General features: G+C 41.2%; 49 protein-coding genes (2 of these 49 only partly in view). 16 read left to right on the forward strand and 33 right to left on the reverse strand.

Going from position 1 to position 57,671, the window contains the following annotated elements:
* Positions 1–791 carry the 3' portion of a tryptophan--tRNA ligase gene (trpS, locus tag ACFSX4_RS06330; RefSeq protein WP_377772674.1) on the forward strand. Its footprint begins 208 nt before the window's first position, so the window shows 791 of its 999 coding nt (coding positions 209–999); its start codon lies beyond the left edge, outside the window; its stop codon occupies positions 789–791.
* A 119-nt stretch (positions 792–910) separates the two neighbouring features.
* On the opposite strand, the gene fabF is transcribed toward trpS, so the two are convergent.
* Positions 911–2,155: a beta-ketoacyl-ACP synthase II gene (gene fabF, locus ACFSX4_RS06335; RefSeq protein ID WP_377772676.1), complete on the reverse strand. Its 1,245-nt coding sequence runs from the start codon at positions 2,153–2,155 to the stop codon at positions 911–913.
* Entirely contained in the window at positions 2,142–3,113 is a 972-nt protein-coding gene (locus tag ACFSX4_RS06340; RefSeq protein WP_377772678.1) for a beta-ketoacyl-ACP synthase III, read from the reverse strand. The genes fabF and ACFSX4_RS06340 overlap by 14 nt, the downstream gene beginning before the upstream one ends.
* 319 nt (positions 3,114–3,432) lie before the next feature.
* Here ACFSX4_RS06340 and ACFSX4_RS06345 point away from each other — a divergent pair, with 319 nt between their 5' ends.
* Complete coding sequence (locus tag ACFSX4_RS06345; protein ID WP_377772680.1) at positions 3,433–4,302, forward strand: AraC family transcriptional regulator; 870 nt, start codon at positions 3,433–3,435, stop codon at positions 4,300–4,302.
* Positions 4,303–4,344: 42 nt separating this feature from the next.
* On the opposite strand, the gene ACFSX4_RS06350 is transcribed toward ACFSX4_RS06345, so the two are convergent.
* The 6 genes from ACFSX4_RS06350 to ACFSX4_RS06375 form a co-directional block, all read right to left on the reverse strand.
* The gene (locus ACFSX4_RS06350) at positions 4,345–6,171 is read right to left on the reverse strand and encodes an oligopeptide ABC transporter substrate-binding protein (protein WP_377772682.1); all 1,827 of its coding nucleotides are present in this window, start codon (positions 6,169–6,171) and stop codon (positions 4,345–4,347) included.
* A gap of 423 nt (positions 6,172–6,594) precedes the next feature.
* Complete coding sequence (locus tag ACFSX4_RS06355) at positions 6,595–8,397, reverse strand: oligopeptide ABC transporter substrate-binding protein (RefSeq protein ID WP_377772684.1); 1,803 nt, start codon at positions 8,395–8,397, stop codon at positions 6,595–6,597.
* A gap of 385 nt (positions 8,398–8,782) precedes the next feature.
* Positions 8,783–9,694, reverse strand: a complete 912-nt coding sequence (locus tag ACFSX4_RS06360) for an ABC transporter permease (RefSeq protein WP_377773463.1) — start codon at positions 9,692–9,694, stop codon at positions 8,783–8,785.
* Between the two features lie 209 nt (positions 9,695–9,903).
* Positions 9,904–10,866: an oligopeptide ABC transporter permease gene (opp4B, locus tag ACFSX4_RS06365; protein WP_377772686.1), complete on the reverse strand. Its 963-nt coding sequence runs from the start codon at positions 10,864–10,866 to the stop codon at positions 9,904–9,906.
* 7 nt (positions 10,867–10,873) lie between these two features.
* The gene (locus tag ACFSX4_RS06370; RefSeq protein WP_377772688.1) at positions 10,874–11,809 is read right to left on the reverse strand and encodes an ATP-binding cassette domain-containing protein; all 936 of its coding nucleotides are present in this window, start codon (positions 11,807–11,809) and stop codon (positions 10,874–10,876) included.
* Positions 11,806–12,864 carry an ABC transporter ATP-binding protein gene (locus ACFSX4_RS06375; RefSeq protein WP_377772690.1) on the reverse strand — a complete coding sequence of 353 codons (1,059 nt, stop codon included), beginning with the start codon at positions 12,862–12,864 and terminating at the stop codon, positions 11,806–11,808. Before ACFSX4_RS06375 ends, ACFSX4_RS06370 begins: the two co-directional genes overlap by 4 nt.
* 702 nt (positions 12,865–13,566) lie before the next feature.
* Here ACFSX4_RS06375 and ACFSX4_RS06380 point away from each other — a divergent pair.
* Positions 13,567–13,761 (forward strand): YjzD family protein, encoded by a 195-nt coding sequence (locus ACFSX4_RS06380; RefSeq protein WP_377772692.1) that lies wholly within the window; start codon positions 13,567–13,569, stop codon positions 13,759–13,761.
* A gap of 32 nt (positions 13,762–13,793) precedes the next feature.
* On the opposite strand, the gene ACFSX4_RS06385 is transcribed toward ACFSX4_RS06380, so the two are convergent.
* Positions 13,794–14,837, reverse strand: coding sequence for an NAD(P)H-dependent flavin oxidoreductase (locus ACFSX4_RS06385; protein WP_377772694.1), 1,044 nt, complete (start codon positions 14,835–14,837; stop codon positions 13,794–13,796).
* 60 nt (positions 14,838–14,897) lie between these two features.
* On the opposite strand from ACFSX4_RS06385, the gene ACFSX4_RS06390 reads away from it, so the two are divergent.
* The 6 genes from ACFSX4_RS06390 (at position 14,898) to ACFSX4_RS06415 (ending at position 21,532) form a co-directional block, all read left to right on the forward strand.
* Positions 14,898–15,440, forward strand: a complete 543-nt coding sequence (locus ACFSX4_RS06390) for a glycerol-3-phosphate responsive antiterminator (protein WP_377772696.1) — start codon at positions 14,898–14,900, stop codon at positions 15,438–15,440.
* Between the two features lie 171 nt (positions 15,441–15,611).
* Complete coding sequence (locus ACFSX4_RS06395) at positions 15,612–16,430, forward strand: MIP/aquaporin family protein (protein WP_377772698.1); 819 nt, start codon at positions 15,612–15,614, stop codon at positions 16,428–16,430.
* Positions 16,431–16,449: 19 nt separating this feature from the next.
* On the forward strand, positions 16,450–17,964 hold the full coding sequence (gene glpK, locus ACFSX4_RS06400; RefSeq protein WP_377772700.1) for a glycerol kinase GlpK: 1,515 nt from the start codon (positions 16,450–16,452) through the stop codon (positions 17,962–17,964).
* Positions 17,965–18,001: 37 nt separating this feature from the next.
* Positions 18,002–19,663, forward strand: coding sequence for a glycerol-3-phosphate dehydrogenase/oxidase (locus tag ACFSX4_RS06405; RefSeq protein ID WP_377773465.1), 1,662 nt, complete (start codon positions 18,002–18,004; stop codon positions 19,661–19,663).
* Positions 19,664–19,770: 107 nt separating this feature from the next.
* Positions 19,771–20,496, forward strand: a complete 726-nt coding sequence (locus tag ACFSX4_RS06410) for a class I SAM-dependent methyltransferase (protein ID WP_377772702.1) — start codon at positions 19,771–19,773, stop codon at positions 20,494–20,496.
* Positions 20,497–20,566: 70 nt separating this feature from the next.
* The gene (locus ACFSX4_RS06415) at positions 20,567–21,532 is read left to right on the forward strand and encodes an alpha/beta hydrolase (RefSeq protein ID WP_377772704.1); all 966 of its coding nucleotides are present in this window, start codon (positions 20,567–20,569) and stop codon (positions 21,530–21,532) included.
* 54 nt (positions 21,533–21,586) lie between these two features.
* Here the strand turns inward: ACFSX4_RS06415 and clpB are convergent, their stop codons facing one another.
* Positions 21,587–24,178 carry an ATP-dependent chaperone ClpB gene (gene clpB / locus ACFSX4_RS06420; RefSeq protein ID WP_377772706.1) on the reverse strand — a complete coding sequence of 864 codons (2,592 nt, stop codon included), beginning with the start codon at positions 24,176–24,178 and terminating at the stop codon, positions 21,587–21,589.
* Positions 24,179–24,327: 149 nt separating this feature from the next.
* On the opposite strand from clpB, the gene ACFSX4_RS06425 reads away from it, so the two are divergent.
* Entirely contained in the window at positions 24,328–25,149 is an 822-nt protein-coding gene (locus tag ACFSX4_RS06425) for an undecaprenyl-diphosphate phosphatase (protein ID WP_377772708.1), read from the forward strand.
* A 40-nt stretch (positions 25,150–25,189) separates the two neighbouring features.
* On the opposite strand, the gene ACFSX4_RS06430 is transcribed toward ACFSX4_RS06425, so the two are convergent.
* Positions 25,190–25,498, reverse strand: a complete 309-nt coding sequence (locus tag ACFSX4_RS06430) for a metal-sulfur cluster assembly factor (RefSeq protein ID WP_377772710.1) — start codon at positions 25,496–25,498, stop codon at positions 25,190–25,192.
* 111 nt (positions 25,499–25,609) lie between these two features.
* On the opposite strand from ACFSX4_RS06430, the gene ACFSX4_RS06435 reads away from it, so the two are divergent.
* Together ACFSX4_RS06435 and ACFSX4_RS06440 are read left to right on the forward strand one after the other, a co-directional pair.
* Positions 25,610–26,422, forward strand: coding sequence for a Cof-type HAD-IIB family hydrolase (locus ACFSX4_RS06435; RefSeq protein WP_377772712.1), 813 nt, complete (start codon positions 25,610–25,612; stop codon positions 26,420–26,422).
* A gap of 16 nt (positions 26,423–26,438) precedes the next feature.
* Complete coding sequence (locus ACFSX4_RS06440) at positions 26,439–27,278, forward strand: DegV family protein (protein ID WP_377772714.1); 840 nt, start codon at positions 26,439–26,441, stop codon at positions 27,276–27,278.
* Between the two features lie 26 nt (positions 27,279–27,304).
* On the opposite strand, the gene ACFSX4_RS06445 is transcribed toward ACFSX4_RS06440, so the two are convergent.
* The 22 genes from ACFSX4_RS06445 to ACFSX4_RS06550 all read right to left on the reverse strand — a co-directional run bounded on the left by ACFSX4_RS06445 (position 27,305) and on the right by ACFSX4_RS06550 (position 54,061).
* A complete protein-coding gene (locus ACFSX4_RS06445; RefSeq protein ID WP_377772716.1) occupies positions 27,305–28,756 on the reverse strand; it encodes an alpha-amylase family glycosyl hydrolase in 1,452 nt (483 codons plus the stop codon).
* 267 nt (positions 28,757–29,023) lie between these two features.
* Positions 29,024–29,404, reverse strand: a complete 381-nt coding sequence (locus ACFSX4_RS06450) for a YisL family protein (RefSeq protein ID WP_377772718.1) — start codon at positions 29,402–29,404, stop codon at positions 29,024–29,026.
* Positions 29,405–29,486: 82 nt separating this feature from the next.
* A complete protein-coding gene (locus tag ACFSX4_RS06455; RefSeq protein ID WP_377772720.1) occupies positions 29,487–30,389 on the reverse strand; it encodes a fumarylacetoacetate hydrolase family protein in 903 nt (300 codons plus the stop codon).
* 57 nt (positions 30,390–30,446) lie between these two features.
* The gene (locus ACFSX4_RS06460; protein ID WP_377772722.1) at positions 30,447–31,541 is read right to left on the reverse strand and encodes a DUF418 domain-containing protein; all 1,095 of its coding nucleotides are present in this window, start codon (positions 31,539–31,541) and stop codon (positions 30,447–30,449) included.
* Positions 31,534–34,986: a helicase-exonuclease AddAB subunit AddA gene (gene addA / locus ACFSX4_RS06465; RefSeq protein WP_377772724.1), complete on the reverse strand. Its 3,453-nt coding sequence runs from the start codon at positions 34,984–34,986 to the stop codon at positions 31,534–31,536. Before addA ends, ACFSX4_RS06460 begins: the two co-directional genes overlap by 8 nt.
* Positions 34,967–38,464 carry a PD-(D/E)XK nuclease family protein gene (locus tag ACFSX4_RS06470; protein ID WP_377772726.1) on the reverse strand — a complete coding sequence of 1,166 codons (3,498 nt, stop codon included), beginning with the start codon at positions 38,462–38,464 and terminating at the stop codon, positions 34,967–34,969. The genes addA and ACFSX4_RS06470 overlap by 20 nt, the downstream gene beginning before the upstream one ends.
* Positions 38,465–38,510: 46 nt before the next feature.
* Positions 38,511–39,068 carry a signal peptidase I gene (gene lepB, locus ACFSX4_RS06475; protein WP_377772728.1) on the reverse strand — a complete coding sequence of 186 codons (558 nt, stop codon included), beginning with the start codon at positions 39,066–39,068 and terminating at the stop codon, positions 38,511–38,513.
* A 12-nt stretch (positions 39,069–39,080) separates the two neighbouring features.
* Positions 39,081–39,680, reverse strand: coding sequence for a TVP38/TMEM64 family protein (locus ACFSX4_RS06480; RefSeq protein WP_377772730.1), 600 nt, complete (start codon positions 39,678–39,680; stop codon positions 39,081–39,083).
* A gap of 80 nt (positions 39,681–39,760) precedes the next feature.
* Positions 39,761–41,089, reverse strand: coding sequence for a glucose-6-phosphate isomerase (locus ACFSX4_RS06485; protein ID WP_377772732.1), 1,329 nt, complete (start codon positions 41,087–41,089; stop codon positions 39,761–39,763).
* An 88-nt stretch (positions 41,090–41,177) separates the two neighbouring features.
* Positions 41,178–41,957 (reverse strand): tryptophan synthase subunit alpha, encoded by a 780-nt coding sequence (gene trpA / locus ACFSX4_RS06490; protein ID WP_377772734.1) that lies wholly within the window; start codon positions 41,955–41,957, stop codon positions 41,178–41,180.
* On the reverse strand, positions 41,950–43,155 hold the full coding sequence (gene trpB / locus ACFSX4_RS06495; RefSeq protein ID WP_377772736.1) for a tryptophan synthase subunit beta: 1,206 nt from the start codon (positions 43,153–43,155) through the stop codon (positions 41,950–41,952). Before trpB ends, trpA begins: the two co-directional genes overlap by 8 nt.
* Positions 43,156–43,770, reverse strand: a complete 615-nt coding sequence (locus ACFSX4_RS06500; RefSeq protein ID WP_377772738.1) for a phosphoribosylanthranilate isomerase — start codon at positions 43,768–43,770, stop codon at positions 43,156–43,158. It abuts the gene before it with no gap.
* A complete protein-coding gene (gene trpC / locus ACFSX4_RS06505; RefSeq protein ID WP_377772740.1) occupies positions 43,763–44,530 on the reverse strand; it encodes an indole-3-glycerol phosphate synthase TrpC in 768 nt (255 codons plus the stop codon). The genes ACFSX4_RS06500 and trpC overlap by 8 nt, the downstream gene beginning before the upstream one ends.
* A complete protein-coding gene (trpD, locus tag ACFSX4_RS06510; RefSeq protein ID WP_377772742.1) occupies positions 44,527–45,582 on the reverse strand; it encodes an anthranilate phosphoribosyltransferase in 1,056 nt (351 codons plus the stop codon). Before trpD ends, trpC begins: the two co-directional genes overlap by 4 nt.
* Positions 45,583–46,340: 758 nt before the next feature.
* Positions 46,341–47,060: a GDSL-type esterase/lipase family protein gene (locus ACFSX4_RS06515; RefSeq protein ID WP_377772744.1), complete on the reverse strand. Its 720-nt coding sequence runs from the start codon at positions 47,058–47,060 to the stop codon at positions 46,341–46,343.
* A 175-nt stretch (positions 47,061–47,235) separates the two neighbouring features.
* Positions 47,236–48,027, reverse strand: coding sequence for an SDR family oxidoreductase (locus tag ACFSX4_RS06520; protein ID WP_377772746.1), 792 nt, complete (start codon positions 48,025–48,027; stop codon positions 47,236–47,238).
* A 108-nt stretch (positions 48,028–48,135) separates the two neighbouring features.
* Entirely contained in the window at positions 48,136–49,380 is a 1,245-nt protein-coding gene (locus ACFSX4_RS06525; protein ID WP_377772748.1) for a Glu/Leu/Phe/Val family dehydrogenase, read from the reverse strand.
* 68 nt (positions 49,381–49,448) lie between these two features.
* Positions 49,449–50,642 (reverse strand): ornithine--oxo-acid transaminase, encoded by a 1,194-nt coding sequence (locus ACFSX4_RS06530; RefSeq protein ID WP_377772750.1) that lies wholly within the window; start codon positions 50,640–50,642, stop codon positions 49,449–49,451.
* A gap of 89 nt (positions 50,643–50,731) precedes the next feature.
* On the reverse strand, positions 50,732–52,273 hold the full coding sequence (gene pruA / locus ACFSX4_RS06535) for an L-glutamate gamma-semialdehyde dehydrogenase (protein WP_377772752.1): 1,542 nt from the start codon (positions 52,271–52,273) through the stop codon (positions 50,732–50,734).
* Positions 52,274–52,567: 294 nt separating this feature from the next.
* Positions 52,568–52,945, reverse strand: coding sequence for a S1 domain-containing post-transcriptional regulator Ygs (gene ygs, locus ACFSX4_RS06540; protein ID WP_377772754.1), 378 nt, complete (start codon positions 52,943–52,945; stop codon positions 52,568–52,570).
* Between the two features lie 154 nt (positions 52,946–53,099).
* Positions 53,100–53,303 (reverse strand): hypothetical protein, encoded by a 204-nt coding sequence (locus ACFSX4_RS06545; RefSeq protein ID WP_377772756.1) that lies wholly within the window; start codon positions 53,301–53,303, stop codon positions 53,100–53,102.
* Positions 53,304–53,470: 167 nt separating this feature from the next.
* Positions 53,471–54,061 carry a peptidylprolyl isomerase gene (locus ACFSX4_RS06550; RefSeq protein ID WP_377772758.1) on the reverse strand — a complete coding sequence of 197 codons (591 nt, stop codon included), beginning with the start codon at positions 54,059–54,061 and terminating at the stop codon, positions 53,471–53,473.
* Positions 54,062–54,259: 198 nt separating this feature from the next.
* On the opposite strand from ACFSX4_RS06550, the gene ACFSX4_RS06555 reads away from it, so the two are divergent.
* The 4 genes in view from ACFSX4_RS06555 to ACFSX4_RS06570 are tightly spaced (at most 2 nt apart) and all read left to right on the forward strand, a layout consistent with a single transcriptional unit that may run on beyond the window.
* The gene (locus ACFSX4_RS06555; protein ID WP_377772760.1) at positions 54,260–56,659 is read left to right on the forward strand and encodes a Na+/H+ antiporter subunit A; all 2,400 of its coding nucleotides are present in this window, start codon (positions 54,260–54,262) and stop codon (positions 56,657–56,659) included.
* Positions 56,643–57,122: an MnhB domain-containing protein gene (locus ACFSX4_RS06560; RefSeq protein ID WP_377772762.1), complete on the forward strand. Its 480-nt coding sequence runs from the start codon at positions 56,643–56,645 to the stop codon at positions 57,120–57,122. The genes ACFSX4_RS06555 and ACFSX4_RS06560 overlap by 17 nt, the downstream gene beginning before the upstream one ends.
* 2 nt (positions 57,123–57,124) lie before the next feature.
* Entirely contained in the window at positions 57,125–57,466 is a 342-nt protein-coding gene (locus ACFSX4_RS06565; RefSeq protein ID WP_377772764.1) for a Na(+)/H(+) antiporter subunit C, read from the forward strand.
* A protein-coding gene (locus ACFSX4_RS06570) for a Na+/H+ antiporter subunit D (RefSeq protein ID WP_377772766.1) crosses the window boundary here: on the forward strand, positions 57,459–57,671 show its 5' end (the start). It continues 1,281 nt past the right edge of the window; only the first 213 of its 1,494 coding nucleotides appear in the window; its start codon is at positions 57,459–57,461; its stop codon lies beyond the right edge, outside the window. Before ACFSX4_RS06565 ends, ACFSX4_RS06570 begins: the two co-directional genes overlap by 8 nt.

The raw sequence follows: 57,671 nt of genomic DNA on the forward strand, positions 1-57,671 counted from the left end.
TAAATCCGGAGAAGATTACTTTATTTATACAAAGTGAAGTCGCAGCACACGCAAAGGCCGCATGGATGCTTCAATGCGTCGGTTATGTCGGCGAATTCGAACGCATGACGCAGTATAAAGATAAATCAAGAAAACAGAGTACTAAAGACGGTATCAGCCTGGGGCTCCTGACTTACCCTGCATTAATGGCTTCCGATATTTTAATATACGGCTCTGACATTGTTCCTGTCGGTGACGATCAGGGGCAGCATCTGGAATTAACGAGAAACCTTGCGGAGAGATTCAACAATAAATACAATGATATTTTTACTGTTCCGGAAGTCAAACATCCAGAAGTCGGCGGCAGAATCATGAGCCTTAACGATCCGACTAAAAAAATGAGTAAAAGTGATGACAACCAAAAATCATTTATCTCACTGCTTGATGAACCGAGACTTGCTGCGAAGAAAATCCGCAGTGCAGTGACTGATTCTGACAGCGAGGTTAAATATGATAAAGAGAATAAGCCGGGAATTTCAAATCTGCTGACGATTTACAGCAGCCTTACTGATGAATCCATCCCGTCTCTTGAGAAAAAATATGACGGTGAAAATTACGGTACTTTTAAAGGTGATCTTGCCGGTGTTGTTGAAACATTCTTAACTGAATTCCAGGAGAAAGTAAACTACTACCTGGAAAGTGATGAACTGGATGAGATTTTAGACCGCGGCCGTGATAATGCCAGCAGAAAAGCAGACAAAATGGTGGCAAAAATGGAACGTGCTATGGGTCTTGGAAGAAAAAGAAGATAGTGAACAGCATCTCCCGCGGGAGATGCTTTTTGAATGCTGCATTCAGAAATAAATAATCCGGGCTGATTGGGAAAGTTCCCAATCAGCCCGGATTTATATTTTATTTAATATTCAGATGCTTATGCTTCTTCATATTTTTTCAATAGTAAAGTTGCGTTATGTCCGCCGAAACCTAAACTGTTTGTCAGTGCATATTTAAGGTCTGCATCCACAGTGCCGTCCGGTACATAGTTTAAATCACATTCCGGATCCGGGTTCGTCAGGTTAATTGTCGGATGGACTTTACCTTCTTTTAAGCTTAATGCCGTAATAATCGCTTCCATACCGCCTGTTGCGCCGAGCAGATGACCTGTCATTGACTTGGTAGAGTTAATCAATAGGCTGTGGGCATGGTCGCCGAACACTGTTTTAATTGCCAGTGTTTCATATAAGTCGTTATACGGCGTACTTGTACCGTGGGCATTAATATAACCGACTTCTTCCGGCTGGATACCGCCGTCTTTCATCGCTTCTTTCATCGCACGGGCACCGCCCTCACCATTTTCTGCAGGTGCTGTAATATGGTGGGCATCTCCTGTAGAACCGTATCCAACAACTTCAGCATAAATTTTCGCACCGCGTGCTTTCGCATGCTCAAGTTCTTCGAGAATAACTATCCCGGCACCTTCACCCATTACAAAGCCGCTTCTGTCTTTAGAAAACGGTACAGATGCATAGTTTGGATCATCTGAGTTTGCGAGTGCTTTATTTGCCTGAAAGCCTGCCATTCCCATATTTGTAATCGGTGCTTCTGCACCACCTGTAATCATTACGTCAGCCTGACCGCGCGCAATGATTTTGAACGCATCACCGATTGAGTTGGTACCTGTCGCACACGCAGTCACCGTTGCACCGTTCGGTCCTTTCGCACCATGACGAATCGATACCTGGCCGCTTGCCATATCTGGAATCATCATCGGTACAAAGAACGGACTCACACGGCGTGGTCCTTTATCACGTAATACATTCAAACCGTCTTCAAGTGCCTGGATTCCACCGATACCGGATCCAATCCATACACCGACACGTTCAGCATTTTCTGCATTGATTTCAAGCGCAGAATCTTTCACTGCTTCATCAGAAGCAACCACTGCATATTGTGTAAAGCGGTCCATTCTGCGTGCCTCTTTACGGTCAATATAGTCTTCTATATCAAAGTTTTTTAATTCACCTGCAACATTCACAGTAAATTTACTTGTATCAATTCTTGTAATTTCACTGATTCCGTTAACACCTTTCAAGGCATTTTCCCAAGTCTCAGGTACTGTATTTCCAATTGGTGTTAATGCGCCTAATCCTGTCATAACAACTCTACGATTTGTCATGTGTATCCTCCTTATTTTTACCCCATGTTAAACAAATTGCCCCCCAGGTTAAACCGCCGCCGAAGCCGACAAGGACAATATTATCTCCTGATTTTATTTTACCATTATCCAGCTCATATTGGAGACTTAAAGGTATAGAAGCCGCAGAAGTATTTCCATAACGGTCTACCGTACAGCTCATTTTCTCCTCTGGTAAGTTCATGCGTTCACGTGCAGCGTTCATGATTCTGATATTTGCCTGATGCGGTATGAGCATATCAATTTCAGTCGATTCAAGACCGGCCTCATTTGTCACATTGACACTTGATTCACCCATCTGCCGTACAGCAAACTTAAACACCTCACGGCCATTCATCTTGATATTACCGGATTCTCTGTCGTCATACAAATACTTTCCACCGGCACCTTTACTGCCGATTTCAAATGATTTAATACCGAATCCTTCATCTACTTCACCGATTACAGCAGCCCCGGCACCATCACCGAATAAAACAGCTGTTGAACGATCTGTGAAATCTGTAATTTTCGAAAGTTTATCAACACCGACAACTAAAACATTTTTATACGTACCGGCCTGGATAAACTGACTTGCAGTAACAACACCGTAAATAAAGCCCGTACATGCTGCAAGCTGGTCCATGGACGGAATGTTACCGATACCAAGACGTTCCTGCACCATATTGGCAACTGTCGGAAAATTATGGTCTCCTGTTGACGTCGCAACAATAATTAAATCTAGATCATCTTTTGATATTCCTGAATTCTCAATCGCAGCTTCTGCCGCATGAAAGGCCATATCGCTTGTTTCTACATCATCACCGGCGAAACGACGTTCTCTTATACCCGTCATTTCTCTTATCCATTCATCAGATGTATCTAAAATTTTCTCAAAGTCAGCATTGGTCATGACTTTATCAGGTACATAGGTTCCAAGTCCTAAAACACCCACGTTTTTCATTTGATCACACCTTATAATCTCATATTATTACTAGGTACTAATTTATCACAATTAATAAAAATCTACAATTAAAATAATTATCGCATGCATCACCTGCAGAAATACATGACTCATTTCATTTTATAATTTCATATGGATTATTTCCAGTTTTATAAGTAAATACGCTGTTTGTTCTTCCTGTGATCCCTTCGCTTTAAATAATTTCTTCTATTATACTGTCTTTAATATACCAACTTGACTGTTTTAACATAAAAATATCAAGTCATAAAAAGTAAATATGTATATGCTTGATACATGGAATTGAAAGGGTTGAATGTTAATGCTTAAAAATTTAAATGATGCTGTAGAATATATTGAACGTCATTTAACAGAAGATATATCCAGCGAAGATGTTGCAGATTATGTAGGAGAGTCAGACTTTCATTTCAAAAAAATCTTTCAGGCTCTTGCAGGAATCTCTTTAAATCAGTACATTAAACAGCGGAAATTTTCAGTTGCCGGACAGGCGCTTTTTCACGGAGAAACTGTCACAGATATTGCTTTTAAGTTTGGTTATCAATCTGTGGAGGGTTTCTCCAGAGCATTTAAAAACTGGTGTGGATTTCTGCCTTCTGAAGTAAAGAAAAACAATACAATACTTTCTTTTCCAAAGTTGACTTTCTATATTGATGTGAAAGGTGGAGAAACAATGGAAACAAGAATCGTCGAAATGCCTGCTTTTCAATTTGCAGGTGTACAAAAAAGAGTTCCGATACAGTTTGAAGGGGTCAATCATGCTGTCAAAGAACTTGCAGACAGTATTACAGACAGTCAGAAAGAAGAGATGAGATGCATACAGAATATTGATCCCCGGCAGATTGTCAATGTGTCTTACGATGCAGATGAAAACTTCATTAAAGAAGAAGGCGGATTAACACACATGATTGGTGTATTAACCACCTCTGAAAATATTAAAGACTGCCTCGAGACAATTAATGTTCCCGCAAACACCTGGGCCGTATTTCCGAATGAAGGACCGTTTCCTGAAACACTGCAGAATACTATGGCACAGATTGCTGCAGAATGGTTTCCGTCATCCAACTTTGAACAGCTGGATGTACCTGGATTTTCATTAACTGAAATGAGCCAAAGTCGTGACAGCTATGCTTATAGTGAAGTATGGATTCCAGTTAAGAAAAAAGAAAAGTAACAAAAATGACACCCGCAGAAGCGGGTGTCATTCATTTAATACTTATTCAGATAAACCAACATTGTATAACGCATGCTCATCACTGAATGCTACTTCCTCGGAGTAGTTTACAACCTGCTCACTAACCGGGTTCACATATGCACGGTAAAGTGTTGGGATAACAGGCATTTCTTCAACCATTAATTCCTGCCACTGGTTATAGACATCCATACGGTAGTCTATATCAAATGCTTCTTCAGAAACGCCCTGTGCAATCAGCTCATTGCTTTCTTCAGTTGCATAACGCGGGTAGTTGAATGATGCGTTAGGACCGTATAAACCACCTGGGTCTACATCAGTACCTACACTCCATGCACCTTGGTAGATATCAATTGATGGATCGTCGTTTTCAACCATGTCATAGAATGTGTTGAACTCGATTAAACGTCCGTTTGTTAAAACAACATTCAAACCAATTTCTCTCCATGACTGGATGTAGTAGTTTGCAAGAGGTTCAGCGATGTCGCCGCCGCTCATTGATGCAAACTGAATTTCAAGTGGTTCACCGTCCGGATCTTCACGAAGACCGTCGCCGTCCACATCTTCATAGCCTGCTTCATCCAAGATGCGGTTTGCTTCTTCCGGATTATAGTCAGGTACTTCTACTTCGTCATTATGCCAGCTTGCATGGTAAGGCGTAATCAGTGAAGTTGCTTTCCAGCGTAAGCCGTTGTAGAAACGTTCGCCGATTGCATCGTTATCCATCGCGTGCCACATTGCACGGCGGAGTTCTTTGTCGCCCATTTTCATTTCATCCGGCGTATAGTTTACCTGGCTGTTTTCAGCATCCCAGGATCCTAATTTAAAGCCGATGTAAGTGTAAGAACCTTCAAGCTGTGCAAGCCACTCGACACCTTCCATGTCCGCTACATCAGGGAACTGGTCAGTCGGGAAGCCTTCTACGTAATGAATATCGCCGCTTTCTACTGCATTAACAATAGAAGATGGTGAAATTACAGATACTTCAACTCCGTCAAGCTGAGGCTCGCCTCTCCAGTAATCTTCGTTCTTAGTGTAAACAATTGCCTCACCCGGTGTAATTGAATCTACCATGTAAGGTCCGATACCAATCGGGTTTTCACGAGTCTGAGGTGCTGCTGACATATCCGCCACTTCTACACCCTCATAGTAGTGTTCAGGGAATAAGTAAGCCCAGAAACCGCCCGCTGTCAGTGATGGTGAAAGTGCCGTATAAGTAAATACTGCTGTCTGATCATCAATCACTTCAATACCGGAAATTTCATCTGCTTCTCCAGCCTGGTACTCATTGTATCCTTCAATTAACGTGAAACCTTCATCTGCTGCACGAACACCGTCATAATCCGGATGTCCGATGATTTCATGAGAAGCAACATAGTCATTGATTGTTGCAGGTTCTCCGTCATGCCATGTTACATTTTCGTTTAATGTGAAAGTAACCTGTTTGTTCTCCTCATCAACTTCAAATGTCATTGCACCGTCATTTGTATATTGTAAATCCTCATCTACTGTAAATACTGATTCATCAAAATAGCTTAGCATAATAGAATCTGGGTTACCGTTATAAAACGCCCAGTTCAAAGTGCCTTCAAATGGTGTATCAGAAGAATATCCGACTTTTAAAACGCCTTCTCCTGTTGGTTCTGCATCATTTGAAACTGTTTGAGGGAAATCCTCATAGTTATACACATCTCCAGATGCTTCTCCGCTGTCCCCGCCTTCTGATTCTTCAGTATCATCTGTACCTTCATCGCCAGAAGAGTCGTCGTTACCACCGCCGCATGCAGCAAGCGCTAAAACGAAAACCAACATCATAAAAAACGTAATTCTTGACCACGATAATTTCGTCATCATTTTTCCTCCCCTTTTTAATATGAGTTTAAACTAATATATACTCAAATTTCAGTCGGTCTGAAATTTAGTACCAATATTTGGATTAGAATTTCTTGATGTAATAATTATGTAATGTTCTTATTAATTATAATAGCATAATTGTCAGAAAAATCAATTTCAAATTACATTTTATAGTGTAATTAAACACAATTATTTCCATGTTATATTTTATAACACTATAAAAATAAGGAGTACTTAATTAATTTTCTGATAATTTCATTATAAAAATATTAAAAGTTTTTCTATTACAATTTTAATTATAAATTAATACCCGAAAATGTAAAGGCTTTCATAAATTATTTTATAATTAATTTTTTTCTTTGAAATAAAAAATAATAACCGGCATATATAATATACGCCGGTTACTGCTCTTATTAAAGATTATTCATTTTCACTTAACCCAAGGTTATACAGAAGATTCTCTTCATTATAACCAATATCAAGACCGTAATTCACTACATTCTCATTTACCGGCGTCACTTCAGCACGGTATAGTGTCGGAATCACCGGGATTTCTTCTGCCATCAATTCCTGCCAGTCATTATAAATTTCAATACGTCTGTCTACATCAAAAGCTTCTTCAGAGACGCCCTGCTGAAGGAGCTCTGTACTTTCCTCCGATGCATAACGCGGATAATTGAATGAAGCATCAGGGCCGTATAATCCTGCAGGATCTACATCTGTACCTACACTCCATGCGCCCTGGTAGATGTCGATTGACGGATCATCATTTTCAACCATGTCATAAAATGTATTAAACTCAATCAAACGTCCGTTTGTCAATGAAACATCCAGACCAACTTCCGCCCATGACTGAATATAATAGTTCGCCAGCGGTTCAGCAATATCTCCGCCGCTCATTGACGCAAACTGAATTTCAAGCGGTTCGCCGTCGGGATTTTCACGAAGACCGTCACCATCTGTATCTTCATAGCCTGCTTCATCCAGAATTCGGTTTGCTTCTTCCGGATCATAATCCGGAACATCAATTTCAGAATTATGCCAGTTTGCATGATAAGGTGTTATCAGCGATGTTGCCTTCCAGCGTAAGCCATTGTAGAAACGTTCACCGATTGCATCGTTATCAATCGCATGCCACATTGCACGGCGAAGCTCTTTGTCACCCATTTTCATTTCTTCCGGTTTGTAATCGACCCGACTGTTTTCGGCATCCCACTCACCAAGTTTAAAGCCAAGGTAAGTATATGATCCTTCAATCTGGGACAACCACTCGACGCCTTCCATATCTGCAACGTCAGGGAACTGGTCTGCAGGGAATCCCTCAACTAAATGAACGTCACCTGTTTCTACTGCATTCGCAATAGAGGATGGCGCAATGACTGAAACTTCCACTCCGTCAAGATTAGGTTCGCCTCTCCAGTAATTTTCATTTTTTGTATACACAATTGACTCTCCGGAAGTAATCGAATCTACTTTGTAAGGTCCGATACCAATTGGGTTTTCACGTGTTTGTGGTGCACTTGACATATCCGCAACTTCTACACCCTCATAGTAATGTTCCGGGAATACATATGCCCAAAAGCCGCCTGCAGTCAATGAAGGCGAGAGTTCGGTATAAGTAAATACCGCGGTATGATCATCAATCACTTCAATACCTGAAATTTCATCTGCCTCACCGGCTTTATATTCATTATATCCCTCAATCAGTGTAAAGCCGTCATCTGCACCGCGGACACCGTCATAATCCGGATGTCCAATGACTTCATAGGAGGCAACATAATCATCAATTGTTACAGGTTCCCCGTCATGCCACTCAATACCTTCACGCAGGGTAAATGTCACCTGTCTATTATCCTCATCTACTTCAAATGTCATCGCACCGTCATTCGTATACTGTAAATCATCATCAATTGTAAATACAGGCTCATCAAAATATTCCATCATGACACTATCCGGGTTCCCCTGATAAAATGCCCAGTTTAAAGTGCCTTCAAATGGTGTATCAGACGCATATCCGACTTTCAGGACACCCTCGCCTGTCGGTTCTGTATCATTCGTAACAGTCTGCGGAAAATCCTCGTAGTTGTATATCTCTCCGTTACTATCACTGCCGCTGTCTGCTGATTCACCCTCTTCACTTGAATCCCCGCCGCAGGCACCAAGTAAAAGTGCAGTACTGACAGGTAAAGCAAACAACAGTTTTGACCATGTGTTTCTCTCCATCAATAAATCCTCCCTTTTTTTAACTTTTCATATGATATTAAATTCAAATATTTCTGAAATTTTATATCAAATAAAATATGTAATTCCACAATTTTTGGAAACTACTTATGATAATAATTTTATCATATTAATGTTAATAAACAACAATAATTTGTAAAGATTGTGAATACTGAATATAAAATTTTATTTTGAATGTAATTTTATAATTTAAGTCCAATTAATTTTATTTATCATTTAATTTATTATATTTATAAATTTACAGAAAATAACATTAGATTCATACATACTTACATCCGATAACTTTCACCAAGGCAGAGCAACAACGCAAAAATACCCCGGGTTACTATTTAAGTAACCACAGGGTATTTCTCAACAAAAATTCAAATTATGCCTGACGCTGTCTCGCATCTCCGGCACGTCGTAATGCTTCACCAATGTTACGTACACAAAGCATTAACACTAAAATCATAATCGCAGCAGGGAGCCAGATCCACCATCTGTGCTGTAATGTCTGCGTCTGTGTTGCATAAGCCATCAACGTTCCAAGTGATGGATAATCTTCCGGGAATCCGAAACCAAGAAATGAAAGCCCGGATTCAATACCGATATTTGCTGCAAGTGATAACGTACTGTTGACAATAATGATTCCGACTAAGTTCGGCATCATCTGTGTAAACAATATTTTGAAGTGGGAACTGCCAAGCGTTCTGGATGCATTGATGTAGTCCAGTTCTTTTTCCTGAAGCGCCAGTGAACGCACCATCCTTGCGGTCCCCATCCATAAGAATGCAGCCATAATTAAACTGAATGTATAGATATCGTATGAAGGTACAATTGTAACAAACACGATAACGATCATCAGGAACGGCAATACGATGAAAAAGTCAACGACACGCATTAACGCGTTATCGATTTGTCCTGCAAAGTAGCCTGATACAAGTCCGTAAGCAATACCGAAACCGACACTCATCAGTGTCACTAAGAAACCGATGGCAAGTGAGTTACGTGTTCCGATAATCAGCTGTCCGAATATATCACGTCCGCCGTAGTCTGTTCCTAAGCGGAATGTCTCATCCGGCGGCTGGTTAATTGCAAATAAATCAACTGTAACAATTTCTGCACGGTCTAAAAAGAGTGTCAGTCCAAACACATACGTTGTCAGAAGCACAAAGATAATCAGTGAGAATAAAGCGAGTTTATCTGCAATCAATTCACCGACAAGTACTTTCCAACCCGGTGTACTTTTCGGAAGATTTTTATGATCGATTGCTCCATGATCTGCAGCCCCAGGCGGCATACCCATGTTGACATGTGTCGGCATTTCCGTTCCCCTGTATGTCTGTTCATCATCACGCGCACTGTTGTAAGGGTCCACATTCTTCTTATATTGATTGTTATCCGTATTATTATCTGTGTTGAGACGGCCTTTATTTACATCTTTTGATTCTTCATCATTAGTAACATTTTTGTTATTTTCATTTTCTTTATTCACTTTGACGTCCCCCCTTATTTAATACGGATCCTTGGATCTACGATACTTAAAATAATGTCAGATAGTAGTGCACCAAGAATTGCCAGGAATCCGTAAATCAGAATTAACACATTCGCAACACTGAAATCACGTGTTGAGATGGATTCCAGGAACAGCTGCCCCATTCCTGGATATGAGTAAATTCTTTCTATAAGTACAGAGCCGCCAAGCAGTGCTGTAATCTCATAACCGAAGAATGCCACAATAGGAATAATAGAGTTTCTAAATACATGCTTCACGTATAAGACATTGGTTTTAACACCTTTCGCACGTGCCAGTGTGATAAAGTCTTTCTGTTTTGTTTCAATAACACCGCTTCGTAAATACTGCACGGTGCCGACGACACCGATGAGTGCGATGGATAAACTCGGCAGTATTAAATGATTAATCTTACTGATGAAAAATTCAAACGAGCCTTGTTCAAGTCCCGGAGATACTGTTCCGCCTGTCGGGAACCATCCAAGGTTGTAACCGAAAATCCATAACATCACCAGACCGAAAATAAATGTCGGTGTCGCAAATCCTAAATAAGTATAACCTGTGATTGCACTGTCAATCAGTGTATCGTTGTAACGGCCGGAAATCAGACCAAGCGGCAGACCGATAACATAGATAAATATTGTCGATAATAAACTCAGCCAGATAGTGTTCCACATGCGGTCGCCGATAACATCAACTACAGGACGCTGATGGAAGATTGAACGTCCAAAATCCCCCTGGAACATGTTTACAATCCAGTCTCTGTACTGAATATACCATGGATTATTCAATCCAAGTGCTTCTCGTCTCGCTTCAATTGCTTCAGCCGGAATATTCGGGTCAATCATACCGGATAACGCATCTCCCGGCATTAAAGATCCCAGTATGAACACCAGCACACTCAGAACAACAAGCTGCGGAAATGTAACTAATAAACGTCTAATTGTAAATTTCAGCATATCTTAATCAACCTTTCACCGGCAGCGCAACTTTATGCGTGTCCGAAATGGATTGTAGTGGAAAAGCACGTCCTTCATCATCAAGAAAATCTCCAAAGTTCTGATCGTACTCTTCTTTAATCTGCCTGCGAAGTTCCAGATTGCTTTCCACTTTATCAACGTCAGTATCAGGTATTGCTGCAATTAAACGTTTCGTATATAAATGCTGAGGGTTTCTGAAGATATCCTCTGCTGTACCTTCTTCAACGATTCTGCCGTGATACATAATACCGATATGCTGGCACATGTGACGTACCACTCCGAGGTCATGGGCGATGAACATCATTGTTAAATTCATCTCCTGCTGAATTTCCTGCAGGAAATTCAGTACCTGTGCCTGTACGGAAACGTCCAGTGCAGATACAGGTTCATCTGCAATAATCAACTTAGGATTCAATGCGATTGCTCTCGCCACTCCGATTCTCTGACGCTGCCCGCCTGAAAATTCGTGAGGGTACTTATATAATGAACCCGGCGGAAGTCCCACTCTGTCCAATAGATCAAGAACTTCTTCGATTAATTCTGCCTTAGTCCGTTTATGATAATTTCTTATCGGTTCACTGACAATATCAAATACACGTTTACGCACATTTAACGATGAATAGGGATCCTGAAATATCATTTGAATGTCTTTTTGTACTTTGACCTTCTTATCTTTTTCATTCAGGCTTTTTCCTTCATACAGGATGCTGCCTTCAGTAACATGGTTCAAACCCATGACAGCTTTACCGGTTGTAGTCTTTCCTGAACCGGATTCACCTACAAGACCGTATGTCGTCCCCACCGGAATACTGAGGCTGACACCGTCCACTGCTTTAACATGGTCTTTGACTGTGTTGAAAAAACCGCCTTTAATAGGATAGTGAACTTTCAAGTCATTAATTTCTAAAATGTTTTCACTCATGACCCGCTTCCTCCTTCACCGGACGCGGCAAATTGTGCAGCTTCCACTTCTTTTGTCGTTTCCAAAGCATCTTCAGCTGACTCAAGGAAGAAGTTTTTGTAACATGTACATCTTACATGGTGCCCCGGACTGATTTCTCTTAGTTCCGGCTGATGCTCATGTTCCGACTCATCAATCCATGGAATACGCGGTGCAAACCGGCAGCCGTCTCTATCCATCTTGTTAAGCGGCGGAACTACACCTTGAATCACATGGAGCTTGTCTCCAAGCATGTCTTCAGTCGGTAATGAATTCAATAATGACCTTGTATACGGGTGTTTCGGATTTTTAAACAGCTCTTTTGCCGGTGCAATCTCAACAATCTGACCGGCGTACATTACAGCCACTCTATCGGCCATTTCAGCCACTACACCGAGGTCATGTGTAATCAGAAGTACACCTGAATTTAAATCATCCTGAAGTTCACGGATTAAATCCAGAATCTGTGCTTGAATGGTTACATCGAGCGCTGTTGTCGGCTCATCTGCGATTAATAGTCTCGGTCTGTTTGCAATCGCAATCGCAATCACCACACGCTGTCTCATACCACCCGATAATTCATGCGGAAAACTTTCAGCAACACGTTCAGGACGTGGAATCCCTACTCTGTCCAGCAGTTCAACTGCGTATGCCTCACGCTCTCCTTTTTTCTTTGTACCATGAATCTCGAGCGTTTCAATGATTTGTTTTTTTATTTTCATTAATGGATTCAAAGCGGTCATTGGATCCTGGAACACCATCGCCATTTCTCCGCCGCGGATTTTATTCATCTTATTTTCATTATAATTAATGATGTTTTCCCCTTTGAATAAAACCTCTCCTTCAATACGCGCGTGCTTATGCAGCCCCATTAATGAGAAAGCTGTTGCACTTTTACCAGAACCGGATTCACCAACAAGTGCAAGCACTTCATTTGGTTTAATACTGATTGAAACATCATCCACTGCCGGATAGTATTTACCATCAATTTTAAAAGAAGTTGTTAAATGATTAACTTCTAATAACTTGTCCGCCATTCTTAATCCCCCATTCTCCCTGTGATTCGATATATTTAACAATAGAATTCACGAAAATTTCGCAAAATTCAGTATAAAAATAACGAATTTTTCTTTCAATCATCAATCTGTACGCTGAAATAATAGTATGTATACCAATTGACTGATAATTTAGATATTAACACTTATTAGTATATTGTAAATAATCCCTGCGGCAAATTCAATTAACTGTATGTCCTTTACAATAAAATTCAGTATTAATGAAATTTAATATACACCATCGTGTTATTTTTTTCAATATGTTGCGTATGTCACTTATTTCGTATTTGAAAACGGTTACATATAGATTATATCTTAATTTTTACTAATTATAAACATTCTTTCCTGCTTATAATTATTTTTCTAATTAAAACTTTCAAGTAAAAATATTTTTATTTATTTTACCTAAAAGACAGCTGACAGGTAATTTTCACACTATTTATGATTCCTCTGGTTCATTTATAAATTTCCTGTTAATCCCGACATTTTAATTTGAATATTAAATACTGAATGAGCCGGATTGATCATTTCAGCTTTTCGAATGACAAAACAGCTGTAACCTCCCAATCACTAAATTGTGACTGAATTTTGTAAGTTGCGATTTAGTCTATACTTTTTTTCTAACTTAATTTATAATTATAGTTAATGAATTACGAATGGAAATTGGAGTGGAGGTAAACCCCAATGAGATATATTGTGACTTTCTTCTGGGCATTCTTGCTGACTCAAATGGTTAACTTTATATTAAACAGTCTTGCAGGCGGCGGCCCTTTAAATGTATACAGCGGTATTTTACTGGCAGTCATCATCTCACTGACAGTATTTATCCTTGATGTCATTATGAAAGATGACTCTAAAGCTGTTCAGGACGAACATTAAAACCAGGCTCACGCCTGGTTTTTTACGTTCTTTTATAAACTTCCGCCCGCTTCGTCAACCAGTACTTTAATCAGTTCCCCGACAGTTAAGTTTCTGCTCTCAGTAAAATTCTCTCCTGCAAGCATCATCGCATACTCTTTTTTATGCATATCTTTACCATACTGCTGCAGTCCGCCTGTCAGCCCTCTTTGAACCGGGTATTCAACCACCGCATTGATATTCTCAATTTCATCCATGATTTTATTCCGTACGGCTCTCGCTTCTCTTCCTGTAAATGCTGTTGTCAGCTTTGTTTCGCCTTTCCCTGACAAAACCGTTTCCTTATGAATATTTGATGCACCGCTTTCAGCACAAGGAATAAATGCTGTTCCGAGCTGGACACCGTCACTGATTGTCATCAATTTTTTGATGTCAACACCCGTCATAATTCCCCCTGCTGCAATGACTGGAAGTTGTGAGTCTTCTTTAATCTGAGCCACCAGATCATATGTTTCGACAAAGCTGTCACGGACACTCTTAAGAAATGAGCCTCTGTGTCCCCCTGCAGCTTTCCCCTGTGCCACAATGATATCTGCACCACACTCTTCCAAAACTGCCGCTTCATCCGCTGTGGTGGCGGTCGCAATGATTGTACCGCCGGCATTTTTTATGTCTTCTCTTACAGATTCAGGCGGCACTCCAAATATAAATGAAAATACTTTTATCCCTTTATTTAAAGCCGTTTTAACTTGGTTAAAAAAGTTTTTTTCAACATCTTCATATACTGCCGGCGTGTTCAAGTCCATCCGGATGCCTGCTGAATCATACAGCGGGCGGAAGAGTTTTGCCGCCTGCTTAAATTCTTCATCTGTCACACTAAACCGGCGCGGCACAAAGAAATTAACTCCGAATGACTGTGTCGTTTCATTTTTGACTTCATCAATCCATCTCTCAAGCACCTGCGGCTTTACATCACCTGCAGCAAGCATCCCGAATCCACCTGCTTTTATGACGTTTATCACAAGTTTTGGTGTCGTTACACCCGCCATAGGCGCCTGAATTAAATCATACTTAGAACCAAGTAATTTCTCATCCATAATTTGCCTCCGTCCATTTTTCTAGTATACTCATAATTATTACACACTTTTAGGAGACTTTTGATGAAAAACATCTTACCTGCAGTCCGTTCATTACGTGACTTTGAAAAACTCATAGGTTCAGAATACGATGAAGTGGTGGTACTTGATATCCATATAGGACATCTCGAAAGCCATATCAAGACAATTAAATCCCATGGTTTTAAAGTCTATCTGCATCTGGATTTAATAAAAGGACTTTCTGTCGATACTGAAGCACTTGAATATATTCATCAAAAATTTAAGCCGACAGGAATCGTCACTACACGGGGACGGATTATCAAACGTGCAAAGTCACTCGGTATCCGGACAATTTTACGTGTGTTTGTTATTGATTCTTCTGCAATTGAAAAAAGTCTTGAGCTGATCAAGCAGACTTCCCCCGATTCAATTGAAGTTCTTCCAGGTGTCGTACCAAAAGTCATTCGTTTATTCAGCAATGAAGTCAATGTGGACGTCATTGCAGGCGGTCTGATTGAAACCATGAAGGAAGTAGATGACGCGATTGAAGCCGGCGCAAGATATGTCACCACTTCAAACCGGAAGCTTTGGTTCAGGGATTAAACAAATATTTACCTGTATTGAAAAAATTTATTTGACATTCCCGCCCTGGTCGAGTACATTAAGGATAAGTTAATAGACTGTGGAGATATAGAGCCCGCGCTAATAGTTAGTACATAGCTATCAGTGCGGGTTTTTTTAGTCTTTTAACAAAATATAAGGGGTGAAAACATAATGAATGCATATATTGCAGAATTTATTGGAACCGCTATCTTGATTCTCTTCGGTGCAGGTGTCTGTGCCAACGTAACCTTGAAAGGTTCAGGAGCTAAAGACGGCGGCTGGGTAGTGATTTCATTTGCATGGGGGTTTGCAGTAACACTTGCCGTCTACGCTGTCGGACAGTTTTCAGATGCACATATTAATCCGGCGGTAACACTCGGTTTCGCATTTGCCGGAGAATTTCCGTGGGCGGATGTCGTTCCATATATCATCAGTCAGGTTTTAGGTGCAATGCTTGGTGCCCTTCTCGTATGGTTCCACTTCATGCCGCACTTTAAGGCTGAAGAAAATCCGGATACAAAACTTGGTGTTTATGCGACTGCACCTGGATACAAAAACTATGTTGCCAATTTTACAAGTGAAATGATCGGCACATTTATCCTTGTAATGGGTTTAATGTTTATCGGTGCAAATGATTTCACTGATGGTCTGAATCCGTTAATTGTCGGTGTTTTAATTACGGCAATCGGTTTAAGTCTCGGCGGGACAACAGGATATGCAATCAACCCTGCACGTGACTTTGGTCCAAGACTTGCTCACTTTTTAATGCCGATACCCGGAAAAGGGTCTTCAAACTTCAAATATGCAATTGTGCCGGTTTTAGGACCGATTTCAGGCGGTATTTTAGGTGCGACAGTATATAATGCCTTGTTCCTCGGTGTCGTTAATGGATTTCTGTATGTCGCAATCGCAATGGTGATTGCAACGCTCGTATTAGGGGTAATCTTAAATAAAAGCATCCTGAAAAATGAGGCTGCCAAATTAATGTAAAGTAAAGGGGATTTTAATTATGGAAAAGTACATTTTAGCAATTGATCAGGGGACAACCAGTTCAAGAGCGATTTTATTTGATAAAAACAGTAATATTGTAGGAACAAATCACGCTGAATTCAAGCAGTATTTTCCTGAATCCGGCTGGGTGGAGCATAATGCCAACGAAATTTGGAGTTCTGTTCTTGCTGTTGTTGCAGGTGTTCTTGTAGATAATGACATTAAAGCATCGCAGGTGGAGGCCATCGGGATTACCAACCAGCGTGAAACTGCTGTCGTGTGGGATAAAAATACCGGACGCCCTGTATATAATGCGATTGTCTGGCAGTCGCGTCAGACTGAGGATATCTGTAAAGAATTAAAAGAACAGGATTTAGAAGAGGAGTTCAATCAAAAAACAGGACTTCTTTTAGACCCGTATTTCTCAGGTACAAAAGTAAAATGGATTCTCGATAATGTGGATGGTGCCAGAGAGAAAGCTGAAAACGGCGACCTATTGTTCGGTACTATTGATACATGGCTGATCTGGAGATTCACTGAAGGTGCTGCACATGTTACAGACTATACAAATGCGAGCCGTACATTAATGTATAACATTTATGATCTTAAATGGGACGATGCACTGCTTGAATATTTAACTGTCCCTAAATCAATGCTCCCTGAAGTTAAATCTTCCAGTGAAGTATACGGTGAGACAACAAGTGCACATTTCTTCGGATATAATGTTCCGATTGCGGGTGTTGCCGGTGATCAGCAGGCAGCATTATTCGGTCAGACATGCTTCGAAGACGGAGATACTAAAAACACATATGGTACAGGCTGCTTTTTACTGATGAACACAGGTACTGAAGCGAAAAAGAGTGAAAATGGTCTGTTAACAACCATTGCCTACGGCCTTGACGGTGAAGTGAAGTACGCACTTGAAGGTTCAATATTTGTTGCCGGTTCTGCGATTCAATGGCTCCGCGACGGTCTCCGCATGTTCCAGGATTCAAAAGAAACAGAAGAGTATGCTGAAAAAGTGGATGATACGGGCGGCGTATATGTTGTTCCTGCATTTACAGGACTCGGCGCACCGTACTGGGACAGCTCGGCACGCGGGGCTGTATTCGGACTCAGCCGCGGAACTGAAAAAGAACACTTTATCCGTGCCACTTTAGAATCTCTCGCCTATCAGACAAAAGATGTCATTGATGCAATGGAAAAAGACTCCGGCATTACGCTTGAGACACTTCGTGTAGACGGCGGTGCTGCTGCTAATAATTTCTTAATGCAGTTCCAGTCGGACCTTCTTCAAAATGAAGTAGAGCGGCCGGAAGTACTTGAAACAACTGCGCTCGGTTCTGCATATCTTGCAGGTCTTGCAGTCGGCTTCTGGGAATCAGTGGATGAGCTGAAAGAAGTCAGCACAGCAGATACTTTATTTAAACCGGAAAAATCACAGGAAGATGTTTCAGAATTATATGAAGGCTGGCAGGCTGCGGTGCACGCAACACAAGCATTCAAACCGAAAAATAAAAAACAAAACGATTAATTTAAAGTTATGATTAAAAAATAACTATAGGAGGAGCATCATGCTGAATACTTTAACCAGAACAAACCAACTCGAGCAAATGGAAGAATCCTATTATGATCTCGTCGTCATCGGCGGCGGAATTACAGGTGCCGGTATTGCACTGGATGCTGCAAAACGCGGGATGAAAGTTTCTCTTGTAGAGATGCAGGATTTCGCCGAAGGTACATCCAGCAGAAGTACAAAACTGGTTCACGGCGGGCTCAGATATTTAAAACAGTTCCAAATCGGTGTCGTTCGTGAGACCGGCCGGGAACGTGCTGTAGTTTATGAGAACGGTCCGCATGTCACCACACCTGAATGGATGCTGCTGCCTTTCCATAAAGGAGGCACTTTCGGAAAAACGATGACAAGTGTCGGTCTGAAAGTTTACGATACACTTGCGCAGGTGAAAAAAAGTGAACGCCGCAAAATGCTTTCTGTGAAAGATGTTAAAAAGATGGAGCCGCTTGTTAAACAATCCAAACTCCGCGGCGGCGGTTATTATGTAGAATATAAAACCGATGATGCGCGCATGACCATTGAAGTATTGAAGCAGGCTTCAGAATTCGGTGCTGAACCGATTAATCATGTTAAAGCTGAAAAGTTCATCTATGAAAAAGGAAAAGTAGTTGGTATTGAAGCACGCGACATGCTGTCGAATGAATCCTACCGGATTAAAGGCCGCCGTGTCGTGAATGCGACAGGCCCATGGGTCGATGAAGTACGTGAAAACGATGATGCCAGCAAAAAAATTGATAAGACACTTGTCCTTTCAAAAGGTGTCCACGTCGTATTCAATCATGATGACTTCCCGCTCGGACAGGCTGTTTATTTCGATACAAAAAGTGACGGACGCATGATGTTTGCCATCCCGCGTGACGGTAAGACCTATGTAGGTACTACTGACACCTTCTATAGTGAAGATAAAACAGAACCGGTTGCAACCGTTGAAGATAAAATGTATCTTCTTGATAATATCAACTATATGTTCCCTGGACTCGGCTTAAATGAAAATCATATCGAATCCAGCTGGGCAGGTATCCGTCCGCTGATTCAGGCAAAAGGAAAAGGTCCTTCCGAACTCAGCCGTAAAGATGAAATCTGGGTTGCAGACAGCAATCTGATTACAATTGCCGGCGGAAAATTAACCGGCTACCGTCACATGGCAGAGGAAATTGTCAATTTAGTTTCAAAACATCTCGAAAAAGATTACAGTTTGAAGTTTAAATCCTGTGATACGAAGCATCAGGTTATCAGCGGCGGTGATGTCGGCGGCAGTAAAGGATATAAGTCCTACATCTCCAAAATGGCAGCTCTCGCATCATCATACGGTCTGACAGAAGATGACGGCCGGAACACTGCACTTAAATACGGCAGTAATACTGAAGAAATTTTCAAGTTGATTCCAGCGGTTAAAGATAATGAAAATTTCGGACTCACTCCGCTCCAAAAAGCAAAAGTATTGTACAGTATTCAAAATGAAATGACTGCAAAACCTGTAGATTATTTCATCAGACGTACAGGTGCACTATACTTCGATATTGACGAAGTACGGGAAACTAAAGACGGTGTCATATCCTATATGAAAGATTTACTCGGCTGGGAAGATGAACTGACTGTACATTATAAATCAGAACTCGACCATGCCATTCATAATGCTGTGGACGTAATTAACTAAAATGTATAACTAAAGGCAGTGTAACATGTGTTACGCTGTCTTTTACGTTCCGGTAAAAATACTGTGATAAAATGACAGTACCACAATTTATTTTTGGAGGTTCTGAAATGACAAATATATATGATGATCCATCTTTTTTTGACAAATACTCTGAAATGCAAAGGAGTACAGACGGCCTCGATGGTGCCGGAGAATGGCATGCTTTAAAAGCACTGCTGCCTTCATTCAAAGACAAGACCGTTCTCGACTTCGGCGCAGGGTACGGCTGGCATGCTTTATATGCCGCAGAACATGGTGCAGCACATGTTTTTGCCGTAGACCAGTCCCGGAAAATGATTGAAACTGCGAAAAAGAAAAATCCGCATCCGAATATAGAGTATCAGACAGGTGGTACTTCTATACTTGATGAGACAGATATTCACTTTGATATCGTCCTCAGCTCTCTCGTATTTCACTACATTGAAGATATTGATGCTTTGTTTAAAACAATTTACAGTAAAATGACGAGCGGCGGAAGCTTCATCTTTACAGTTGAACATCCTGTATTTACAGCTGAAGGCAGTCAAAACTGGGTATATAATGATAACGGGGAAATTTCACACTTTCCAGTCGATCATTATTTTTATGAAGGTGAAAGAACTGCGGAGTTTCTCGGAGTGAATGTGACCAAATATCATCGTACGCTTGAAACATATGTAAAGGCACTGCTCAATAACGGTTTTCACATCAAAGACATGGTTGAACCGAAACCGGCAGATCATTTGATGAATATCGACGGTATGAAAGATGAACTCAGACGGCCGATGATGTTGATTATATCTGCAGAAAAATAGAACTGTTATTTAATATAAGTGTCTCCAAAACCGTCACAATCATGTGAATATTATTTGGGGAGGACTTCATATGAAAAAAGCAGTCAAGTTGGTACTGATGATTTTAACAGGTATTCTTCTGCTCGTAACAGTCACTCTTTTAGTCAGTTTTATCTTCCACAGAACCCAACTTTCAAATGAAGATGCACAGTTTACGCCAAGCGGCCGGCTGACAGAAGTGAATGGACATAATATCCATGTTTTCGATACATTTCAAGGTGATGAAACACTGGTATTTATGTCCGGCGGTGCAACCCCATCACCTGTTTTGGACTTTAAATCTTTATATTCATTACTTAGTGAGAACTACCGTATTGTTGTGATTGAAAAGGCAGGTTACGGCTTTAGTGACGTGACTGATTCCGACAGAGATATTGATACCATTTTATCTGAGACAAGAGAATCACTTCAATCACTCGGTATTGAAAGTCCCTACATCCTATTTCCACACTCAATGTCCGGTATAGAAGCTTTGTACTGGGCGCAGCAGTATCCAAAAGAAGTGAAAGCAATTGTCGGCCTTGATATGTCTGTTCCTGCAGGATACGAACATTTTGAACCGCCGATGCCGATAGTCTACTTAACATCTATTGCGGCAAATACAGGGATGATGAGATGGTCGGACACTTTATCAGAAACTGATGCCGTTAAATATGGAACACTGAGCAGCGAAGACAAAGATCTACACCGCATTATCTTTTACCGTCGGACCTTGACTGAAAACATGATTAATGAAATCAAAAATGCAAAATTAAATGCACAAAAAATACAGGAGACATCAATAGATGTTCCAATGCTTTTATTTTCATCAAATGGTGAAAATACAGGCATGGATAATGACCTTTGGATTAAAATACAGGAATCCTTTGCTGCCGGAAGTGAAAATCGTGAATTGATTCCAATCGATGCGCCCCACTATATTCATAACTTCGAATATGATGAAATTGCCCGTCATTCATCATCATTTATTGAGTCACTGGATGAACGTACACCTTAATCTAAGAAAAAAACAGCAGCGTCCTTGGACGCTGCTGTTTTTATATTCACTCTGTTACTCCACTTCAAACTTCAGTTCGCCGTCTACAAAATCGACACGCATGTCGAGTCCTTCAGTTAAATCTTTTTCAATCATTTTTCTCGCCAGCGGCGTCTCGATATTACGCTGGATGAAACGTTTTAACGGTCTTGCACCGAACTGCGGCTCATATGCCTCGTCGGCAATCCATTTTTTCACGCTGTCGGAAACTTCTACTTTCATATGCTGACTGCTTAATCGTCTGTTTAGTTCAGCAATTAATTTATCAACAATTAATGTCATGTTGCTTCTCGTTAATTGGCTGAACAACACAATGTCATCCATACGGTTAATAATTTCCGGTTTGAAGAATTGATGCACTTCATTCATCACAAGCTGGCGTGTTTCGTCTTTCAACACACCGTCTTCTGCTGTTTCATCAAGAAGATAATGTGAACCGATATTTGATGTCATAATGATAATTGTATTTCTGAAATCAACCGTGCGTCCTTTTGAATCCGTTAAACGGCCTTCATCAAGGAGCTGCAGGAGGATATTAAACACATCACCATGCGCTTTTTCCACCTCATCCAGTAATATTACAGAATATGGCTGACGGCGGATGGCCTCGGTCAACTGGCCGCCTTCTTCATGGCCGACATATCCCGGAGGCGCACCAATCAGACGGGAGACTGAATGTTTTTCCATATACTCACTCATGTCAATCCGGATCATGTGCTTCTCTGAATCAAACATCGTCGATGCCAGTGCTTTGGCAAGTTCAGTTTTACCGACACCAGTCGGTCCAAGGAATAAAAAGCTGCCGATCGGACGGTCCGGATCTTTAATCCCCGCTCTTGCACGAATGACTGCATCAGAAACCAAATCAACAGCCTCGTCCTGACCGACGACTCTTTCATGCAGAATGTCTGCCAGTTTAAGAAGTTTATCCTTTTCTGTTTCAACCAGTTTTGATACAGGAATTCCCGTCCACTGACTGACAATATAGCCAATCTCCTCTTCTGTCACTACTTCTCTGATGATACGGTTCTCGCCGGCACTTTCTTCTGCAAGCACCGCTTCAAACTCAGAAAGCTCTTTTTCAAGCTGCGGCAGTCTGCCGTGACGGAGTTCTGCTGCACGCTCAAGTTCATAATTATTTTCTGCGTCTTCAAGTTCCTGACGCACTTTATCCACTTCTGCACGTTTTTCATTCACACGTGCAATCTGTTCTTTCTCTTTTTCTACGCGCTGTGACAAAGCACCCTGACCTTCACGTGCTTCGGCAAGTTCCGCCTGTAATTCCTCGAGCCGTTTTCGGGATACAGAATCGTCCTCATTTTTCAGTGCAGCTTCTTCAATCTCAAGCTGCATTACACGACGGTTCATCTGGTCCAGTTCTGTCGGATTCGATCCCATTTCCGTACGAATCGTTGCACTCGCCTGATCCATTAAGTCAATCGCTTTATCCGGCAGAAAACGGTCGGTAATATAACGGTCTGATAACTCAGCCGCTGCAACAAGAGCACGGTCTGTGATTCTGACACCGTGATGGACTTCATAACGCTCCTTCAAACCGCGTAAAATGGAGATCGTATCTTCTACATCCGGCTCAGGTACCTGGACTTTTTGAAAACGCCGCTCAAGTGCGGAGTCTTTTTCAATGTATTCCCGGTACTCATTAATTGTCGTTGCCCCGATGCAGTGCAGCTCTCCGCGCGCAAGCATCGGTTTCAACATGTTCCCTGCATCCATGGCACCTTCTGTCTTACCCGCACCGACAAGCATATGAATCTCATCTATAAATAAAATAATCCGCCCGTCTGACTCTTTAACTTCCTTCAATACCGCTTTCAGTCGTTCTTCAAATTCTCCGCGGTATTTCGCACCTGCCACAAGTGCAGACAAATCCAGTTCAAATATTGTTTTATCAAGCAGGCTGTCCGGTACATCACGTCTCACAATACGCTGTGCCAGCCCTTCAACAATAGCTGTTTTACCGACACCCGGTTCACCGATTAATACCGGATTATTTTTTCTTTTACGGCTCAAGATTCTGATTGAGCTTCTGATTTCTTCATCCCGTCCGATAACAGGATCAACATTACCCTGCCGGACTTCTTCAACTAAATCACGGCCGTATTTCTCCAAAACTTCATATTGTGTCTCAGGGTTTTGAGTGGTCACCTGGTTTCCTCCTCTGACTCTTTTGATAATTTCTTTAATGACTTCATGCTTTCTACCGACAGTCCGTTTCATTATTTCATCTTTTTCGACTGCCGCAAGAAGCATATGCTCCTGGGAGATAAATGAATCTCCGAATTCGTTCATGATTTTTTCTGCTTCACTGATTAATGAAGAAAAGCCGCTCGACATATACTGTCCATACTGGACATTTTCTCCCGATACGACATTGTATTTACTTAATTTTTCATCGTACGCTTTGATTAGTTTATCTGCATCAATGTCTGCACGTTCAAGTATATCCCGGCTCATGCTGTCATTGATCTCAAGTATTGCTTTTGAAACAGCTTCAATTTCAATGGACTGAAGCTTCAATTCCACTGATAACTGCTGTGCACGTTCGATAATTGACTGCACACTGTAGGTCATTTTGTTAATATCCATATGTCTCACCTCGTTAATAAAGTTCAAAGTATAGTTTGACCTTCTTTGACCTTAATTCAATTATACTACTTTTTACACATTAAGCAAGTAATTAATAGCTTTTATATGTATTTTAATTTATATTAAATTTAGACTTTAGGAGGTTTAAAATGGACTTAATTGAAATTATAAAGTATATCTTTTTAGGACTTGTGCAAGGGATTACAGAACCGATTCCAGTATCATCGAGCGGTCACTTAGTCATTGTCCGTGAGTTGTTCGGTATTGAAGCAAACGGTCTCTCTTTTGAAATTTTCTTAAATACCGCCTCACTCATTGCGATTATATTTGTATACCGCCATGATATTATTTCAATCATTCAAAATTTATGGCGTTTCTTATTTCAAAAATCAAGAGACGAGGAAGCAGTGGCTGATGCAAAATACACGCTGTACTTAATCATTGCGACGATTCCGGTCGGTATTCTCGGTTTTCTTCTGCAGGATGCTATCAGTGACAATATTTCTGTCGGCTTTGTCGGTGTCATGCTGCTCATCACCGGTCTTGCACTATGGTTTATCAAAAATAAACGCGGACAGAAGCGCGACGGCGAACTGAGTATTAAAGACTCACTCATTGTTGGTCTTGCACAGTGTATCGCCCTGATTCCAGGCGTGAGCCGGAGCGGTGCCACGCTTGTCGGTTCAATCAGTGTCGGCCTAAAGCAGAAAAATGCGCTGCGTTTCGTATTTCTTTTATATATTCCGGTCTCACTCGGATCAGCTGTACTCGGATTTTCCGACATACTGAGAGATCCTGACCTCAGCACATTCATTGTTCCTTACATCACAGCATTCATCGTGACGATTATCGCGACTTACTTTGGTGTAAAATGGCTGCAGGGTGTTATGGAAAATGGAAACCTTGCGATATTCAGCTACTACTGTTTCACACTTGGGACACTTTCCATACTGTACCAGGTATTACTTTAAAAAAATGCGGCACTCTTTTTCAGAGTACCGCATTTTTATTTTAGCTGACACCGAGTGCAATTTTAGCGTAACGTGTCATCATATCTTTATGCCAAGGCGGATTCCAAACGATATTTACATCTGTATCCTGTACTTCAGGCAGTTCAGCAAGCGCCTGCTTGACCTGGTCTACAATCTGCGGCCCCATCGGGCAGCCCATTGAAGTCAGTGTCATTTCAACACCTGCATTTCCATCTTCATCAAGATGCACACCGTATACAAGACCTAAGTTGACAATATCAATGCCGAGCTCGGGGTCAATCACGTTTTCAAGTGCACCCATCATGCTTTCTTCCATCATTTTATCCATTTTTTCCACTCCTTTCAGAGTTATACTAATAATATCATACCAAAATTCTGACACAGTATAAATAATAATGATAGAATTGAATCGTAACAAACTTTAAGGAGAATTACTCAAATGGAGAAACATTTAATTTGTCTGGATTTAGACGGCACACTGCTCACTGATGAAAAAGTGATCAGTCAATATACAAAAACAGTTTTACTTGAATTAAAACAACAGGGTCATGAACTGATTATTTCCACCGGAAGACCTTACCGTGCAAGCGAACTTTATTACCGGGAGCTTGGTATGGATACACCGATTGTGAATTTTAACGGTGCTTTCGTTCACCACCCTCAGGACTTTAACTTTGAAACGCTTCATACACCTCTTGATTTGAATGTCGCTGTAGAGATCGCAAGACGTGTCCCGGAATTGAAAATTCAAAATGTCATTGCTGAAATCAAAGATACGGTCTATCTTCATTATCATGATTCTGTACTTTTCGATGCATTCAGTATGGGCGAACCGACAGTAAAAGTCGGTGAATTAACACAGACTATGACAGACGGGCCGACGACTATATTGATTCAGGCTGAAGAAGATGAAATGCCTGCTATCCGCGACGAACTCGACAACGTGTTCGCAGAAGCAATTGAACACAGACGCTGGGGTGCACCGTATCCGGTACTGGAGATTGTTAAAAAAGGCATCAGCAAGGCGGTCGGTGTCGAACATGTCAGAAAATATCTGGGCGTGGACAAAGAGAATACGATTGCTTTTGGTGATGAAGATAATGATACAGAGATGCTCAAATACGTTCGTCACGGTGTTGCGATGGGCAATGCGACAGATGAAATCAAAGATGTCTCAGACCATATCACAATCTCAAATAACGAAGACGGAATCGGCAGATTTTTAAACGATTATTTTAAATTAAACCTATAAGTGAGGAGTTTTAAATATGAAATTATTTGCAGACAGCTGTTCTGATATCAGTATTAAAGACTTAAACCAGCGGGATATTGATGTACTGCCGCTTAAAATCACTATTGATGACACGGATTACCTGGACCAGGTTGAAATCACCAGTGAAGAAGTTCTTGAAGCAATATCAAACAACAAACGACCGCTCACATCACAGGCAAATCCTGAGAATTTTATTGAAGCATTCAAACCTTATGTTGAAAAAGGAGAAGATATTATTTATATCGCCTTTTCAAGTGAACTTTCCGGAACATACAACAGTTCTGTGATTGCACGGGATGAGCTTCTTGAAGCCCACCCTGATGCGAGTATCACAGTCATTGATACAAAATCGGCAAGCTATGGTCTCGGTATGATTGTAGAAGATGCTGATGATGATATTAAAGCCGGTAAATCAAAGGATGAAGTCATTAAAAATATTGAGAAAAACATTGAGCGGATTGTGCATTTATTTACAGTCAGTGACCTCGATTACCTTGCTAAAGGCGGCCGTCTTTCAAAAGGACAGGCATTTTTAGGCGGACTTCTCAACATTAAGCCGCTGCTTCATGTAGAAAACGGCAGACTCGTCCCTCTGGAAAAACACCGCGGTGTTAAAAAAGTAATTTCGAGCATGGTCAATCATGTGAATGAAGACAAAGGTAAAGGACGTGCCCGCATCACCCATGCAAATGCCGGTGAACTTGCGGAGCAGGTGAAAGAAAAAATTCTTGCAGAGACAGAAATCGAAGATATTCAAATCAGTATGATCGGTCCGACAATATCAAGCCACACTGGTAACGGTACTGTTGCGCTGTTCTATTATAAAGAAGACTAAAAAAATCCCGCATCTGCGGGATTTTTTTATGATGCTTGTTTTCGTTTTTTCTTGTTATTGCGTGCTGCAAAGAAGATAAATACAGCAAAGCCGCCGAAAATAAGAACACTCGCAATAATGTAGCCGTTATTTAAGCCCATCTCGTCAACAATCGCATAGAACTCTGTCTCTTCACGGTCAAGAACCAGAATATACTCATCACCGTTATGCGGACGGATCATATCACCGACAAGCATACCGGACATGACTTTCCCGTCCTCATCTTCTGTCAGCGTAATGCTTTTTGTTTCAGAAGTGTCATTTACATTTAAAATAAAGTCCACATCATTGGTATTATATCTCGTCACATAATGACCGTCTTCGTTCAAAATTGTTTCAAGATCTCCGGTAAAGGCTGATTTCTGCTCGGAGAATACTTTGTTAATGTGTTCAATAAATTCCACAACTTCCTGGTCTGTCCACAGATCCATCTGCATGTGTATGCCGGGAATATCCTCACCATTTAATGCCACCTCGGTACCGTAAAGCATGGATACCGGTCCATGATATGCATATAAATATGTCATCAGCTGTTTGATACGTGTCCCGGGAAACATATTTTCACTTACAGCATGACTGGTAAAGCGTTCACTGAACCAGTGGTCGGCCAGTAAAAATTCTGTCCCGTCCGGAAGTTCCGGTATCTCTTTATTCACGGAAGAAAATGACTCGGCAAGTGCTGCTCTCGTCTCTTCATGTGCTGTAAAATCAAATCCCTCTAAAGACATATCCTCTGCCGTAGTGATACCGTATGACGTCACCCCGTCAGGAACAAATGTTGACGCATCAATATTATTCTCTGCAGTCATAAAAGAAAGACCGTCTATATTATATTCATCTGTAAAAGATTCAAGCATTTCTCTATATTGTTCCTGATTGCTTGATTGACTAAAGTCAATCATATCAATGCCGCGGGTGTCGAGGTACGACTGGTACAGGTCACTCACTGAAAGGTCCGCACTGCCTAGAGGTTCGAATGCATCAGTCGCAGTCATCGGGACATCGACAATGACTTCTATATCCATGTCGTGTGCCTGATCGATTAAGCTCTGAAAAGCCTCTCCACCGCCGAAACTTTCTTCAATCTGATTGTAGTCCGTCACAGCGTAGCCTAAATAATCATCTGTTTCATGTTCAAAAACCGGTGATAAATGAAGCGTGTCAAATCCCATAGTCTGAATATATTCAAGCTGGGACTCTATCCCCTCGAAATCACCGCCGAATGGAAAATCCGGATCATCATTCGAATCCCGTCCGTCATCATTTCCTTCATCTCCATTTAAGAAACGGTCCACCACAATACTGTAAATACGTTTTGCATCCCCTGGATTCGTCACACTGTCTGCTTTTGCATTATTTTCCGGCTCATAAGAAGTATGTATAGTGCCGAGCACTGCGAAGACAGCAAACAGAGTCAACATTTTTTTCATCAATTTCATATATTATTATCCTACCTTTTATTCGTATAAATATCAGTATACTAGGCTCACAGCTAATTTGCAGTGATATCTTAAAATGTTCATAAATTTGTGGTTAATTAGGACATTTCACTCACTGATTAACACCCTTAAATGATTGAATGGATCAGACTCCGGCATTGACCTAATGACATCCCTGTAAATCTCCACAAAAAAACAAACCGGAATTAACCGGTTTGTTTTTATTATTAGATAATAAGCCCCCGCTATTATGCTGACAATTCTCGATTATAGTACGCCGAGTGGTAAATAAGTACCAAGTCCGACTGTAATAATAATCAGTACCACCGCAACAATCGCAATTTTGTTTGCTGCCGGTGATTGTTTTTTGAGTCTGACCAGTGTGCTTTCCATAAGAGCAACTGAGAACAGGCCGAATAATACTTTCAAGCCATATTCCATATGTGATCCTGCGTTTGAAATACCGTCCATATTTTGAATATAAACGATTAACCCGCTCGCTATAACGAGTATATAGAACAGGCGCAGTACCATATGAAGAATTTTAGGCAGTTTATTTTCCGGACTGCTGTCTTTCTTGTAAAGCACGTATACGACTACAAACAAAATAATCGCAAGCACAATGGAAGTCAAATGTAAGTGCAACATTAGAGTCTTCCTTTCTAAAAATCATTTTCTATATAAATTCCGTCCACAATTATAGCATATACACATATACCACGATATGCGTTTATTCTTCAATATGTGTCGTTAATGTGCCAATTCCGTTAATGGAAATTCTCACTTCATCGCCCGGCTGTAAAAACTGCGGCGGCTGCATACCTGCACCGACGCCGGCAGGTGTACCTGTCGCAATGACATCACCCGGTACGAGTGTCACATATTTAGAAATCTCTGCAATCAGCTCATCAATTTTAAGCACCATATCCTGTGTTGACCCGTCCTGACGGATTTCATCGTTCACTTTAGTAACGATTGATGTTTTTTCAGGTGCCGGCAGTTCATCCTTAGTAACGATAAACGGTCCCATCGGGCAGCTGCCTTTTAAGCTTTTAGATAAGAATGCCTGTGCATGCTGTTTCTGCAGATCTCTTGCTGTAATATCATTGATGATTGTATAGCCGTAAATATGATCAAGTGCCATGTGGCTCGGGATTTTTTCACCACGTTTACCAATCACAACACCGAGCTCACCTTCATAATCAAGTGAAGACGTAATGTCCTGATGATTCGGGATTGTTGCCTCATCACCGACAAGACTTGTTGTTGCTTTTGTAAATACATATAAGTTATCGACGCTGTTATTTAATTCCTCAGCATGCTTCTGATAGTTACGCCCGAGCGCAATCACATTATTCGGCGGTGTCACAGGAGCTTCAAATTTAATATCGGCAAACGGTGCTTTATATTTTCCTGCATCCCCTGCCTGCTCTGCTTTCTCCACAATTTTTCTTACGATCTCTTGAAAATCCAAAGTATTGTATTTCTGTATTCCTTCAAGTAAAGTTTTAGGATAATCCGCATCTTCGCCAAATTTCTTAAATAACTTCGGCAGAATCCACGCACTTTCTTCTCTCTTTACCTTAACACCATATTCTGTTTTACCTTCATATTCAAAAGTCAAAAATTTCATGGATTTCGCTCCTTATTATATTCTTTTAATCATTATAACAAACATCCAATGATATGTTTATTTTATTCTGTTTATTACAACAATATCTTCAAGTGATTTAATATTAAAGCGCTGAATTAAATTCATGATGACCACTACTGCCAGATAAATGACAAAAGCAGCACCTGTCACCGCTGCGATTGACAGCTCACCGTATAAGCTGAATCCGATACCGTAAGATAAAAACATCATTACGATATTAAATAGTACATAGGCTGTCAGTGCATGCCGGCCTGTATCCGACAAAATTTTCACGAGCTTCTCCGGCAGGAACAATCCCGCCATCAATAAAACAAGATATATCCCTGCTGCCAGCAGTCCGCCGCCGATTACTTCACCGACTGTAAATATACTGCTTGAACCGAGAGATACGACCTGCAGCAGTTTAATTGTAATACCGCCCCCAAGTACTACGAGAGCAAGAAACGTCATCATACCGATGTTCTTTTGTATATACTTCAGCACACTGAAGCGGTACATCGTAATACCGAGCAGTGTATACGGCAGAATTGAAATGACATTATTATAAATTCCCGGCCACAGACTGTCACGCATCACTTCAAGATTGATGCCGACCATTGCCAGATAATCACTGCTTCTAAAGACGCTTGAAAACTCATTGACCTCCTGGATGTTTGTGTATATCTGATCATCCAGACTGCTGTTAATCAGAAGTTCGAAGAAGCCGTTTACCATAATATGAATGAGCATCAAAACCGCAAACGATGCGAGAACCACCCATCTGTTCACTTTCAGGAATAAACACCCGATGATGGTCACCAGTGCAATGACCGGTAGTGTGTCATAGCCGAAAACAAGTATTGACTGGACAACGCCGATAATCATTACGCTGGCCATTGTTAAAACTGCTGATTTTGTACCATATGCATCGAGACTGCTGATGAGACTGCCCAGTATCATGGCGGCAAGCGGAACTCCGACACCGCCTGAAAACAGATTAAATATTTGAAAATGATTCAGCTCACTGCCCTGAAAATACTCATAAGGATTTAAATGTTCATACGGCAGTAAAAAATATAACGCATTCATCAAAAAGATAAATATCAGTGCAGCACCAAGTGTAAAAAAAATATTGATTTGATCTTTATTCAACTTCAATCGCTCCATAATCAAAGAAATATAGGTATACTTTAACATCTTTTTGTAAAGCTTTCTCTGCAGAACGCTTATAAATATCCATCTGGGTGTAATAACGGTTCAATAAATCGTCACGTGTCAGCTGTCTTTCTTTCACCTTATCCGTCTTATAATCAATAATCACGTAGTTTCCGTCTACTTCAATGAGACAGTCCATGATTCCCTGGACGATCTGATCATCATAATCCGAATAGCCGATTGCTTTTTGATTCATGATAAACGGAATTTCAGTGTGTACATTCTCAGCCCGGCCGAGCAGCTCACGCATCTCCGGATGACTGATAAACCGGTCAATGTTTTCAAGCATTTTTAAAATATGTGTTTCTGTAATAAATGCCTCGTCCTTCATCTTGCCGCGTACGAGCATTTCTAAATATTTCTTCTGTTCGTCATCGTCCATTTTCATGAGGATTTCAAAGTGGTTCACGACATGTACCATCACCGCATGCATTAAAGTACCGAACACCGGTGCATCCACTGTTTCATTCATAAAGTTCGGTTCTCTCAAATTCGGTTCCCTGTCATGCCTGATGACGTAACTGTCGTCAGGCACCGGTTCATTTTTACGTTTGATTTCCGACACAGACTCTTTATGGACCACTTCAGTATCTTCTTTATGGGCATACTGATATGTTAAACTCTCTTCAATCCATTCATTCCGGTCAACCTGAACCTCCTGTATGTCCTGGAGTGTGTGATGATGATATGAGACTGACTCAGGCTCTTCAAGCTCACTGATTTCCTTAACGGTGAACACATTATTCTCTGTCTGATTCAAATGCATCAAAACCGGCAGAATTAAATCCTGGACATTCGTAATGTTCAGCCGGTCATCTGTCAGTATCATGCCGCCCTCATATTTGAATTTTTCCTTATATTCACCCTTAAATACAAACGGCATAATCAACTGATCAACCGCACGTGTCATCGCAACATATATCAGCCGCATCTCCTCTGAAATCATTTCTTTTTTAATTTCATTTGAAACTGCAGACGCATGAATACTCGGAAGTACCGCTTCAACATCCGGCAGATAACGCTTAAAGGCAATGCCTGAGTCCGGGTGCACAATGACTCTGCTTCTTAAATCACTTAAATTTAAGTTCCGGTACAAACCGGCATAAATGACATACTTAAACTCAAGTCCTTTCGATGCATGAATGGTCATCACACGGAGGGTATCATCTTCTTCTGTCACTGTATTCTCTTCACCGAAATCCTGGCCGTCCTCAATCATCTGACGGATGAAGGAAATAAATTCATACAGTGAAATATGCGACATACCTTCAAATTCAAGCGCTTTTTCAACGAGACCATTTAAATTGGCACGTCTTGAAATACCGCCCGGCAGTCCTGAGAAGTATTCGAGCAGATTAAATTCATAAAAAATATCATCAATCAGCTGCGGTACACTTAAGTATCTTGCTCTATTGACAAGAAGTGCGAGTGCCTCTTCAAATGTACGGATGGCATCTTTGACAGAATCGTCACCCTCATACTCCTTCATCGCCTCATACAAATATACACTGTCTCCAGAGCTTCTGATTTTTGCGATATCATCTTCCGTAAAATCAAACATCGGCAGCCGCATCATGCCTGTTAAATGGTCATCCTGAAGCGGGTTATCAATCACAGATAAAATACTCAGCATCGTCCTTATTTCAAGAGTGTCAAGGTAGCCGGAACGGTTATTTACGTACACAGGAAGATCCGCTTCACTGAGCAGCTTTCTGTATGTCTCATTGTCTCTCGAATTCCTCGTGAGAATCACAATGTCGTTGTAATCGGCACCTTTTCTGACTTTATCCTTAATCTCACGGACAATATGACGGATTTCAGCATTGTCACCCAGTGTATCTGTCTCTTCAATAATATGAATTTCCTGAAGCAGCGGTTCCTCATTTAAATAATTCCCCTGAACGAGCTGATGGTTTTCATCATAAACAATCTCGCCTACTTCCTCATCCATCATGCGTTCAAACAACCTGTTCGTTAAGGACAGTACTTCCCCTCTTGAACGGAAGTTATGATTCAAATTGATTAACCTGCCGGAATTACTTCCTGAGAACCGTTTCGATTTTTCAATAAAGAGCGACGGGTCCGCCTGTCTGAATTTATAAATCGACTGCTTCACATCACCCACCATAAACAAGTTCCCGTCAGACTCACCGCCGGTCTTAAGAGATGTAATAATTGCCTCCTGCACCCGGTTGATATCCTGATATTCGTCAATCATGATTTCCTTAAACTGTTCCTGATACTCTTTTTTCTGTGCGCCGTCATCCGCATTTAAAATTTCAAGCGCGTAATGTTCATAATCCGAAAAATCCATTTCATTGCGTTCAAGTTTCTGACGCCTGAATGAAGTGAGGACTTCCTGTGCGATGTCGACCAGTACATTATTCATACCGTTCATCGGGGACAGTTCCTGCCGCACCGCTTCAAGGTCATACTGTTTCATGCCGTATATATCTTCATAACGCTTCTTCACCCGGGCATGGACATTTTTCAACGCTTCTTTTTCTTCTTCATCCGCAACTTTTTTATAAAAATTGTGACGACCGTCTTTTAAATTAAACGGTGTCAGCTGAAACATTTCCTGCTGCCGGTTTTTCATCACTGCATTTTCTACAGAACGTTCCAATGACTGAAGCGCATCAAAGGCGTCTCTGACTTGAGTTTCTTTAATCTCTTCATGCGTCACTGTGTGATACATCGCCTTCAGTGTACCGAGATCCTTAGTCAGTGCAGAGAGCTTATTTGAAAGCATATGATTATAGTTGTTCAGTATTTCAAGGAGTCTTTCATCATTAATATACTGGTCTTTATTCCGCTCCAAAAACTGTTTTGGATCCGGACTCGCAACCGCAGTGTAGTATAAATTTCTGATTTCAGCTGTCATACCGTCATTACTTTTATCACTGGACAGCATCTTACTCAGCTGATGGAAGGTCTCATCGTCTGATTTATAATAGGACTCAAGTGTATTATTAATCGTATAATCCAGGCGGATTTTCATTTCTACATCACTGAGTGTTCTCATGTCGGGAGAAACACCGATGGCATTGTAATGCATTTTAATCAAATACAGACAGAAGCTGTGCAGCGTTGAAATATGGGCCTCTTTTAAATTGATGATTTCCTCATAAAGTCTCGGCTCTTTCGTTTCATCAAATTTCTGCCTTAAAGCACGTTCAATTTTATCTTTCATATCACGGGCACTGGCATTCGTAAACGTGGATACGAGTACCTCGTCGATCCGGTATTCACCGTTCACAATCTTCTGGATAATCCGTTCAACAAGGACAGTCGTCTTACCGCTTCCCGCTGCTGCCGCGACAAGTATATCCGAGCCCTTCGCATCAATAGCTTCTCTTTGTTTAGGCGTCCACTGGACCATGACTCAGCACCTCCTGTTCGAATTTCGCAATGTCATCCTCAGTTAAATCATCTGTTGTAATGTCTTCTCTGTTCATCAGAATATCAATCTGGCAGGCCGCTTTAAAGTCACAGAAGCTGCACGGCAGCTGTCCGGTTTTCGATGCCTTTGGATTGACCTGATTCATCCCTCTGTATATATCGTCCGCCGCCTGTTTATACTGATTCAGTACATATTCACTGTAGGCTTTAAACAGCGCAGGAGAAAAATACCTGCCTTTTGTCCGTGAGTTTATTTTACCTGCTTTCGATACAGTCACCGGATAATACGTGCTGTAGCTCCTAAGGTCATCGAATCCCGAGAGCATCCCGGTCAGTCCGACAGAAGTCTCATCAATCTGTCCGTCGTAATCTTCATTTTCATTAATGAAGGCACCGTCCGGACGCATTGCCTTTAACCGCTCCTTTTCAGCTGTATCAAGATTGTCTTCACTGTCTACAGAGAGCACCGGATCTTTCACCGGGAAAAACAGCATACTGTTCGGCTTCACTTCACCGTCAAACAGCATTTCGCCGTTTTCAAGCAGTACATGCATATACGTAATCATCTGAAGCTCAAGTCCGTTCAAAATACCCGATTTTGACAGTTTCCGGTCACTGGATTTGTAATCAATCAAGTTCAGGTAAGACGCACCATTCACTTCATAGGCATCAATTCTGTCAATCTTACCCCGGAGCAGAATTTCTCTGCCGGCATCACTCGTCAATTTCAATTCTCCGAGCTGGTCCTTCTCACTGCCGAACTTCAGCTCGACATAACTGATTTTATAGTCGCCGTTCTTTTCAATATCTTTCATGAATAAAAGGACACGGCTGACGGCATCCTTTGCCCTGTTCTTAAGTGAACGGTAATAGCCGGTATGGTCAAAAATTCCGTGCTGGATAATCTGTGCTTCCTTCTCAACAGATTCACTCACTGCATTCTTAATAACTTCATCTTCATGAATCAGTGTTCTGCCGAGAGTAATGACCACATCTTCAAGGACATTGTGATATAAATTCCCGAGTTCAAGCGGTGCCACCTGATAGGGCACCCTCACGTTTAACTTGAGACCGTAATTTGCAAAATGCTGAAACTGACATCTGAAAAATGATTCAAAGCGGGACACACTCGCATGAATCGGCGTACCGTATAAAGATTCTGCTGTCTCCTGTGATATACTGCGGGCTTTATTATCATATGTTAAATGTCGGTTTAAACGATCAATCATGTTTAAATACTTTGTCCGGTCAAGCACCTGATAAATACTGATCCACACTCTGAACTCCGGATATTCACTGAGTTCTTTTAAACTTCTCTGTGTGGTATGCAGCAGTTCTCTGATTTTCAAATGTATTGTATGTTCCATACTGCCGGCAGAAGACACAAGACGCATTGGTTCGAAGCGGTCAAAGTGTGCTGTCTTTTTAAAGACCGTATTCCGTTCAGGATGTGACTCCCCGGGGAGAATCTCCATTACGAACGGGCTGATTTTAGTCACTTCACCGTTTGTCAGTGTATTTGCGTAACTGATATATAAAGATGTCACCGCCCGCGTAATTCCCATGTAAAATACAAACCGCTCATCCTGTGCAAGTACTTTTGCGCTCGGTGACAGGATAATATCAGACTCCTGAAGCAGGTTTTTCTCCCTGTCCGCAATCAGCGCACTGCTTCTTGTTTCCCTCGGCATCATATTTCTGTTCATACCGATTAAAAATATATGCTTCTTATTTTCAAGTTTCGCGAGATCCAGAGACCCGATAAAAACCTGGTCAATCGTTGACGGCAGCAGATTAAACTCTGCATTTTTCAAACCGTCAATCATCGTTTCGTAAAATGTTTTAAATGTCGTTGTCTCATCTTTAAATACGAGGTAGGCATCATCCAAGAGACGGATAAATAAATGATATACCTGCTCTGTTTCGTCTCTTTTGATGATGTCACGGTGCGCTTCAAGGTGTTTAATCTCTTCATACACCTTCTCCTGTACACCCGCTTCAGAGATGAAACGGTAAATGAGTGTGATGTAGGACTTTACGTCTGATACTTCATCGAAAGACTGATACAAATCCGACAGCCGGTGGAGAATATCATTTTTAAATTGAATCAGTTCTCCGGTCTGACTGCTGATGTCCCGCACTTCAATCTCGCCATCCGTATTTTTAACGAGCAGCTTTTTAAAATGATCGTCATTAAACAGCTGACTGCCGGACAGCCCGCGGGACAGTGCAAAATTCTCAAACTGATCAACCAGTATTTTCTGACTATCGGATGTCAAATAGCCTGTTTTCAGTACATTCATAAATGCCTTAAAATCAAATCTCTGCATATAACAATCAAGAACTGCGATGACGAACTGGACAAACGGATGTGTGTGCATGGCGATTTTCTGATCCATATGATAGGAAATCCTATAACGTCTGAACACACTGTCAATGACCGGACGGTAATTTGAATCCCTGTACATGATTCCGATATCACTGAGCCTTGCCCCGTCTTTCGTCAGCCGCTCAATTTCCCGCGCTACTTCCGTAATTTCTTCGAGAGCTGTCGGGGACTCCGTAATATGTACGCCTTCATAACGGTTGATTTCTTTACCCTCTGTAAAATATTCTTCAAGCTGGACCATACCGATTTTTGATGAACGCCGGTAAGTATCTTCAAATACTTCAATCTGCACGCTGTCCTCACCTGAAATCATCTTAAAACGCTCGATGACTGCATCTGTTTTTCTGAACAGCGCTTTATTCTCACCCTTATGTGTCAGAAGCACTGTCAGCGACTTCACCCGTTCCGATAAAACATACAGAAGCTGAAATTCACTTTCCGTAAAGTTATGAAAGCCATCCACATAAATGACCGCATCTTTTAATGCGTGAATATCATCGTTTTCATGGAGCATGTTAATGAAATGATCCATCAACGAAACATCTTCAATGTTCTCCTGATTAAGCAGCTTCTGCCATGCTTCATAAATGAGTGCGAGATCATGAAACTTATCTCTGTCACGGGACGTACTGCCTTTAATTTTAAACAGACTGTCCACTGTCACCTGATATGCTCTGAACTCCTTCAGCATATCAAGTATTTTTTTTGAAAATTTAATGTAGGCACTTGAATCACGATAGTACTGTAACTCATCTTTTAACGTGTGAAGCAGCTTATGAATCAGCATGACATGACCGCTGTCACTTAATGTTTCACGATTTGAAGTGCCGGTTTCGTTGAATACATGCCACATGAAACGCTGAAAACTGAACACCCCTGTTCTGAGACTCCCGACTCTGCCGGTGTCAGATGTTTCAGTAATAATCTTTTCATACTGGAGCGTATTCTGTGTCGGCGTCAATATATATATATTCGAACCGAGCGGATTTTCATCAGTCAAACGGTCGATTTCATTAAACATCCGTTCGGTTTTCCCGGTACCGCTTTGGCCTGTCCATATATTAATCATTGAATTGTCCCCCTAATATTAAAAAAGCACCCCGGAAGGATGCTTATCAGTCAAAGTTAACTGCTATTTCATTAAACGGCCAGTAACGCAGCTGAACCTTGCCGATGACTTCTTCTTCATCAACCAGTCCAAAATCTCTGCTGTCCCGGCTCACTGGTCTGTTATCTCCAAGCACAAGGAGTTTACCCTCAGGAATTTCATCCACACCGACTTCACTGTCATCTCCGCTGCCGGACGGCAGGTCACTCAATATGAAGTTATCCAGATATGAATCTCCTGTATGTGCAACATAATCCTGGTTCACGGCTTCACCATTGACATACACCTGCTTGTCAATCATTTCAACGGTATCCCCTGCTTCACCGATCACCCGCTTCACATACGCAGGACCTGCTGCCGAATTAAAGACAATCAAATCATCCATATCATATCCGTTAAAGTTATCTATAAACTTATTGACGATTACACGGTCGCCGTCTTCCAGTGTCGGATCCATACTTTCACCGTCCACTGTAAATGAGACGAATAAAAAAGTACGTATGGCAAAAATTAGTACGACCGCAATAACAATCGCCACAAGCCACTCCACTATCTCTTTTTTCACTAAATAACACCTCTAATTTTTAATTTTCCTGTTGATATAGCTCTGGTACCATTTCGAGAATAAATACAATAATACTAAAAATACTAAAGAGATAATCAAGCGTACCGGAGATTCAAAAAATGATGTCACATCATGTCCGACAAATGACATCGATAATATCATAATCAGTTTTGCCGCAATCAATATCAGTAAATACGCCTTTTTCTTAATGTTCGACAGGGCGGCAACCACATTAACAACCGCAGTCGGTGTAAAAGGCAGCGCCAGAAATATAAACATTAAAGAGAATCCGCGTTCATCAATGAATTTTAACAGTCTCTGAAGTTTTTCATGTTTCATAATATATCTTTGCGCCCGTGCTCTGAAAAAATACCTGATTACTAAAAACACCAGATAACTTCCAAGAACTGTTCCGCCGTAACTGATTAAAAAACCAACAATAATACCGAAAGAGTTGATATTAATCACTACAATCGCAAACAGAGGCAGAATCGGCAGAAACGCTTCAAGCACAACAAGCAAAAGACCCGTAATGATACCAAGATCACCAAACTGCTCAAACAAATATTCCAAACCTTCACGGGTGGTTAATAATTCAATCAATCGCTCCAATAATCATAACCTCACAATAATATATAAGGCTATATTTTAATTAAAAAATATAGCCCAGCATTAATATTATTATATAGTTTTTACTTTAATCTGTCATTTAATTGTTCTCTTAAGTCTTCAAAGCCCGCCTTACCGAGAAGTGCAAACATGTTTTTCTTGTATGCTTCAACTCCCGGCTGGTTGAACGGATTGACTCCGAGAAGATAACCGCTTAACGCACATGCGATTTCAAAATAATATACCAGGTAGCCGAAAGTATAACTGTCGAACTTAGGAATCTTCACAACCATATTCGGAACCCCGCCGTCTACATGTGCAAGAATCGTTCCCTGCATTGCTTTTTTATTCACTTCGTCCACTGATGTGCCGACAAGATAATTCAACCCGTCAAGGTCCAGATCATCCTTCTCAATGTTCGCGTCACTGAGCGGTGTCTCCACTTCAATCACAGTTTCCATCAGGCTCCTTTTACCTTCCTGAATATACTGCCCGAGGGAATGAAGATCTGTGGTGAAGTTCGCGCTGTGCGGCAGGATACCTTTGTTGTCTTTCCCTTCACTTTCACCATAAAGCTGTTTCCACCATTCACCGAAATATTGAAGACGGTCATCGTAGTTGACCAGCATTTCAACGTCAAAGCCTTTTCTGTGCAGGATATTTCTCGTAACAGCATACTGGTACGCCGGATTTTTATCAAGTTCCGGCTCATTTAAATCATCCTGTGCACTTTTGGCACCCTTCATCATCTCGTCAATATCAATATCAGCTGCAGCAATCGGCAGAAGCCCCACTGCAGTCAGCACAGAATAACGCCCGCCGACATCATCCGGCACCACAAACATCTCGTAACCTTTGTCACGCCCGAGCTGATTCAAGGCACCCTTTTCTTTATCCGTTGTAACATAAATACGGTCTGTCGGGTCTTCATATTTTTCTTCAATCAGCTGCTTGAAGATACGGAAAGCCACTGCAGGTTCTGTCGTCGTGCCTGACTTACTGATGACATTGATTGAAAAATCTTTATCCGAGAGATAATTTTTAAGTTCATTGATGTAATGACTGGATAAATGATGTCCGACAAAGATAACCTCAGGCACACCTTTATCATTTTTAAATTTAGGGGTTAACATTTCAAGTGCCGCCTTCGCCCCGAGATACGAGCCGCCAATGCCGATGACAACTAAAACTTCAGAATCATTTTTAATTTTCGCAGCCGCTTTCTTAATGCGTGCGAATTCTTCACGGTCGTAATTTTCAAGAAGGTCCACCCATCCTAAAAAGTCACTGCCCGCACCGGTTTTGTCATGAATCATCTGATGCGCCGTATTTACAAATGGCGAAAGTACTGAAAGTTCGTCTTCACTTAAAAAAGATTTTGTGTTGCTGTAATCAAAAGTTACATGTGTCATCTTTAAATATCCTCCATTAAATCGATTAAGTTCATATCTATTGTAGTGAATGTTACCGTCAAATATCAACTATATCATCAAAATGTCATTAAGAAGTTGTTTTTTCGGGGATGAGGTGCTTAATATCATCAAACTTCTTTTGATGTAGTAAATCAACAATTTTACTGCCGACAATCACACCGTCCGTATGACGGGACAATTTCTCCGCCATCTCCCGGCTCGATACACCAAAGCCTGCACAGACCGGGACATCCGACACAGATTTAATTTTTTCCAAAAGTGCGTAAGTATCTTCACCGTACTCCACACGACCGCCGGTCGTCCCCTTCACTGTCACTGCGTAAATAAAGCCCTCGGCATCTTTCGTTAAAGTCTTTATACGTTCTTCGTCGCTGGTCAGAGTAATCAGTCTGATGAGCGCAATATCCGCATCTGTTAAATAATCCTTGATTTCATCTTCTTCTTCATACGGCACATCGGGGATGATAACACCGCTGACGCCCGCTTCAGCCGCTTCTTTTGAAAACGCCTCATAGCCGAGTGTCAGAAGCGGATTAATGTAAGTCATAATTACGAGCGGCACGTGCACTTCGTCTTTGATTTCTTTTAACTGATTCAGGATATCTCTTAACGAGACATTGTCGGAAAGTGCACGGAGCGCCGCCTCCTGTATCACAGGACCGTCTGCGACGGGATCTGAAAACGGAATGCCGATTTCAATCACATCCACTCCTGAATCCTGAAGCAGCTGAATCTGATTTTTCAGTTGATCGAGGCCGCCGTCACCACCCATAATGTAGGAAATAAATGCTTTATCATTATTTTTATTCAACCGGCTGAAAGTCTGTTTAATCTTTTCCTTACTCATCCGTTACGCCTCCTAATATACGCTTTACTTCGCTGACATCTTTATCACCGCGTCCTGACAGACACACGACGACAATTTCATCAGGAGATTTCTCTTTCGCAATCTTTACAGCTTCTGATACGGCATGAGAACTTTCAAGCGCCGGAATAATGCCTTCTTTCTGAGACAGAAGTTTAAATGCATCGAGCGCATCTGTGTCACTGCATGATACATAATTCACCCGGCCGATATCATGAAGATGGCTGTGTTCAGGTCCGATACCCGGATAATCCAGTCCCGCAGATACAGAATACGCCTCTTCTATCTGTCCATTATCATCCTGGAGGAGATGCATTTTCGCACCGTGCAGAATACCGACACGGCCTTTTGCGATAGATGCTGCATATAATGAATCAAGCCCTTTTCCTGCAGCTTCCACTCCAACGAGCTCAACACTTTCATCTTCAATAAATGGATAAAACATTCCCATCGCATTGCTGCCGCCGCCGATACATGCCACTACAGTATCCGGCAGACGCCCTTCAAATGCAGTAATCTGTGACTTTGTTTCACTGCCGATGACACTTTGAAAGTCTCTGACAATCTGCGGAAATGGATGTGGTCCCAGTACCGAACCGAGAATATAATGCGTATCATCTACATTCGCCACCCAGTAGCGGAGCGTTTCATTGACCGCATCTTTGAGTGTACCGCGTCCCTGGTCAACGCTGACAACTTTTGCGCCGAGCAGTTCCATTCTGAATACATTCAATTCCTGACGTCTCACATCTTCTTTACCCATAAAAATAATACATTCCATACCGAGATTGGCACAAATTGTCGCAGTCGCGACACCATGCTGTCCCGCACCGGTTTCTGCAATAATTCTTTTTTTACCCATGCGCTTCGCAAGAAGTCCCTGGCCGACTGTATTATTAATTTTGTGTGCACCGGTGTGATTTAAGTCTTCACGCTTTAAATAAATTTTTGCACCGCCGACATGTTTTGTTAAACTGTTCGCATAGTAAAGTGGCGTTTCACGGCCGACATACTGCTTTAAATAAACATCCAGCTCCTCCTGAAACTGAGGGTCTTTCAATGCTTTTTTATATTCGTCCTCAAGTTCTTTTAGTGCACCGATTAATGTTTCAGGTACAAATTTACCGCCGTACACACCGTACTTCCCTTTTTCATCGGGGAAATTATACGATACTCCCATTTATATCTCTCCTTTAGCTTCTTCAATGAATCTTTTAATTTTCACAGGATCTTTTACACCGTCAGTTTCCACTCCGCTTGAAGTATCCACAAGGGCAGGACATGCCTTTACAACTGCTCCCCGGACATTATTCTCATTGAGGCCGCCGGCAAGCGCAAAACGACTTTGATCCACTGCATCAAAATCAATCTCTGCCCAGTCAAACACCCTTCCGCTGCCGCCGTAATACTTCTCTCTCGGACTGTCGATTAAAATGAAATCCGCCGGATAGCTGAATTTTTCTTCATATGACAATTCTGAATTGCTTGGAAACGCCTTGATTACTTTATGGTTTAAGCGTTCCGTAAATGCTTTTGTTTCATCACCGTGCAGCTGAATGTAATCAAGCGGTACGGTTTTAAGAATCTCCGCCAGTTCCGCTTTTGAAGGATTCACAAAAACACCGACCGTCTTTGTACCGTACAGACTGACACTGCCGAGAATTTCTTTAACAGTTTCTGCAGTCACCTGGCGCTTACTCGGTGCAAAAACAAACCCGATAAAGTCAGCGCCGTATTTCACGGCATTATTAACGTCTTCAATGGTTTTCATTCCGCATATTTTTACTTTAGTCATGTTTTGCCACCTTCAATTTTCGGATGACTTCAGCTGGTGTATTGTCACGCATCAATGTTTCTCCGACTAGAAGACAGCCGGCACCCGCTTTCGACATACGGACGGCATCGGATTCTGTCTTAATGCCGCTCTCCCCGATAAATAAGATACCCGGATGATTGTATTTTTCGAGCAGCGTTTCAGTCGTTTTTAAGTCAACTTCGAACGTTTTTAAGTTACGGTTGTTGATTCCGATAATTTCAGGTTGAAGCTTCAGCGCACGTTTCATCTCTTCTTCATCATGAACCTCTACAATACATTCAAGATTCAATTCGGATGCATAGTCATAAAGTGACTTCATCTCTTCATCCGAAAGAATTGCTGCTATCAAAAGGATAATATCTGCACCGTGATTATAGGCTTTTGCAATCTGCCTTTGATCGATGATGAAATCTTTATTTAAAACCGGTACATCGACTGCCTGCTTTACCGCCTGCAAGTCATCGAGCGAGCCTTTAAAATAATCCGTCTCAGTCAGCACGCTGATGGCAGTTGTTCCGCCCGACACATACTGTTCTGCCTGAAATACGGGTGAGATTCCCGGGTTGATATCGCCTTTTGAAGGTGACGCTCGTTTAATTTCACTGATGATACCGAGTGTTCCGTCCGCTTCTGCCTTTACTTTAAAAGGGACGGGTGTCCGTTCAATGGTTTTAATCTCCTCAGGATATGATTCAAGCTGTCTTTTTTTCACTTCTACTATATCATCTAAAATCGTCATTGCACCGGCTCCTTTGTGTATTCAATCAGTAAATCAAGTTTCTCTTTTGCTTTTCCGGATTCAATACTCTCTTTTGCGAGTATGATTCCTTCTTTAATCGTCGCCGTCTTCTCCGCTACAAATAATGCGATACCTGCATTTAATATCACTGTATCTTTTTGTGCCGGAGTGGCTTTATTTTCAAGTATATTCAAAAGAATGTCTCTGTTCGTTTCACCGTCTCCGCCTCTTAAATCTTCAATACTGTATGAAGAAAGTCCGAGATCCTTCGGGGATAATACTGTTGACTCGACGTTGCCGTCTTTTAAGACAGCAATATGATTTTCACCTGATAAATTGGCTTCATCCATGTAGCCTGCCCCGTTCACCACCACCGCCCTTTTACGGCCGAGTGCATTTAATACTTCAGCCATCGTTTCCACCTGACTGCGCTTGTATACACCAAGATACTGATAATCCAGATTGACCGGATTGATTAACGGGCCGATCATATTAAAAATCGTCGGTACGGATAAATCCTTTCTCACTTTCATAATCTGTTTAATCTTCGGATGAACCTGTGGTGCGAATAAAAAGCAAACACCGATATCATTTAACTGCTTTTCGACTTTTTCCGGAAAGTAATCTATTTTAATGCCAAGTGCTGTCAGTACATCAGAAGAACCGGTTAAACTCGTCACACTCTTATTCCCGTGTTTCGCAATTTTTACACCAGCTCCCGCAATCACAAAAGCAGATGTTGTCGAGATATTGAAACTGCCTGAACCATCTCCGCCGGTGCCGCAGTTATCAATTACGCCTTCAATATGGTCGGGCAGTGATGCTGCGTGACTCTTCAATACTGAAACAAGCGCTGTAATTTCCTCCACCGTCTCCCCCTTATTTTTGAGGCCGGTAAGAAGCGATGCGATTTCACTGTCCGACGCACCGCCGTTCAGCACAATATCAAATGCCTGGTACATTTCATCATATGTTAAATCTTCTTTTTGCGATACTTTAATAATATATGGGTACACTGTGTCTTCAACTGTATCTGTAATTGATTGAATCATTGTTCATTCCTCCAAAATTTTGTAATAAAAAACGCCCTCCATCAGCCGTATCGACTCATGGAGGACGGAAATCCGCGGTGCCACCTCTATTAGATAAACATGATGTTTATCTCACTTTACACGTTGATAACGGTACGCCGCCGTCACTTATACTACAGGCCCATTCCAATCATACCTGTGTACCGCGTCTCAGTTTCACGGCTCCCTGTCACACTGGTGTATCATTGTACTTACTCTGTAAAAGTGTCTTATTTAATTAAAAAACTCCCCATCCTGCTCTATAAATTATAGAAAGGACGGGGAGCCGCGGTGCCACCTTTATTGAATGCATAAATATATGCTTTCCACTCTGCTTTGTCTACAGCAGTATAATCTGCTGAAAGCCCGAATAACGCCGGTTAAACGCCGGAACACTAAATCCCGGTTCATATCGAAGTCCATTCACTTGAAAGATTGCATGAGTTCCCACCAGCCACTCATTCTCTGTAACCAATCAAACAGCTACTCTTCTTCGAAAAATCATATTTATAATGAATTGTTATTTATAATAGTACACTTCTTTTAATAATGCAACCCTTAATTACACTAAAAATTCAAATAATTAAGTGAATGATGGTGTTGAAAGAGTTTTGTGTGATTCATTTCTTTGATTACCTCCGAAACTCCCGCATTGACCCACTCAGTTTTCTGAGCTCATCTCAAAAATTCAACACATTTAAAAACCGCACCCGGCAAAGTGGATGCGGCAGTTCAATATTCTACTGTTCCAAGCCAAGCGTTCTGTATACTTCTTCAGCAATGGCTCTTGCGCCTTCTTTGTCAGGATGAATACCGTCTCTGTCAAACCACTGACTGTTACCGAGTGATAACTGATGGATATCAATCAAATCAAAAGATCTGTCTGCTGCAATATCCTCCACAACCTGTACAATTTCATTAACGTTGCTGTCATCTATATGACCCTCTGCCTCAGGAATGTTAAATGCTTTCGGCGGGGTCATTAAATATATTCTTGTGTCCGGGTTATTGGATACATACGTATCTATCAGTGTTTCATATTCTTCCCTGAATTGTACCGGACCATTCCAGTTTATATTTTTTGAGTCATTCGTACCGAGCATTATTAAGGCGATATCCGGGTGGAATCTCAGACTTTCCTGGTATTCAGGACTATTGATATACGGGAGGTTGGCACTACTCATGGCTGTATGACTGCGGACGCCGTAATTTCGAACCCAGTAATCATTCCCGAGCATATGAGACAACATTACCGGATACGTCTCATCAGCTGACAGGCCTGAACCATAGGTGATACTGTCACCTACTGCCGCAATTTTTATATTCCCTTCATCATCAACCGCATTAACATCATGTCCCTCAGACATATTCCATTGGGCTGCTGCGTAATCAATAATAATGAATAATAGTATTGAAGCAGCCAGAGCTGTAAATAACCATTGTATTGATTTTCGTTTCATTACAGACCTCCTCGCATTGTATTATGAAAGTAATCGTATAATCATATCAGTTAAAAGTAAATATCTTTTTTCGGTCAATATAGTAAAATTTATGACACCTGTATTTTAAACGTATGAAAAGGAAGCTGATATTCACCAAGTCCCTTTTCCAGTTTTAGTTATAAATTCAAGCTGCTTACCCTTTACCGCCCATGAATGCCGGGTAATTGGTCATACCGCCGTCCACATATATTGTCGTTCCATGAATATAACTGGAAACGACGGATGCTAAAAACAATGCAACATTTGCGACCTGTTGAGGTGTTCCGATTTCTCTTGCAGGTATCATTTCTAAAGTTTCATCACGGGTTGCTGGATCAGAAAATTTTTCTTTAGTATGCTCGGTGACAACTGCTCCCGGTGAAATATTGTTAATACGTATACCGTACTGTGCATATTCCATAGACATGGTTTCCATCATCAGTTTGAGCCCGCCTTTACTCGCTGCATAATTTACATAATTCGGCCATGGAATAGTGTCATGAACACTGGAAGTATTTAGTATAATCCCCTTCTTGTCTTCTTTAAGGAACTGATTCACCGCTTCCCTTGCACCAATAAACGCACCCGTCAGATTAACATCCACCGCCTTGTTCCACTCTGCCAGTAACATCTTGTGTGACGGTATCGGTTTTTCAAAGCCGGCATTATTAATCATAATATCAAGTGTGCCGAACTGACCAACCGCCGTCTGAATCAGATTGACGACATCCTCTTCTACAGATACATCTCCCTGAACTTCAATCATCTCACCGCCGGCACTTTCAATAACTTCTCTTATTTCTCTCAGCTCATTACTATGATTATCAGAACGGTAATTCACCACAACTTTCGCCTTTTCTCTGCCGAATGATTCGGCAAAAGAACGGCCGATTCCGCTTGCACCTCCGGTAATAACAACTACTTTATCTTTCAAATCATCATACATTTTCAAGAAGACTCCTTTTTCTCGAATTTATTTCCATGTATACCCGCTCTCTCAGATTTTTTAAACATAAAAAAAACTGCACACCACCAGTGTGCAGTTTTCTGATTATTAAGCCCAACCTCTGTATCTCGCTGCTTCGGCTGTACGTTTTAGACCGATAATATACGCAGCTAAACGCATATCAATCTGTCTTTTTTCATGAAGATCATAAATTTCATTAAATGCTTTTTTAAGCTTCACTTCAAGTTTTTCATTCACTTCTTCTTCATCCCAGTAGTAGCCCTGGTTATTCTGTACCCACTCAAAATAGGATACAGTCACACCGCCTGCTGATGCAAGAACATCAGGTACGAGCAGTTTACCGTTTTCAGTGAGAATTTGTGTTGCTTCTTTAGTTGTCGGACCGTTTGCTGCTTCACAAATAATTTCCGCCTTAACTCTATCTGCATTTTCTTCAGTAATCTGGTTGGCAATTGCTGCAGGAATTAAAACATCACAGTCAAGTTCGAACAATTCTTTGTTGGAAAGAACATCATCAAATAAGTTTGTTACCATACCAAAGCTGTCACGACGGTCAAGAAGATAATCAATGTCAAGACCATCCGGATCATGAAGTGCACCATTCGCATCAGAAATGCCGACAATTTTAGCACCGCGGTCATAAAGAATTTTTGACAGGAAACTACCGGCATTACCGAAGCCCTGGATAACAATACGGACATCCTCAAATTTCATGCCGCGTTTTTCCATTGCCTGCTCAAGACAAAGAACAACACCCATTGCTGTCGCACGGTCACGCCCCTGGGAACCGCCGAGAACCAACGGCTTTCCAGTGATAAATCCCGGTGAATTAAATGCATCGAGCATACTGTACTCATCCATCATCCATGCCATAATCTGTGAGTTTGTAAACACGTCCGGTGCAGGAATATCTTTACTCGGACCAACGAACTGAGAAATCGCACGCACGTAACCTCTTGAGAGTCTCTCAACTTCCTCGATGCTCATTTCACGCGGATCACAGACGATACCGCCTTTGCCTCCGCCGTACGGAAGGTCAACAATACCTGCTTTTAACGTCATCCACATTGATAGTGCGACCACTTCTTCTTCGTTTACATCCGGGTGGAAACGCACACCGCCTTTAGTAGGACCAACTGCGTCATTATGCTGTGCACGATAGCCGGTAAACACTTTTACCGAGCCGTCGTCCATACGTATTGGAATACGTACTTTAAGCACTCTTAACGGTTCTTTAATCAACTCATACATTCCATCATCAAAACCCAGCTTTTCTAAAGCTTCATGGATTATCGCCTGAGTAGAAGTTACTAGATTAGTTTTATCTGACATTTATATCCGCCTCTTTTATGAAACTGTTTTCAATGTTAATTGTACCATATTAGAACGTTTTGAAAAGCTTATTTCTCTATGACTGACTTCACTTTTTCAATTGCCCAGTCAAGATCTTCTTTTTCGATAATAAGTGGTGGTGCGAAACGGATGACTGTGTCATGCGTTTCTTTACAGAGAATACCTTCTTCTTTCAGAGCTTCACAGTACGGACGTGCAGATTCATTCAGTTCTACACCGATGAATAAACCGCGTCCTCTGACTTCTTTGATTTTATCACTGTCGATTTTCTCTAATTCCGCCTTGAAATATTCTCCAAGTTCCTGGGAACGTTCAATTAAGTTTTCATCAATTAAAACATCAAGTGCTGCTTCAGACACTGCACATGCGAGTGGGTTCCCGCCAAATGTCGATCCGTGTGAACCTGTTGTAAAGACACTAAGAATATCTTCATCTGCAAGAACAACAGAAATCGGGAATACGCCGCCGCCGAGAGCTTTACCGAGAATATACATATCAGGTGTTACTTCATCCCAGTCTGTTGCGAATAATTTACCGGAACGGCCGAGACCTGCCTGGATTTCATCAGCAATAAACAATACATTGTTGTCATCACACACTTCTCTGACTGCTTTTAAGAAGCCCTGCGGTGGAATATTAATTCCTGCTTCACCTTGAATCGGCTCAAGCAGAACGGCTGCAGTATTTTCATTCACAGCTTCCTTAATCTGATCGATATCACCAAAATCAACAAGTTTAAAGCCGTCAACGAGCGGGCCGTAACCTCTTCTGTATTCTGCTTCTGAAGACATTGATACAGGTACAAGCGTTCTACCGTGGAAGTTTTGATTCATCACAATAATTTCTGCTTTGTTATCTTCAACGCCCTTAACATCATATGCCCAGCGGCGCGCAGCTTTTACTGCAGTTTCAACCGCTTCAGCACCAGTATTCATCGGCAGTGCCATATTTTTGCCTGAAAGCTTACAGATTTTTTCATACCATGGACCGAGGCGGTCTGAGTGGAATGCACGTGAAGTCAACGTTACACGGTCTGCCTGATCTTTTAATGCCTGAATGATTTTCGGGTGTCTGTGCCCCTGGTTCACTGCAGAATATGCACTCAGCATATCCATGTACTTGTTACCTTCCGGATCTGTTACCCATACACCTTCTGCTTCAGCGATAACAATCGGTAAAGGCAGATAGTTCGGAGCACCATATTGATTTGTCTGTTCAATAATTTCAGTTGATTTTGTCATAATATCTTCCCTTCTTAATTTAGATAAATATTTATTTTAAAAAACAGCAGGAATAAAGAAACCTGCCGTTTTTTATTTATACAATTTGATTATAGCATTTCTGAAGTTGTTTTACCCTGCATATGCAGAAGTAAGTAATCCGGGCCGCCTGCTTTAGAATCCGTACCAGACATTTTGAAGCCGCCGAATGCCTGATAACCAACAATTGCACCCGTACATCCGCGGTTGAAGTAAAGGTTTCCGACATGGAAATCTTCACGTGCCTGTTCAATATGGGCACGGTTTTTCGTGAGGACTGCACCAGTCAGACCATAATCAGTATCATTAGCAAATTCAATTGCCTGATCAAAGTTATCTGCTTTAGCAAAACCAACCACAGGACCGAAAATCTCTTCCTGCATGACACGGTCATTGTGCTTAAGTCCTGAGAATACAGTCGGATTCACAAAATGACCTGTTTCATTGTCAGTTGTTCCGCCGATTTCAAGCTTACCTTCCTGTTTACCGATTTCAATGTACTTCTCAATTTTTTCTAATGATGCATCATCAATGACAGGACCCATATAAATATCCGATTCAGGGTTTCCGACAGTCAAATCTTTAGTTTTGGCAACTACTTTTTCAAGAAGCTCATCATGAATGTCCGAAAGTGCAATCACTCGTGAACATGCAGAACATTTCTGTCCGCTGAAACCAAATGCAGATTTAACAATTGAATCTGCCGCAAGTTCCAAATCTGCATCAGAGTCTACAACAATTGTGTCTTTACCACCCATTTCAGCAATGACACGCTTTAAGTTCACCTGACCGTCCTGTACTTTGGCAGCTTTTTCATAAATGCTGACACCGACATCTCTTGAACCTGTGAAAGAAATAAATGCAGTATCTTTGTGCTCCACAAGATAATCGCCGATATCTCTTGAAGATCCCGGAATAAAGTTCACAACGCCTGCAGGCATCCCTGCTTCTTCCAGCACTTCGATAAATTTATACGCTACAATCGGTGTTCTTGAAGAAGGTTTCAACAATACTGTGTTTCCAGTTACAAGTGCTGCTGCAGTTGTACCGGCCATGATTGCGAACGCAAAGTTCCATGGAGAGATAACAAGACCCACTCCTAAGGAGATGTAGTTGAACTGATTGTATTCACCAGGACGTGATTCAACATATGCACCATCTTTAAGCTCCAGTTGTTTACGACCGTAATATTCAAGGAAATCAATCGCTTCTGCTGTATCTGCATCAGCCTCATTCCATGGTTTACCTGCTTCTTTTACCAGTAATGCGGAAAATTCAAATTTACGTTTACGGATAATCGCAGCTGCCTTGAACAATACATCTGAACGAAATTCAAATGAATGCTTTCTCCATGTTTTAAATGTTTCTTTTGCCGCTTCCATCGCACGGTCTGCATCTTCTCTGCCCGCCTGTGACATATAACCGATTGTTTCTGATTTCTGCGCCGGATTATAAGACTCCAGCTTCTTTTCTGTATAAATTCTTTCACCATTTATAATTAATGGATATTCTTTGCCTAAATATTCACTGACTGTTTCCAGTCCTGAATCTAATTTTTTACGGTTTTCCTCTTTTGAGAAATCCGTGAACGGTTCATGTCTGTATGGTATCATTTTCTGATCCTCCTTGAATAATAAGAATGCTCTAACAAATATAATGCCTGTTTCCTGACACTTTTTCAAGCTTTATATTGAACTATTTCATTATCCTTTAATATAATCATCATGTCCATTTGAAACCGTATACAAATTATCGGATAATTATGTTTAAATCACATTCGACAATATAACAGCGAGTAGACTCTATTCATCTGAGTGCATAAAACGATGTATATATATTCGTTTAAAAAATAAATAAAAAAACCTGCATTTTTTATGCAGGTCTAACAAAAAAGCCGTTTTAAGTGCTTATTTACGCATCCGCGCCTTACCTTCTCGAATCCATTGAGGCAGCTTTTGCCTGATTGTCTCAAAACCATATTTCTCAGTTTCTTTAATCTGTTCAAGAACTGAGCGCCGGTCTCTTTTTCGTTCTTCATTTTTAAAATACTCATTGTCTTTTAAAGTGAAATTGAGTTTTCCGTCATTATCTACACTCAATATCTTCGCTTTTACAATTTGTCCTTTTGTTAAAAACTGATTAATATCATGAACGTAATCATTCATAATTTCTGAAATATGGATGAGCCCTTCCTGGTTATCAGGGGTCTTGACAAAAGCGCCGTAAGGCTGGATACCGGTTACCTTCACTTTAACGAACTGGTCTTTTCGGTATTTTTTTGTCACGGTATTACCCCACTTTTAAGACTAGTAATATACACATGCTATTTTACCATATCCTGAAGTGGAGTGCTATTTATTATGTACAAATACAACAGTTGTAAAAGTCAGTATATGATACAGCTTCTAATATCTGACTCTGACCGCCATTAGTACAACATTATTTGTGCCGGTCGTCGGAATTATCCTCTTCAAACTTTTTCATGACTTCTTCTTCAAAGTTTTTCATCTTCTGCTCCTGTGACTTCGAGTAGGAACGAATCCAGCGGAACACAAGATATGCCACCACAATACAAACTGCCAACGCGATAAACGCCGGAATGTATTCTGTTTTATCATCCGGGAAATATAGAAATTCCATCATGGTTAATCACTCACCTTTACGGATAGATTATAGCAAACTAATAAGTACTGTGACGCCTTAATAATGACCATTTTGTGAGCATTTTTTTACCATTTTTTTAATAAAACGCTTTTACATTTTCACAAAAAAAGCGCATACCCTTTTCCGGGCATGCGCCTTAATTATAATTATTTTGAAATTTCTATCGTATTAATCACGACATCTTCAACAGGCTTATCCTGTGCACCAGTCTCAACTTTTGAAATTTCATCTACAATATCGAGACCCTCAACGACATGCCCGAATACTGTATGACGCTGATCAAGCCAAGGTGTCCCGCCGTTTTCAGTGTATGCTTCTATGATTTCTTTCGGGTATCCTGCACCTTCAAGCTGACCGAGCATCTGTGCCGGTACTTCACTGAGCTGTACAATAAAGAACTGACTGCCGTTTGTTCCGGGACCTGCATTGGCCATAGACAATGCACCTTTTAAGTTGAATGCTTCTCTTGAAAATTCATCTTCAAATGAACCGCCCCAGATACTTTCACCGCCCATGCCGGTACCTGTAGGGTCTCCGCCCTGAATCATGAAATCTTTGATGACTCTATGGAAAATCTGGCCGTCATAGTAGCCGTTCTCTGCATGAGTTACAAAGTTCTCTACAGTTTTTGGTGCAATATCTTTGAATAACTTCACAGTGACATCACCGTGGTTTGTCTTGAATACTGCCTTTACTTCATTTTCACCAATATCTTTTGTCAACTGACGATAAGTCATAAAAAAGTCCTCCTAATAATTTCAAAAATTTCAATTCCAACACTGAAATTTTGTGATAATTTTGTGTCGAAATACGGTCTTCCAGTACATATTACTACATTAACTTGCAAAATATCAATTCTAATTCATTTATTTCAAAAGTTCATTGGTGTATAATTTTAGATATAATGTGCAAATTTTAATAAGGAGGAAAATCGTTTGACGTTAATACACCTTGCTGTATTGTTACCGTTAATTGCAGCGGTAATTATCGGTATACTCTATCATTATTATAAGAAAATTCATCTCGGTTGGTTTGTTTTACCAGTTCCACTTTTTATAGTTATCTATTTATTTACACTCATCCCAACCATCAGCCAATCCGGTGCAATTCATGAAACTCTTAATTTCATGCCGAGAATTGGTATTAATTTTGACATTTATGTTGACGGTCTCGGACTGTTATTTGCAATTTTAATTTCCGGCATAGGTGCATTAGTTGTCTTGTATTCCATAGGTTATCTGTCTCAAAAAGAGAACCTTGGAAATTTTTATGTGTACCTGTTAATTTTTATGACCGCAATGCTTGGTGTGGTCTTAAATGACAATGTCATCATGCTTTATCTATTTTGGGAACTGACTTCTATTTCAAGTTTCCTCTTAATCGCTTTCTGGCATAAAAAAGAACGTTCGCTGTACGGAGCACAAAAATCTATGCTCATCACAATGTTCGGCGGATTCTTGATGCTAGGCGGATTTATCACACTGTATACAATTACAGGGACTCTAAGTATCAGAGAGATGATTTCATCAATGCCGTTAATAGCGGACAGCTCTCTCGCGCCGCTTGCGATTATCCTGATACTGTTCGGTGCATTTACTAAATCTGCACAGTTCCCGTTTTATATCTGGCTTCCGGATGCAATGGAGGCACCGACGCCTGTCAGTGCATACCTTCACTCAGCAACTATGGTTAAAGCAGGACTTTATATTGTCGCCCGTTTTACACCGCTTTTTGCATTCTCAGAGCTTTGGGTATGGACAGTACTTCTTGTCGGCCTGTTTACTTTATTCTGGGCAGCATTCAATGCTGTTAAGCAGGATGACTTAAAAGGTGTTCTCGCCTTCTCAACAGTCTCCCAGCTCGGTTTAATCATGTCGCTTCTTGGTGCCGGTGCACTCGCTGTATCAACGGGTGCAGATGAAACACTGTTTACCATTGCAGTTGTTGCAGCTGTCTTCCATTTAATCAATCACGCAACATTTAAAGGTGCACTATTCATGCTTGTCGGTATTATCGACCATGAGACAGGCACAAGAAGCCTAAAAAAACTCGGCGGTCTCGCAGGCCTGATGCCTGTTTCAATGACCTTAACGATTATCACATCGCTTTCAATGGCAGGAATTCCACCGTTTAACGGTTTCCTCTCCAAAGAAATGTTTCTTGAAGCAATCATTGATTTAAGAGAGTCCGGCTTCAGTGCGATTGCAGATTTTCATATCTTGTTCCCGATTCTTGCAATTGTAGGAAGTATTTTTACTCTCGTCTATTCAATCATATTGTTCAGAGGTGTATTCTTCGGTAAGAGAACACATGATACACCAAAAGAACCGCATGAAGCACCGATGCTCATGCTCATCTCTCCGATAATCCTGACTGCTTTCGTCATCATTATCGGGCTCTGGCCGAATATTTTGTCACAGTCAATTATCGATCCTGCAGCAATGGGGATTTTAAATACGACTGAGGCACTTAACACAAACATCTATCATTGGCACGGATTTGATTCTCCTGCACTGTGGGCAACAGTTGCAATTATCTCATTCGGATTAATTATGTATATATTCCGCCATGCATGGATGCCTGTATATAAACTGCAGAGTGAAAATTTCACTTTAAACTATTTATATGATCAGGGACTTATCTATTCAAGTATCGGTGCAAAAAAATTAACCGACTCTTATATGACCGGCTATATCAGAACATACATTTTCTATATTTTCATCGGCTTCATCGCCCTGTCTGCCATTACATTCTACAATGCCGGACTTCGCTTTGATTTTTCAGATGTTGCGCCGGTTGGTATAGAAGACGTACTGATTGTGCTGATTATTATTGCAGCCACTATTACAATAATGTTTACGAAATCCAGACTTGTTACTATCGTGATGCTCAGTGCCATCGGATTTTCCGTATCTATTCTGTTCATCTTATTCCGCTCTGCGGACCTGGCATTAACTCAGCTTGCTGTTGAATCCATACTGACTATATTATTCCTGCTGTGCTTCTTCTATCTTCCGAAAAGAGCACGTCATGAAGAGCGTATGCGGTTTAAATTAAACAACTTCCTGATTTCGGCAGGTGTCGGACTGATTACAATCATTATCGGTCTTGCTGCATATTCCGACCGGATATTTGAATCGGTCAGTGAATATCATATTGAACATGTATATGATCTCGCGGCCGGCGGAAACATGGTTAACGTCATTCTTGTTGACTTCCGTGGGCTCGATACTTTATTTGAAACACTGGTATTTGGTATTGCCGGTCTCGGAATTTATGTTCTATTGAAATTCAGAGTAAACAGAAAGGGTGATAACGATGAAGAGCACACTTAAAAAAGCCGGATATAATAAAGTTCACAAACAGATGAATGACGTCTTTCTGCAGTTCACTGCTAAAGTGGTTTTCTTGATTATCATGATGTACTCAATCAATCTGTTTTTCGCCGGACACTATACGCCGGGAGGCGGCTTTGTCGGAGGACTCCTGTGTGCAGCGAGTATTATTCTTTTACTTGTTGCCTTTGACAGAAAAATTATTGGTGACATGTTAAAGGTAGACTTCAGAACGATCATTTATATCGGTCTTGCAATTGCAATTGTCGTTCCCGGACTTTTATTCCTGTTCGGTGAACCGTTCTTTACGCACCAGCACACTTATATTCACCTTCCTGTATTCGGTGAGATCCCGATTCATACGGCTATGTTTTTCGATTTAGGTGTGTACCTGACAGTTGCAGGTGCAACAGTTTTAATCATTATACTTTTAGCAGCTGGTGAATTAGGAGGCAAAAAATAGTAATGGAAATTATAATTATTATATTAGCCGGAATTTTAGTCGGTGCTTCTGTCTATCTGATGCTCTCAAAAAGTGTAATTAGAATTGTTGTGGGAACTAACATTTTGACCCACGCTATTCTCCTGATGGTTCTATCCATGGGACAGTTGAAACGCGGAAGTATCCCGGTATTAGAAGACGGTGTTGAAAGTTATGCAGACCCTCTGCCGCAGGCGATGCTTTTAACTGTTATTGTTATTTCATTTGCATTAACAGCCTACATGCTCGTTGTTGCCATCCGCACATATAAAGAACTCGGTACTGACAACGTAGAAGAGATGAAGGGGGTGCCTGAGGATGATTGATATATTATTAACACTTGGTTTTGTTATTCCGTTCTTTTTCGGTGTCGTCATGCTCTTTGTCGGCAGAAAAAAAATATTTGCACAGCGTATTATTGCTGCACTGACCAGTGTTCTAATGGTTCTTACAGGTTTAATTCTTGTCTATATGGTATATCATAACGGTGTACTTGCTACATCTATTGGTAACTGGGAAGCACCTTACGGA

Source organism: Corticicoccus populi, from assembly GCF_042686195.1.
Taxonomy (GTDB): Bacteria; Bacillota; Bacilli; order Staphylococcales; family Salinicoccaceae; genus Corticicoccus; species Corticicoccus populi.

Bases quoted from the DNA above. Each gene is read 5' to 3' on its own strand.
- ACFSX4_RS06470 (WP_377772726.1), bottom strand. From the start codon at position 38,464: ATGATTAATATATGGACAGGCCAAAGCGGTACCGGGAAAACCGAACGG.
- ACFSX4_RS06515 (WP_377772744.1), bottom strand. From the start codon at position 47,060: ATGAAACGAAAATCAATACAATGGTTATTTACAGCTCTGGCTGCTTCA.
- ACFSX4_RS06440 (WP_377772714.1), top strand. From the start codon at position 26,439: ATGAAATTATTTGCAGACAGCTGTTCTGATATCAGTATTAAAGACTTA.
- ACFSX4_RS06385 (WP_377772694.1), bottom strand. From the start codon at position 14,837: ATGGATGAGAAATTACTTGGTTCTAAGTATGATTTAATTCAGGCGCCT.
- ACFSX4_RS06500 (WP_377772738.1), bottom strand. From the start codon at position 43,770: ATGACTAAAGTAAAAATATGCGGAATGAAAACCATTGAAGACGTTAAT.
- ACFSX4_RS06520 (WP_377772746.1), bottom strand. From the start codon at position 48,027: ATGTATGATGATTTGAAAGATAAAGTAGTTGTTATTACCGGAGGTGCA.
- ACFSX4_RS06445 (WP_377772716.1), bottom strand. From the start codon at position 28,756: ATGAAATTGATGAAAAAAATGTTGACTCTGTTTGCTGTCTTCGCAGTG.
- ACFSX4_RS06350 (WP_377772682.1), bottom strand. From the start codon at position 6,171: ATGACGAAATTATCGTGGTCAAGAATTACGTTTTTTATGATGTTGGTT.
- pruA (WP_377772752.1), bottom strand. From the start codon at position 52,273: ATGATACCATACAGACATGAACCGTTCACGGATTTCTCAAAAGAGGAA.
- ACFSX4_RS06430 (WP_377772710.1), bottom strand. From the start codon at position 25,498: ATGGATAAAATGATGGAAGAAAGCATGATGGGTGCACTTGAAAACGTG.
- ACFSX4_RS06410 (WP_377772702.1), top strand. From the start codon at position 19,771: ATGACAAATATATATGATGATCCATCTTTTTTTGACAAATACTCTGAA.
- trpC (WP_377772740.1), bottom strand. From the start codon at position 44,530: ATGACGATTTTAGATGATATAGTAGAAGTGAAAAAAAGACAGCTTGAA.
- trpB (WP_377772736.1), bottom strand. From the start codon at position 43,155: ATGGGAGTATCGTATAATTTCCCCGATGAAAAAGGGAAGTACGGTGTG.
- ACFSX4_RS06425 (WP_377772708.1), top strand. From the start codon at position 24,328: ATGGACTTAATTGAAATTATAAAGTATATCTTTTTAGGACTTGTGCAA.
- ACFSX4_RS06380 (WP_377772692.1), top strand. From the start codon at position 13,567: ATGAGATATATTGTGACTTTCTTCTGGGCATTCTTGCTGACTCAAATG.
- opp4B (WP_377772686.1), bottom strand. From the start codon at position 10,866: ATGCTGAAATTTACAATTAGACGTTTATTAGTTACATTTCCGCAGCTT.
- ACFSX4_RS06375 (WP_377772690.1), bottom strand. From the start codon at position 12,864: ATGGCGGACAAGTTATTAGAAGTTAATCATTTAACAACTTCTTTTAAA.
- ACFSX4_RS06565 (WP_377772764.1), top strand. From the start codon at position 57,125: ATGGAAATTATAATTATTATATTAGCCGGAATTTTAGTCGGTGCTTCT.
- ACFSX4_RS06355 (WP_377772684.1), bottom strand. From the start codon at position 8,397: ATGGAGAGAAACACATGGTCAAAACTGTTGTTTGCTTTACCTGTCAGT.
- ACFSX4_RS06560 (WP_377772762.1), top strand. From the start codon at position 56,643: ATGAAGAGCACACTTAAAAAAGCCGGATATAATAAAGTTCACAAACAG.
- ACFSX4_RS06435 (WP_377772712.1), top strand. From the start codon at position 25,610: ATGGAGAAACATTTAATTTGTCTGGATTTAGACGGCACACTGCTCACT.
- addA (WP_377772724.1), bottom strand. From the start codon at position 34,986: ATGGTCCAGTGGACGCCTAAACAAAGAGAAGCTATTGATGCGAAGGGC.
- ACFSX4_RS06415 (WP_377772704.1), top strand. From the start codon at position 20,567: ATGAAAAAAGCAGTCAAGTTGGTACTGATGATTTTAACAGGTATTCTT.
- ACFSX4_RS06450 (WP_377772718.1), bottom strand. From the start codon at position 29,404: ATGTTGCACTTACATTTGACTTCCATTGTGCTTGCGATTATTTTGTTT.
- trpD (WP_377772742.1), bottom strand. From the start codon at position 45,582: ATGATTCAATCAATTACAGATACAGTTGAAGACACAGTGTACCCATAT.
- ACFSX4_RS06340 (WP_377772678.1), bottom strand. From the start codon at position 3,113: ATGAAAAACGTGGGTGTTTTAGGACTTGGAACCTATGTACCTGATAAA.
- clpB (WP_377772706.1), bottom strand. From the start codon at position 24,178: ATGGATATTAACAAAATGACCTACAGTGTGCAGTCAATTATCGAACGT.
- ACFSX4_RS06370 (WP_377772688.1), bottom strand. From the start codon at position 11,809: ATGAGTGAAAACATTTTAGAAATTAATGACTTGAAAGTTCACTATCCT.
- ACFSX4_RS06395 (WP_377772698.1), top strand. From the start codon at position 15,612: ATGAATGCATATATTGCAGAATTTATTGGAACCGCTATCTTGATTCTC.
- ACFSX4_RS06345 (WP_377772680.1), top strand. From the start codon at position 3,433: ATGCTTAAAAATTTAAATGATGCTGTAGAATATATTGAACGTCATTTA.
- ACFSX4_RS06530 (WP_377772750.1), bottom strand. From the start codon at position 50,642: ATGACAAAATCAACTGAAATTATTGAACAGACAAATCAATATGGTGCT.
- ACFSX4_RS06485 (WP_377772732.1), bottom strand. From the start codon at position 41,089: ATGACACATGTAACTTTTGATTACAGCAACACAAAATCTTTTTTAAGT.
- ACFSX4_RS06455 (WP_377772720.1), bottom strand. From the start codon at position 30,389: ATGAAATTTTTGACTTTTGAATATGAAGGTAAAACAGAATATGGTGTT.
- ACFSX4_RS06360 (WP_377773463.1), bottom strand. From the start codon at position 9,694: ATGCCGCCTGGGGCTGCAGATCATGGAGCAATCGATCATAAAAATCTT.
- ACFSX4_RS06545 (WP_377772756.1), bottom strand. From the start codon at position 53,303: ATGATGGAATTTCTATATTTCCCGGATGATAAAACAGAATACATTCCG.
- glpK (WP_377772700.1), top strand. From the start codon at position 16,450: ATGGAAAAGTACATTTTAGCAATTGATCAGGGGACAACCAGTTCAAGA.
- ACFSX4_RS06525 (WP_377772748.1), bottom strand. From the start codon at position 49,380: ATGTCAGATAAAACTAATCTAGTAACTTCTACTCAGGCGATAATCCAT.
- trpA (WP_377772734.1), bottom strand. From the start codon at position 41,957: ATGAGTAAGGAAAAGATTAAACAGACTTTCAGCCGGTTGAATAAAAAT.
- fabF (WP_377772676.1), bottom strand. From the start codon at position 2,155: ATGACAAATCGTAGAGTTGTTATGACAGGATTAGGCGCATTAACACCA.
- ACFSX4_RS06550 (WP_377772758.1), bottom strand. From the start codon at position 54,061: ATGACTTATCGTCAGTTGACAAAAGATATTGGTGAAAATGAAGTAAAG.